This is a genomic window from Hungatella sp. L36 (genome assembly GCF_014288035.1).
Map to the genome: position 1 here is coordinate 230,687 of NZ_JACOPC010000001.1, position 57,671 is coordinate 288,357.

Annotated in this window: 43 protein-coding genes (2 of these 43 running past the window's edge); 36 read left to right on the forward strand and 7 right to left on the reverse strand. The window is 49.4% G+C overall.

Annotated elements, in window-relative coordinates:
- The 11 genes from H8S80_RS00995 to H8S80_RS01045 form a co-directional block, all read left to right on the forward strand.
- A protein-coding gene (locus H8S80_RS00995; protein WP_002600757.1) for a carbohydrate ABC transporter permease crosses the window boundary here: on the forward strand, positions 1-211 show its 3' end. Its footprint begins 677 nt before the window's first position; only the last 211 of its 888 coding nucleotides appear in the window; its start codon lies off the left edge, out of view; the stop codon is at positions 209-211.
- Positions 211-1,065: a carbohydrate ABC transporter permease gene (locus H8S80_RS01000; RefSeq protein ID WP_002600756.1), complete on the forward strand. Its 855-nt coding sequence runs from the start codon at positions 211-213 to the stop codon at positions 1,063-1,065. Before H8S80_RS00995 ends, H8S80_RS01000 begins: the two co-directional genes overlap by 1 nt.
- 453 nt (positions 1,066-1,518) lie before the next feature.
- Positions 1,519-3,354, forward strand: coding sequence for a sensor histidine kinase (locus H8S80_RS01005; protein ID WP_025531162.1), 1,836 nt, complete (start codon positions 1,519-1,521; stop codon positions 3,352-3,354).
- Complete coding sequence (locus H8S80_RS01010) at positions 3,351-4,886, forward strand: response regulator (RefSeq protein ID WP_002600754.1); 1,536 nt, start codon at positions 3,351-3,353, stop codon at positions 4,884-4,886. Before H8S80_RS01005 ends, H8S80_RS01010 begins: the two co-directional genes overlap by 4 nt.
- 277 nt (positions 4,887-5,163) lie before the next feature.
- On the forward strand, positions 5,164-6,591 hold the full coding sequence (locus H8S80_RS01015; protein WP_117631522.1) for a family 43 glycosylhydrolase: 1,428 nt from the start codon (positions 5,164-5,166) through the stop codon (positions 6,589-6,591).
- A 112-nt stretch (positions 6,592-6,703) separates the two neighbouring features.
- Entirely contained in the window at positions 6,704-7,648 is a 945-nt protein-coding gene (locus H8S80_RS01020) for an ABC transporter permease (RefSeq protein WP_002600752.1), read from the forward strand.
- Position 7,649: 1 nt separating this feature from the next.
- Complete coding sequence (locus H8S80_RS01025) at positions 7,650-8,522, forward strand: carbohydrate ABC transporter permease (protein ID WP_002600751.1); 873 nt, start codon at positions 7,650-7,652, stop codon at positions 8,520-8,522.
- 34 nt (positions 8,523-8,556) lie between these two features.
- Positions 8,557-10,125 carry a type 2 periplasmic-binding domain-containing protein gene (locus tag H8S80_RS01030; RefSeq protein WP_002600750.1) on the forward strand — a complete coding sequence of 523 codons (1,569 nt, stop codon included), beginning with the start codon at positions 8,557-8,559 and terminating at the stop codon, positions 10,123-10,125.
- Between the two features lie 242 nt (positions 10,126-10,367).
- Positions 10,368-13,010, forward strand: coding sequence for a glycosyl hydrolase family 2 protein (locus tag H8S80_RS01035; RefSeq protein WP_029465692.1), 2,643 nt, complete (start codon positions 10,368-10,370; stop codon positions 13,008-13,010).
- Between the two features lie 73 nt (positions 13,011-13,083).
- The gene (locus tag H8S80_RS01040; RefSeq protein WP_002600748.1) at positions 13,084-14,892 is read left to right on the forward strand and encodes a sensor histidine kinase; all 1,809 of its coding nucleotides are present in this window, start codon (positions 13,084-13,086) and stop codon (positions 14,890-14,892) included.
- Positions 14,870-16,426 carry a response regulator gene (locus H8S80_RS01045; protein WP_117631523.1) on the forward strand — a complete coding sequence of 519 codons (1,557 nt, stop codon included), beginning with the start codon at positions 14,870-14,872 and terminating at the stop codon, positions 16,424-16,426. Before H8S80_RS01040 ends, H8S80_RS01045 begins: the two co-directional genes overlap by 23 nt.
- Positions 16,427-16,898: 472 nt before the next feature.
- Here the strand turns inward: H8S80_RS01045 and H8S80_RS01050 are convergent, their stop codons facing one another.
- Positions 16,899-19,142 carry a helix-turn-helix transcriptional regulator gene (locus H8S80_RS01050; RefSeq protein ID WP_002600743.1) on the reverse strand — a complete coding sequence of 748 codons (2,244 nt, stop codon included), beginning with the start codon at positions 19,140-19,142 and terminating at the stop codon, positions 16,899-16,901.
- Positions 19,143-19,515: 373 nt separating this feature from the next.
- Here H8S80_RS01050 and H8S80_RS01055 point away from each other — a divergent pair, with 373 nt between their 5' ends.
- The 3 genes from H8S80_RS01055 (at position 19,516) to H8S80_RS01065 (ending at position 23,207) form a co-directional block, all read left to right on the forward strand.
- Complete coding sequence (locus H8S80_RS01055) at positions 19,516-20,442, forward strand: ABC transporter permease (RefSeq protein ID WP_055657343.1); 927 nt, start codon at positions 19,516-19,518, stop codon at positions 20,440-20,442.
- Positions 20,443-20,453: 11 nt separating this feature from the next.
- Positions 20,454-21,344, forward strand: a complete 891-nt coding sequence (locus tag H8S80_RS01060) for a carbohydrate ABC transporter permease (RefSeq protein ID WP_002600741.1) — start codon at positions 20,454-20,456, stop codon at positions 21,342-21,344.
- A gap of 300 nt (positions 21,345-21,644) precedes the next feature.
- Positions 21,645-23,207: an extracellular solute-binding protein gene (locus H8S80_RS01065; protein WP_002600740.1), complete on the forward strand. Its 1,563-nt coding sequence runs from the start codon at positions 21,645-21,647 to the stop codon at positions 23,205-23,207.
- A 110-nt stretch (positions 23,208-23,317) separates the two neighbouring features.
- Here H8S80_RS01065 and H8S80_RS01070 read toward each other — a convergent pair whose 3' ends face one another.
- Positions 23,318-24,415, reverse strand: a complete 1,098-nt coding sequence (locus H8S80_RS01070; protein WP_117631527.1) for an alpha/beta hydrolase family protein — start codon at positions 24,413-24,415, stop codon at positions 23,318-23,320.
- Between the two features lie 240 nt (positions 24,416-24,655).
- Between H8S80_RS01070 and H8S80_RS01075 the strand changes: the two genes are divergently transcribed.
- Genes H8S80_RS01075 through H8S80_RS01085 form a run of 3 tightly spaced genes read left to right on the forward strand, consistent with a single transcriptional unit; the run spans position 24,656 to position 27,568 of the window.
- On the forward strand, positions 24,656-26,092 hold the full coding sequence (locus H8S80_RS01075) for a glycoside hydrolase family 28 protein (protein WP_117631529.1): 1,437 nt from the start codon (positions 24,656-24,658) through the stop codon (positions 26,090-26,092).
- A complete protein-coding gene (locus H8S80_RS01080) occupies positions 26,061-27,188 on the forward strand; it encodes a hypothetical protein (RefSeq protein WP_117631531.1) in 1,128 nt (375 codons plus the stop codon). Before H8S80_RS01075 ends, H8S80_RS01080 begins: the two co-directional genes overlap by 32 nt.
- Before the next feature lie 35 nt (positions 27,189-27,223).
- Positions 27,224-27,568, forward strand: coding sequence for a hypothetical protein (locus H8S80_RS01085; RefSeq protein ID WP_118090692.1), 345 nt, complete (start codon positions 27,224-27,226; stop codon positions 27,566-27,568).
- Positions 27,569-27,665: 97 nt separating this feature from the next.
- Here H8S80_RS01085 and H8S80_RS01090 read toward each other — a convergent pair whose 3' ends face one another.
- Complete coding sequence (locus H8S80_RS01090; protein WP_117631532.1) at positions 27,666-28,877, reverse strand: winged helix DNA-binding domain-containing protein; 1,212 nt, start codon at positions 28,875-28,877, stop codon at positions 27,666-27,668.
- Positions 28,878-29,146: 269 nt separating this feature from the next.
- Here H8S80_RS01090 and H8S80_RS01095 point away from each other — a divergent pair, with 269 nt between their 5' ends.
- Entirely contained in the window at positions 29,147-30,310 is a 1,164-nt protein-coding gene (locus H8S80_RS01095; RefSeq protein WP_117631534.1) for a glycoside hydrolase family 88 protein, read from the forward strand.
- A gap of 43 nt (positions 30,311-30,353) precedes the next feature.
- Here H8S80_RS01095 and H8S80_RS01100 read toward each other — a convergent pair whose 3' ends face one another.
- The gene (locus H8S80_RS01100; RefSeq protein ID WP_002600732.1) at positions 30,354-31,175 is read right to left on the reverse strand and encodes a helix-turn-helix transcriptional regulator; all 822 of its coding nucleotides are present in this window, start codon (positions 31,173-31,175) and stop codon (positions 30,354-30,356) included.
- 112 nt (positions 31,176-31,287) lie between these two features.
- Here H8S80_RS01100 and H8S80_RS01105 point away from each other — a divergent pair, with 112 nt between their 5' ends.
- The 7 genes from H8S80_RS01105 to H8S80_RS01135 all read left to right on the forward strand — a co-directional run bounded on the left by H8S80_RS01105 (position 31,288) and on the right by H8S80_RS01135 (position 40,631).
- Positions 31,288-31,539 carry a helix-turn-helix domain-containing protein gene (locus H8S80_RS01105; protein WP_002600731.1) on the forward strand — a complete coding sequence of 84 codons (252 nt, stop codon included), beginning with the start codon at positions 31,288-31,290 and terminating at the stop codon, positions 31,537-31,539.
- 269 nt (positions 31,540-31,808) lie between these two features.
- On the forward strand, positions 31,809-34,130 hold the full coding sequence (locus H8S80_RS01110; protein WP_181987924.1) for a glycoside hydrolase family 2 TIM barrel-domain containing protein: 2,322 nt from the start codon (positions 31,809-31,811) through the stop codon (positions 34,128-34,130).
- A gap of 142 nt (positions 34,131-34,272) precedes the next feature.
- Positions 34,273-35,637, forward strand: coding sequence for an ABC transporter substrate-binding protein (locus tag H8S80_RS01115; RefSeq protein ID WP_117631538.1), 1,365 nt, complete (start codon positions 34,273-34,275; stop codon positions 35,635-35,637).
- 117 nt (positions 35,638-35,754) lie between these two features.
- Positions 35,755-36,657 (forward strand): carbohydrate ABC transporter permease, encoded by a 903-nt coding sequence (locus H8S80_RS01120; protein WP_025531675.1) that lies wholly within the window; start codon positions 35,755-35,757, stop codon positions 36,655-36,657.
- Positions 36,658-36,686: 29 nt separating this feature from the next.
- The gene (locus H8S80_RS01125; RefSeq protein ID WP_002600727.1) at positions 36,687-37,517 is read left to right on the forward strand and encodes a carbohydrate ABC transporter permease; all 831 of its coding nucleotides are present in this window, start codon (positions 36,687-36,689) and stop codon (positions 37,515-37,517) included.
- A gap of 5 nt (positions 37,518-37,522) precedes the next feature.
- Positions 37,523-39,097 (forward strand): GH39 family glycosyl hydrolase, encoded by a 1,575-nt coding sequence (locus H8S80_RS01130; RefSeq protein WP_181987925.1) that lies wholly within the window; start codon positions 37,523-37,525, stop codon positions 39,095-39,097.
- A complete protein-coding gene (locus tag H8S80_RS01135; RefSeq protein ID WP_117631542.1) occupies positions 39,087-40,631 on the forward strand; it encodes a glycoside hydrolase family 43 protein in 1,545 nt (514 codons plus the stop codon). The genes H8S80_RS01130 and H8S80_RS01135 overlap by 11 nt, the downstream gene beginning before the upstream one ends.
- A 122-nt stretch (positions 40,632-40,753) precedes the next feature.
- On the opposite strand, the gene H8S80_RS01140 is transcribed toward H8S80_RS01135, so the two are convergent.
- The 3 genes from H8S80_RS01140 to H8S80_RS01150 all read right to left on the reverse strand — a co-directional run bounded on the left by H8S80_RS01140 (position 40,754) and on the right by H8S80_RS01150 (position 42,964).
- Positions 40,754-41,029: a DUF6809 family protein gene (locus H8S80_RS01140; protein ID WP_002600723.1), complete on the reverse strand. Its 276-nt coding sequence runs from the start codon at positions 41,027-41,029 to the stop codon at positions 40,754-40,756.
- Between the two features lie 380 nt (positions 41,030-41,409).
- Positions 41,410-42,204 (reverse strand): ABC transporter permease, encoded by a 795-nt coding sequence (locus H8S80_RS01145; protein ID WP_055657366.1) that lies wholly within the window; start codon positions 42,202-42,204, stop codon positions 41,410-41,412.
- Positions 42,197-42,964, reverse strand: coding sequence for an ABC transporter ATP-binding protein (locus H8S80_RS01150; RefSeq protein ID WP_002600721.1), 768 nt, complete (start codon positions 42,962-42,964; stop codon positions 42,197-42,199). The genes H8S80_RS01145 and H8S80_RS01150 overlap by 8 nt, the downstream gene beginning before the upstream one ends.
- A 399-nt stretch (positions 42,965-43,363) precedes the next feature.
- Here H8S80_RS01150 and H8S80_RS01155 point away from each other — a divergent pair, with 399 nt between their 5' ends.
- The 11 genes from H8S80_RS01155 to rnpM all read left to right on the forward strand — a co-directional run.
- Positions 43,364-44,143, forward strand: a complete 780-nt coding sequence (locus H8S80_RS01155; RefSeq protein ID WP_117631544.1) for a hypothetical protein — start codon at positions 43,364-43,366, stop codon at positions 44,141-44,143.
- Between the two features lie 17 nt (positions 44,144-44,160).
- Positions 44,161-48,531, forward strand: coding sequence for a right-handed parallel beta-helix repeat-containing protein (locus H8S80_RS01160; protein WP_117631546.1), 4,371 nt, complete (start codon positions 44,161-44,163; stop codon positions 48,529-48,531).
- 187 nt (positions 48,532-48,718) lie between these two features.
- Entirely contained in the window at positions 48,719-49,405 is a 687-nt protein-coding gene (locus H8S80_RS01165; protein WP_117631566.1) for a response regulator transcription factor, read from the forward strand.
- Positions 49,398-50,744 (forward strand): HAMP domain-containing sensor histidine kinase, encoded by a 1,347-nt coding sequence (locus H8S80_RS01170; RefSeq protein ID WP_181987926.1) that lies wholly within the window; start codon positions 49,398-49,400, stop codon positions 50,742-50,744. Before H8S80_RS01165 ends, H8S80_RS01170 begins: the two co-directional genes overlap by 8 nt.
- Before the next feature lie 166 nt (positions 50,745-50,910).
- Positions 50,911-51,999 carry an S-layer homology domain-containing protein gene (locus tag H8S80_RS01175; RefSeq protein ID WP_055657490.1) on the forward strand — a complete coding sequence of 363 codons (1,089 nt, stop codon included), beginning with the start codon at positions 50,911-50,913 and terminating at the stop codon, positions 51,997-51,999.
- A gap of 13 nt (positions 52,000-52,012) precedes the next feature.
- On the forward strand, positions 52,013-53,641 hold the full coding sequence (locus H8S80_RS01180; RefSeq protein ID WP_117631550.1) for an RND family efflux transporter: 1,629 nt from the start codon (positions 52,013-52,015) through the stop codon (positions 53,639-53,641).
- 34 nt (positions 53,642-53,675) lie between these two features.
- On the forward strand, positions 53,676-54,380 hold the full coding sequence (locus H8S80_RS01185; protein WP_002600713.1) for an ABC transporter ATP-binding protein: 705 nt from the start codon (positions 53,676-53,678) through the stop codon (positions 54,378-54,380).
- Complete coding sequence (locus H8S80_RS01190) at positions 54,364-55,542, forward strand: ABC transporter permease (protein ID WP_055657378.1); 1,179 nt, start codon at positions 54,364-54,366, stop codon at positions 55,540-55,542. The genes H8S80_RS01185 and H8S80_RS01190 overlap by 17 nt, the downstream gene beginning before the upstream one ends.
- A gap of 200 nt (positions 55,543-55,742) precedes the next feature.
- Complete coding sequence (gene rimP / locus H8S80_RS01195; protein ID WP_002600711.1) at positions 55,743-56,210, forward strand: ribosome maturation factor RimP; 468 nt, start codon at positions 55,743-55,745, stop codon at positions 56,208-56,210.
- Positions 56,211-56,244: 34 nt separating this feature from the next.
- A complete protein-coding gene (gene nusA / locus H8S80_RS01200) occupies positions 56,245-57,465 on the forward strand; it encodes a transcription termination factor NusA (protein WP_002600710.1) in 1,221 nt (406 codons plus the stop codon).
- 19 nt (positions 57,466-57,484) lie between these two features.
- Positions 57,485-57,671, forward strand: the 5' portion of a protein-coding gene (rnpM, locus tag H8S80_RS01205) for an RNase P modulator RnpM (RefSeq protein WP_002600709.1). It continues 83 nt past the right edge of the window; 187 of the gene's 270 nt are visible here — the first part of the coding sequence; the start codon lies at positions 57,485-57,487; its stop codon lies beyond the right edge, outside the window.

Below are 57,671 nucleotides of genomic sequence, written 5' to 3' on the forward strand. Positions count from 1 at the left end.
CGGTCTGAAGGTGTTCGATCAGATCTCCGTCATGACGGACGGCGGTCCCGGATTTACGACAGAGACCATCGTGTACCTGCTGTATAAGGTGGGCTTCAATGAAGGCCGGCAGGGCTTCGGAACGGCGGTCGGCATCGTGCTCCTGTTTATTATTCTGATTCTCAACGCGATCCAGCAGAGCATTCTAAAACGCAGGGAGGTGCAGTTATAATGAAAGAAGTAGGAATTAAAGCCAGCAGACGGAAGGTACGACCGGGAAACGGTATTCTCTTTGCCGCGACGATTATACTGGCTGTTCTGTTCCTGGCTCCCGTATTCTTTGCGATTATATCCGCATTTAAGAGCAACGGCGAAATCCTGAAGAATCCCATGTCTCTGCCAACTACGCTGTACTTAAAGAACTTTCAGGATTTATTTGCCCAGTCGGATTTTGTGACGGCCATTTTCCACAGTGTGGTTTTAACGCTGGTATCCGAAGTGCTGATTGTCTTTATCGTTCCCATGGCGGCCTATGCGATGGAGCGGCGCAGGACGAGGGCAACTATATTTATCTATACATACTTTCTGGCGGGCATGATGATTCCATTTCATCTCTATATGTTCCCGCTGTTTAAAGAGATGAAGATGTTCGGACTGTTCGGCAATCTGGCAGGCCCCATCGCCTGTTATATCTCAGGCTCGGTGGCGTTCGGCTCCCTGCTGTACTGCAGCTTTTTAAAAGGAGTGCCGTTAGAGATCGAGGAGGCGGCCCAGATCGATGGCTGCAATCCGTTCCAGACATTCTGGAAGGTGACATTTCCCCTGCTTGGACCGTGTACTGCTTCCATGGTGGTGTTAAACGGACTCGGTATCTGGAATGACTTTTTAATGCCGTATCTCGTTCTTCCTTCAGACCGGGCAAAAACGATTACGGTTGAGGTATACTCCTTTGTCGGTCAGTATACGGCGCGGTGGGATATTGTGTTTGCGGGTACGGTTTGTTCCATCATTCCGGCACTCATTATCTTTGTGCTGCTGCAGAAGTATTTTGTGAAGGGGATTACGGCGGGGGCTGCGAAAGGGTAATGTGCCAGGGGGTACGCCCCAACACTTGCGGAGCGCCCGGGGACGGCAGGAGCAGAAGATTCAGCTGCTTCTCGTTTCCTCGGTGGCAGGAACTAAAGCAGGAAGACAGGAAAAAAGGGCGGATCGCGCAAACTACGGAAGAAATCCTGAAGGATTTTCCCTCCGTGTGCGCTTGAAAGCAGGCTTTGAGGCCTGCTTTCACCACCCTTTTTTCCTGCCTTCCTGCTTAAGTTCCTGCGTACCTCGGAAAAGGAAGCTGCTGAATCTTCTGCTCCTGCCGTCCCCGGGCGCTCCGCAAGCGCTGGGGCTGTGTACTGGCTGCGCGAGGTGAGAAGGGCTGTGTACTGGCTGCGTGAGGTGAGAAGGGCGGAAGATGGGATGGAAATTGAGGTTAAATGGGATGTATGGTATAATGGTGGGTAAGAGTTTTGGGGAGTAAGGGGAGGAAATAGTATGAAGAAGCGCTGGAAAAGGAATTTGAGCCTGTATCAGAAATTCTGTCTCGTTATTATTACGCTGGGGTTAATTCCCATGCTTTTTCTCTCGACGGTGATCGTAAACCGGATGTTTAAGGAGTATGGTAATTCTTTGAGGAGTAATTACGTTCAGGCGGCGTCTTATGTGAGTGAGTCGCTGGCTGATATGATGGAGAGCTATAATGGGGTGTCGAAGATGCCTTATTATTATAATTATTCCAGCGAGGGGGAGTTTCAGTTTAATTATATGTCGTATGATAATCTGAGACGGATTATCTATGGGATTGGTGAGGATCCGGAGTATATGGAGGCCAACCGGTATAAAAGCATGATGGTGTTTCTGGGAAATGTCCAGGCGGTGGACAGTTATATTTCCGGTGCACATTTTGTGGGAGAGGGAATTCAGGGGAAGAAGCTGGCATTTCACCGGTCGCGGCGGAATATTCCTTCGGAGGAAGAGACGGTGTTTGACGCCAGGATGGGGCTCGATGGACTGGATAGAAACAGTAAGAATCTGATGCTGATTCTGACTCATAAGAACGACTATTTTCGTATGCAGGATTCCTGGGTCTTTACACTGGCCAGGAATTACTTTGATTTAACGGGGGCGGTAGGGAATTATGAGTATGTCGGTACGCTGTTTATCGATGTGGATTTAGAGCGGATGGAGGCGGCGTTTAAGAATCTGAATCTCAATGCAAGGGACCAGGTCTATGTGTGCGATCGGGAAAATAATTGCTATTACAGCAGTGATGAGTCGCTGATTGGGAAGAATCTGACGTCGGAGGGAGTCCGGTTTGAGGAGACGAAGGAAGAGTTCGTTGTGGATACACCGTATAATGCCAGTGGGCTGAAGGTGATAATTACGATGAAGACGGCGACCGCCTATGAGAAGATCAGACGTATGCAGACGATGATGTATGTGTTCATCGGTGCGTCTCTGGCGGCGCTTCTGGGCGGTTCGGTGTGGTTTTCCAGGCGTCTGACAAAGCCGATTCGGAATATGATGGAACAGATGTCGGAGATTGAAACCGGTAACTTTCAGGTTCGCCTCCCTGTAACCTCGGGGGATGAGATTGGGGTGCTGTCGAAGCGGTTCAATCAGATGTCGAAGGAGCTGGAGAGTTATATCAATCAGTCCTATGTGGCGCATATGAAGCAGGCGGAGGCGGAGATGACGGCGCTGAAATCCCAGATTTATCCGCATTTCCTCTATAATACACTGGAAATTATCCGGATGACGGCGCTGGACAAGGATGATACGGTCGTATCTGAGATGATCGAGGCGCTGTCCAGCCAGATCCACTATATGATTGGCCCCATGCAGGACATGGTGCCGCTGGAAAAAGAGGTAGAGATCACAAGGCAGTATGTCTATCTGTTAAACTGCCGGATCAAGGGAAAGGTCCATTTTACCGCGGATTTAAACGGACTCAGTGAGGTTCACGTCCCCAAGCTGATTCTGCAGCCGATCGTGGAGAATGCCTATGTCCATGGAATCAAACCGAAGGACGGGTCCGGACATGTGATGATCGAGGCGGAGCACGTGGAGAACCGCATGGAAATCTCGGTCATGGACAATGGCGCCGGAATGAGCAGCGGGGAACTGGAACAGCTGAAGCTGCTTCTGGAAGGGAATGAGCCGGGGATTAAAAATGAACACAACTGGCAGAGCATCGGCCTGAAAAATGTGCACGACCGCGTGCGGTATCTATACGGAGAGGCGTACGGAATTGAAATCACCAGCACGCCAGGAGTCGGAACCATGGTTCGGATAATCATGCCGTGGAAAGAAGGGGGAGAAGAGGAATGATAAAAATGATTCTGGCGGACGATGAGCCCGTGATCATAAGAGGATTACAGAAGCTTGTGGATTTTAACCGTCTGGGTATCGAGATCGTGGGGGAATACGAAGACGGGAAAGCTGCTTTTGATGGGATTCTCACAGAGAAACCGGATATTGCGCTTCTCGATATCTATATGCCGAAGAAGACGGGAATCGAGATTTTAAAAGAGCTGAAGGCGCTGGGGATTGAGACGAAGGTGATCTTCGTCAGCGGGTTCCAGGATTTCCAGTATGCCAAGGATGCTCTGACGTACGGCGCCGTGAACTATCTGCTGAAGCCCGTTATCCGTGAAGAGCTGGTGGAGACGCTGGAGAAATGCATCACCATGCTGAAAAATGATGCGGATGGCGAAGGCGGCGGCCCGGAGCACCCGGATTACACGGAGGAAGAGGGGCCAGCGGCGGCGTACGATAAGCTGGTGGAAATGGAAGAGTGCAGATATTTACCGATCCTGACGGAAATTCTCTACAGCAGACAGACGGGGAAACAGGAGCGAAGGCTGGTCCAGTTTTCGGTATTGAGCTTTCTGGAGCAATATCTGGAAAAACGGCATCTGGGGATTGTTTTCTTAAAAAATGGCCACATTGTCATGGTGCTCAAGAATCCGGAGAAGGAGGAGACGGGAAGAACCCTCGGTTCTATCCTGGAGGAAGCAGAGGTGCAGCTTCACATTCCGCGCTGCCGGCTTGGTTTTATTGTGGGTAATCCGGCAGACTCCATGGGAGAGATACCGAAGGCGTATGAAGCGTGTCTGTCCATGACGGGATATTTCTATTTCAGCAGCCAGATCAAAATTCCGGTTCTGCATGTTGGGGAGCCGGTCTTTAAGAAGCCCGCCACACTCGAGGAGATCCGGGAAGTGAGAAATCAGCTGATCGAAGGGATGGTGGCCCAGGATGAAAAGGCGTTTACGGATGCGGCCGCCCGTTTTCGGCGTCTGGTGTGCCTGATTTCGGAGGGAAGAAGGGACGACGCCTGCTTCCACTACGGAAGCACGATTCGTATCATAGAGGAACGGTTTGAAACCATGGGCATTGATGGAATGCCCGTGGAGTTTAAGGATATTCTGGAGCAGGCAAGGCAGAGCGAGTCCTATGAATGCCTTACGGGCCTGTTTGAAGGATACTTTAAGGAGTATAAGGACCGGATAAAAAAGGCGGTCGTGAGCAGTGAGAAAAAGGATATTATCCATGCAAGGGAGTATATTGAGAGGCATTACAGCGAGAACCTGACCCTGGAGGTACTGGCCGGGGAAATACATATGAATCCCTACTATTTCAGCAGCTTTTTTAAGAAGAATTCCGGAGAGAATTTTAAGGATTACTTAAACAAGGTGCGGATGAAACATGCGATCAACCTGCTGGTATCCACTGATAAAAAAACTGCGGATATAGCGTCGGAAGTTGGCTTTCGGGACAGCAGAGCCTTTTCGGAGCTGTTTTCCAGAATCTACGGAGAGACGCCTTCCAATTACAGGAAACGGGTGAAGAACGGGTGAGATGCGGAGCGGTGGAGGGAAATGGCTTTATTGTGATGCGGAAGGATAGATGATCAATTATATGTGAGGTAGCGTGAGGGTGTTGCGAATGAATGCAGCGCCCTTTTTTGCTGTTAATGGACTTTTCTAAAAAATACCCGGTGAAATACTAAAAAATGCCAATAGGTATCCGACAGCGCTTGTGATAAGGTGATAAACAGAACAGCAAGTTACCGGAGTGTGGCTGAAGCTTTATTTCCGCTTCAAGCGAAAACTCTGAAGGAAAGGAAGAAGAAAAATGCAGGCAGTAAATCCATTTTTACCATCGTGGGAATATATACCGGATGGGGAACCGCATGTTTTTGACGGCAGAATCTATCTGTTTGGGAGCCACGACCGGTTTGATGGGGACGGATATTGTATGAATGATTACGTGTGCTATTCGGCGGATACGAAAAATCTGAAGGAATGGCGTTATGAAGGGGTGATTTACCGGAAAAACCAGGATCCCAGAAACCAGGAGGGAGGGCACTGCATGTGGGCTCCCGATGTGGCAAAGGGGCTGGATGGACGGTATTACCTTTATTACTGTCTCGATGTGCTGCCGGAAATTGGTGTTGCAGTCAGCAATGCGCCGACGGGGCCTTATGAATTTATGGGACTGGTACATTATCCGGATGGAACACCTCTGGGAAGAAAGGAGAAAGATTATATCCAGTTCGATCCCGGTATTTTGATTGATGAGGACGGGGAATGCTATCTGTATTCCGGCAATGGGCCGAGGTGTAAAGGGCTTCATGAGAACAAGGCTTCCCAGGTGATGCGCCTGGAGGCAGATATGGTGACGCTGAAGGAAAATCCCAGACTGCTGCTCCCGACCACGGAAACCAGCGAGGGGACCGGGTTTGAGGGATTCGAATTTTACGAAGCCAGCTCTATCCGTAAGATTGGAAAAATCTATTATCTGATCTATTCAGATAGAAAAAGCTCATCTCTATGCTATGCGGTCAGCTCGTTTCCGGACCGTGGATTTACGTTTGGAGGAAGGCTGATCGACATTGGAGATATTGGAATTGATGGACGGGAAGCTGCTGCACCGGCTAATTTCCTTGGAAACACCCACGGGGGAATCGAGTGTGTGAATGGAGCCTGGTATCTGTTTTATCACAGGCAGACCAACCGGACCTTTTTCAGTCGTCAGGCCTGTGCGGAGCTGGTTACGATTCTTTCGGACGGAAGGATCCCTCAGGTCCGTATCACTTCCTGCGGACTGAATGGAGGGCCGTTAAGGGGGGCAGGAGTCTATGAAGCGCGGATCGCCTGTCACCTGTGGGGAAAAGAAGGCGCAGTCTGGTCCAGAAAGGCGCTCATGGAAGGGCGTTTCCCTTACTTCACACAGGACGGAAGCGACCGGGAGAGCGGGCCTGGACAGTACATTGCCAATATGCGGGATGGAGCGTCGGCAGGATATCGCTATTTTAATTTAAAGCCGGAGGGCGCCATCCGGCTGCGGGTTCGTGGAGAAGCCAGAGGGCGGATGCTTCTGCTCGGTCATCCGGATGGCTTGTATCTTGGCGAAGTACCGATTCATATATTCTCCCCGGACTGGATGGCTTTTGACGGAACTTATACAGGAGCAGAGAAAAATGGGATACAAGGACAGGCCCTCTATATGAAATACGAAGGAACCGGCGCACTGGACTTTTTGGATTTTGAGTTTTTATAAACTTGTAACTGTTCAGGACAATCTTAAAAATGCCATGCTTTTACATAAAAAATGTCCGTTGAGTACAGCGGGAAAATGAAGGATAATGAAAAGCACAAAGGGGGTTACAATCATGTTAAAACACAAGCAGCGTGTGTCGAAGGCCTGCGCGAAAGAAGAAACCTGGGTACATAACATTCAGAAATACTGGCCTTACTATCTGATGGTTCTTCCAGGACTGCTCTTTTTTGTTATATTCAAGTTTATTCCCATGTTTGGAAGTATCATCGCATTTGAGGATTACAACATTGTTGGCGGCTTTTTAGACAGTCCGTGGGTGGGATTTAAGAATTTTAAGACGTTGTTCGCTTACCCGGACTTTAAAAAGATCCTGATGAATACGATCATCCTGGGATTCTGCAAGACGATTCTCATTTTCCCGATTCCGATTTTACTGTCTCTGATGTTAAATGAGATCCGGCAGCAGCGGCTGAAGAAAGGAATCCAGACGGCAATCTATATTCCATATTTTATTTCCTGGGTTATTGTAGGAGGTCTGGTATTCGACTTTTTCGGTATTGGCGGATTTTTCAATAACATCAGAGATATGATTGGCCTGAAGCCGGTTCTGGCCATGCAGAGAGAATCCTGGTTCCGGCCGATTTTCATCATCTCGTCGATCTGGAAAGAGGCTGGCTGGGGAACGGTGGTTTATCTGGCGGCGATCAGCGGGATTGATCCGTCTCTTTATGAATCGGCTTCTATGGATGGAGCGTCCAGATTCCAGAAGATGCGGTATGTTACGTTCCCGCTTCTGGTGCCTACCGTGGTGACTCTGTTCTTACTGAATATTGGAGGCTTCCTGGAACTCGGATTCGATCAGGTGTACAACCTTCAGACGCCGATGACCTATGCGGTCAGTGATATTTTCGATACGTATGTATACCGGGTCGGTATCCAGCAGGCTCAGTACAGCTTTACGACAGCGGTCGGTCTGTTCCAGTCTGTTGTGGGTCTCGGACTTGTGCTGATATTTAATAAGCTGTCTCAAAAGACATCAGAAGGAGGGTTATGGTAAAATGGGAATGAGAGAATCCCTGCGGGACCGGCTGTTCCGCCTGGCAATGACTGGAGTTCTGCTTTTACTTGCAGTTGTTATGATGATTCCTCTGCTTTCGGTGCTGGCACTGTCCTTCAGTTCCAAGGCGGCAGCGGACATGAATGCGGTTAATTTACTGCCGGTGGGCTTTACATTCGACTCCTGGAGATATATCCTTTCTAACAGGGATATCTGGAGATCGTTCTTTATTACGGTGATTGCCACGGTTTCCGGAGTGGTGCTGTCTCTGGCTATTACCTCCCTGTTTGCCTATCCCCTGTCGAAAAAGGAGTTTAAGGCGTCCAAGCTGCTGATGATTGTCGCATTAATTACGATGGTATTTAAGGCACCGGTCGTTCCGTACTTCCTGACACTTAAGAACATCGGGCTGTTTAACAATCCGCTGGTGCTGGTACTGCCCCAGATCTTAACGGCCTATAATATGATTATCATGAGAAGCTTTTTCCAGCAGTTCCCTGCGGAAGTGGAGGAGGCGGCTATGATCGATGGGGCCAGCCGCTTCAAGGTGTTTTATCAGATCGTACTCCCGTCTTCCAAGGCGGTGCTGGCTACCGTGGGATTATTTTATGGGGTGACACTCTGGAATCAGTTCCAGCACCCTATGATGTTTATTCAGGATATGAAGCTCTTTCCGCTTCAGATGAAGATCCGTCAGCTGATTGGAAGCGGTAGCGAGCTTCAGAATGTGGCGGCGTCTGTCAATGTAAATTACAGTGACCGTACGCTTCAGGCTGTAGTCGTGGTATTTGCGATTCTGCCGATTATTGCAGTCTATCCGTTTATACAGAAATATTTTACAAAGGGAGCAATGCTTGGCTCCGTGAAAGGTTAAGATTGGTAAACTATAAAAGAGGAGGATTTATTTTATGAGAGCAAAACGAATGGCGGCAGCAGTCCTTGTAGCAGGCATGGTCCTGTCATCTCTGACCGGCTGCGGGAGCAGTGCGAAGACAGAGACGGGAAGCAGCGCGGACACGGTCAATGCGGATGGAACCCCGGACCTGGAGATGTGGGGCGTCAATGAGGGATATCTGCCAGTTGAAAAGGGCGGCGATGTATATAATTTCTATAAGGATTTAACTGGAGTGGGAATCATACAGCCATATGTGGAATGGAATGGCGGAAGCAACTATCAGCAGCAGCTGAACCTAAAGATTTCGGCGGGTGAGATGCCGGATATCTTCCTTCCTGTAAATGGGATGGAGGGCGATCTGATCAAGAACGGAGCCCTCTTAGATCTGACGGATCTGCTTTCAGAGAAAGCGCCGCACTTATGGAATTCAGTGCCGGAGCGGGTATGGGACATCGTTCGCTCCTATGATCCGACGGGGGAGGGAAGAATCTACGGAATCCCGGACGTGAGGCCGTTTACACCCTATACAGGTATGATCCGCCAGGACTGGCTGGATACGCTCGGGCTTTCCATGCCGACGACACAGGAGGAATTTGTAGAGGTATTGAGAGCATTTAAGACCCAGGATCCGAATGGAAATGGGGCCGCGGATGAACTTCCTACCGGTGGCCGTCAGGATGCAAAATGGATGGATCATCTCTTTGCAATGTACGGTGTCGCTCTTCAGGAAGGCGCTCCTGACTGGGATATCTACGATGGTGAACTGACCTATTCCGCGGTTACTCAGAATATGAAGGATGCGCTTCAGTTTATTCATGACCTTTATGAAGAGGGCCTGGTTGATCCGGAGACTCTGTTAAATGATAAAGCCGCCTGGGATGGAAAAATCAACTCTAACCGTGTTGGCGTTACCTTCCGTTTCGCACAGGACGCACTTCTGTATGCGGAATCCATGGAAGCAGCTACCGGCGTAAAACCGAACTGGGTATCCATGCCTGCAGTTAACGCTCCCGGATACGAAGGTTTTTATACGACAAAGCAGATCAACGGACTGGCCTGGGTAGCGAAAAATACCGATGATCCGGAGAAAATTGATGCAGTCATGAAGGTATTTGACGCATATGGCAATCCCGATTACTGGGCCGATTTCTATTATGGTATCGAGGGAATGCATTGTGAGACTGTGGACGGAAAGAAGAAACAGAAGGCGGACGATAAGACGACTCAGCAGAAACTGGTTATCATGCCGGCCAATTCCCTGGCAGATTTGGATTTCAAGATTCAGCTTTACGAAGATATGAAAACTGATGACAGAGCCTGGGCGATCGATGAGGCGATTAAGGCCATGGAAGACGTACAGCCTTATGGAAAGGTTATCGCAGGGGATGGCATGCCCTCCAGCGTATATAACGGATATGCGGATATCTTAAACAGAACACTTTATGTGGAATACGCTTCCAAGATTATCACTGGTGAGTATGAGATCGACAAGTTCGATGAATTCGTGGAAAAATGGTATGCTTCCGGCGGTGAGCAGGTGACAAAAGCTGCGAGAGAGTGGTATCAGAAAACACTGCAGTAGAGCATGGTAAAAAATTGCTTTGGGCAGCCGGGACGGATGGACAGCATTCGGTCCGGCTGCCAGTTTTGTGTAACAGGAAAGTGCTCCTATTACACAAAAAGCCCTCCGGGCAGGAGGCGCACTCCGCGCTGGGGAAGTGTGGTTGCTGAAGCAATAGCATGCCCCGCTTTATCGGGTACCGCGCTCCGGCGCGAGAGTCCGGCTTGCCGGACTCTTTATTATAAAAAAGAGAGGAAGGACAGATGACGATGAAGTGTACAGAGGAAGTGCTGCACGGACATGAAGGAAACTATATTCTGCCTTTTTTGTGGCTTCATGGAGAAGAAAATAACAGGATTATAGAAGAAATAGACAGCATTGAGAGATGCGGCGTCCGGGCGTTCTGCGTGGAATCCCGCCCCCATCCGGCGTTTGGAGAGAGGCTCTGGTGGGAACAGCTGGGGATAATCCTTCGGGAAGCAGAAAAAAGGAACATGAAGGTATGGGTGCTGGATGATAAACATTTTCCTACCGGGTATGCAAATGGCGAGTATGAGAAACAGCCGGTGAAGGCAAAAATTTATTTGAGAGAGTTTCATATGGACCTGTGCGGGCCTGCACGGCAGAGTACTGTTCTAATCGAGCATGCGCTGAAGGAGCCGGAAGAAATTCTGGCGGTATGGCTGTATCGCCGTCATGACCGTGAAACGTCGCAGCTTATTGCTGAAAATGCTGAGAATCTCACGTCCTCTTATCAGGATGGAATGGTACAGCTCAATCTGGAGAAAGGGCTGTACCGCCTGTTTGTCCTGTATACCAGCAAAAGTGGAGGAGGCCGTGAAAACTACATGAATCTGCTGGATAAGGACTCGGTCCGTGTGCTGATTGATGCCGTATATGAACCACATTATGCACACTTTAAGCAGTATTTTGGGACCGTGCTGGCCGGGTTCTTCTCCGATGAACCGGAATTGGGAAATGTCCCCGGGTATGATTATGACATGCTTCCGGGACAGGAAAAAGCAGTGTATCCGTGGAGCGAATCTTTGGCAGAGGCGCTGAAAGAATGCTGGGGAACGGATTTTACCAGGCTTTTGCCGGTGTTGTGGACCGATATGGGAAGCGGGACTCCGGCGCTGCGCTATGATTATATGGATCGGCTGACCCGTCTGGTCAAACGATGCTTTAGCGGGCAGTTAGGGGACTGGTGCAGGAAAAAGGGTGTGAAATACATCGGTCATATTATAGAAGACAACAATGCGCACGGAAGACTGGGCTGCAGTGCAGGTCATTATTTCCGGGCGTTGGAGGGACAAGATATGGCAGGAGTTGATGTGGTTTCCCAGCAATTGATGCCGGGCTGGAAGGATACGGTTCACCGATGGGTGGATGGAGAAGAGGATGGGGAGTTCTTTCATTTCGGTCTGGCAAAGCTTGGAAGCTCTGGGGCTGCGTCCGACCCGAAGAAGCAGGGGCAGGCGCTGTGTGAATTATTCGGTGCATATGGCTGGGGGGAGGGCGTTAAGCTGATGAAATGGATTCTGGACCATATGCTGGTCAGAGGAATCAATCAGTTTGTCCCTCATGCCTTTTCCCCTCTGTATCCGGATCCTGATTGTCCGCCTCATTTCTCCGCCGGTGGAAAGAATCCCCAGTTTCCGTTTTTTGCCCGTCTGATGCAGTATTTAAACCGCAGTACCCATCTGCTCCAGAATGGGCGCAGGTGGACGGAGGCCGCAGTTCTGTATCATGCAGAGGCTGAATGGACGGGAACCGGAGCCATGATGTTTCAAAAGCCGGTACGGGAACTGATGGAAAACCAGATGGACTGCAATATTCTTCCTGCAGATGTATTAATACAGGCAGAAATGAAAGAGGGGAAGTTTTACTTAAACGGGTATGATTACAGTGCGTTTATCCTGCCCTGGTGCAGGAGAATCCCGGAACAGGCAGCAGCGTTTATTCTGCGTGCCGGCCGTTCTGGAGTGCCTGTATTTGCGGTGGATGCGATGCCGGAATGTGAGATTCACGGGGCGGCACTGTCCGCTGAAATACAAAAGACTATCCGTGTCGTGCCATTAAAGAAACTGGCAGAAGAAATCCGGCGGGTCAGCCGGTGCAGCTTCTTTCTGCCGGTTCCGAACGCTGATTTAAGGGCAGTGCGGTATCTTCATGAAGATGGTTCTGTCTGTATGTTTTTTAATGAAAGCACAGACAAAGAGATACGGACAGAGGTGACGATTTCTGCAGCAAAGGAGATGTGCTGGGTCCGTTACCGTCCGTTTGAGAATGAACTGGAGAAACTTGTAAATACCGAGGAGGCGTTCTGCCGTCCGGTGATGAAGGGAAAGACGAGTGATGCAGTATTCCTCAGTTTACAGCCGGGGGAAGCGGTATTTTTGGTGCAGGCATTGGAGAAAGTGAATAAAATATCTTTTTTTTCAGGTTTAAGGAAGGAGTGGGAACAGCCAATTCTGACTGCCTGGGCGGTTTCCAAAGCAGAAGTGGGATGCGAATTTGAACCCTGCCTTGTGCTGGAGGAAGGCGAACCATTTCCCAATTTAAATGGCCGAGAATATTATCCTGGATTTTCAGGCATATTCCGTTATGAAGGAAGCTTCCGGCTGGACATGGATCCGGTGGGGCTCGATCTGGTTCTCGATTTTCCAGCCATATCAGAGTGTGCGGAAATCCTGATCAATGGACGGCAGGCCGGAGATCTGATGGAGAACGGCCGTTTCCTTGATGTGACCGGCCTGGTATGCCAAGGCGTCAATACAATCAGGGTAGAAGTGAGCAATACGCTGGTCTGGAAGCTGCGGGATAAGAAATCCGCGTATATGCAGATAAAACCGACCGGAATCCAGGAAACGCCTGTCCTGAAAATCAGAGAATCGGTGGAATAGGGAATCCACTTCTAAATGTTGAAGGAATCTGGAAAGTATGGCAGAATAGAGGTCAGAGGGAGGGCGAAAAATAATGAGACGTATCTGGAGTAATATGAGGATTCATAATAAACTGATGATCAGCTTTTTGTCCGTATGCCTGGTTCCGCTAATTCTGGTCAGCTCCCTGCTGTATCGTTTCTCCGCGCGCAGCCTGGATGCCTCTGCCATGGAGTTTGCATCGGTGTTCAACTCCCAGATCAGCAGCAGTTTGAACCAGTTTATTAAGGAATATGACCGCGTAACGAAATCGGCACTTGTAAGCAGTAAGGTAATTGAGAGCTTAAGAGACGGCGGCGGTTCGATCCTGGAGCGGGTGGACCGGCAGATCTATCTCAGAAATGTTATGATGCAGATGGTGACATTAAAGCCGGAAATAGGAGAAGTCATGCTGCTTACTTGGGAAAATGAACTTTATCAGCTGAGTACCCAGAGTGTGATGATCGATCAGGCGGAACTGGAGCGTCAGAACTGGTTTCAGGAGATGCAGCGGGCGAAGAGCGTTCTTTATGTGACAGAGGCCCACGACAGTGCCTATTATGACAGAATGCAGGACAGGATTGCAGTCACCGTATCCAGGAAAATATATGACTATGCGGGGAAATACATTGGCGTTCTGATGCTTGATATTGATCCCTCCCGTTTAATTGAGCTGAATGATGATTTTTTGGTTGCACGCAGCCATTATAATATTCGCATCAACGTTACTAATGTAGAAAACCGGATTCTTTACGACTCTGATGTATCCAGCGGTCTGAAAAGCTGGCAGGATGTATTGGGAACATCATTTTCCCTGGATAAGAATGACAGCAAGGATTATCTGATGATGTCGAGCGAGACAGAGGGGGGAGAGTTAAGGGTTAACACCATCATTCCGCGGAGCAGGCTGCTTATGAGTACGAACCGGATTCTGCACGTAACGATACTCGCAACCCTACTCTGTTCCCTGCTGATTCAAATCGTTTCCTGGCTCCTAAGCAGGGCACTTACCGTTCCGATCAAGCGTCTTTCGCAGGGAATGAAGCAGGTGGAGAAAGAAAATTACAAATGCCTGCTCCCGGGAGAAGGGAAAGATGAGCTTGGTATGCTTACCAGAAGCTATAATCAGATGGTGCAGCGGATCCGGACCCTTATTGAGGACGTATATCTGGCAAAAATCAAGGAAAAAGAAGCAAAATACCTGGCGCTTCAGACCCAGATTAATCCGCATATGCTTTACAACACTCTGGAATCCATTCGAATGAAGGCGCTGCTGCAAGGGGCGGATGAAACCGCAGACATGATTAAGATCCTGTCAAAAATGTTTCGCATGACTTTGGATGGGAGCAGGGAAATGAGTACGATCGGGACGGAGATCGAATATGCAGAAAATTATATCAGGCTTCAAAATCTCAGATTTAAGAATCATTTCCTGCTGGACTGCCGTATCGAGGCGGGGCTGGCTGAGCACCCGGTCATTCCGCTTCTAATTCAGCCGATCCTGGAAAACAGCATGAAACACGGGGATAAAGACCGGAGCCGCTGCCTTCATATGAGCATTGAAGTCACCGCGGATTCGGATGAAATCCGAATTCTCATTATGGACGACGGCTGTGGCATGCCGGAGAACCAGGTGAAGCGGCTTAATGAGAAGTTATCGTTTCAGGATATCAAGACGGTTACCGATGAACCGAAGGCAGAAAAAGATAAGAGTATTGGTCTGCTCAATATTGCGGAACGGATTTACCTGCATTACAACGGAAGAGGCCGCATCCGTGTGGATTCGGGAGAAGGAAAAGGAATGTCAGTGGAAATGGGAATTCCGTGGAAGGAGGAGGGGGATGTACCGCATACTGGTAGTTGACGATGAACAGATGATTGCAGATGGACTGAAATTTTTGATTGAAAAGGGGACACAGGACTGCGAAGTGGTGGGTGTGGCGTATGATGGAGCGGAAGGAGCTGCCAGTGCTTTAAAGCTAAAGCCAGATATTATTCTGACGGACATTCGGATGTATGAGATGGATGGACTTGAGATGATCCGCCGGATCAAAGAGGTGGGAGTTCCGGCCCGTTTTATCATACTGAGCGGCTATGCAGATTTTTCATATGCGAAGCAGGCGATTGCTCTGGGGGTCGAGGAGTATATAACGAAACCCATTGAAGAGGAAGAACTGTATGGTACCCTGCGGAAAGTGTGTCTGTCGATTCACCAGCAGAAGTTGAAGGAAGGGCGGCTCACCAGCCTTGAAGAAACCATGAGTGAGTATGACCAGGGCATGAAGCAGTACCGGCTTCGGGAAATTCTGCAGGGACGTACGGAAACGAAGGAGAGCGACGCCCGGTTTGACTTTTTAAATCATGTGTTTTACTGTAGTGCTGTCTATGAGAGTCCGGCAGAGAAGCGGTTTGAGAAGATGTATGAAGAAATCTGTAAAAAGCATTTGAAAGAAATGGATTATTTGATTACAAACGGTCATGAGCAGGGGAGAATGGTGGTATGTCTGGGAACATCAGAGATGTCGGGTATGCAGCGCACCATAAATATCTTGGGAAAACTGCGGCTGGAATTCCAGAATGAGACCGGTGAGGCAGTGAGTCTGGGAATTGGAACGCCGCACCGGTCTGTATCCGGAATCAAGAAATCCTATGAAGAAGCGCTCTGTGCTTTAAATTACAAAGTTATCCGAGGGCCGGGAAGTCTTGTTTATTATGGGGAAATCCGAGATATCTTGAAAACGCCGTCCCATATTGCCGAGGAAGACGTAAAGGAACTGGAACGCTGCATGAATGAGATGGACAGTGAGGGATTGAGCAGGATTGTAGAGAGTATTTTTCGAAAAATAGGGAAGCCCAAGTATTTAAGTCCGGAAGTCCTCCAGGCTACAGCCATTAATCTGGTGCTGTCGGGAATTTCAAAGATGCCGTTTATGCAGATGCAGCTGAACGAATACCTTGGGAAGAATATTCTTTCCCTGGATAATATCGCAAAATTCCAAACCATGGAACAGCTGAAAAACTGGATTATCAATGTCCTCCAGGGGATGAATGAACTGATGTTAAAACAGAGTATGCCGGAGAAACGGGATGTGATCCAGGAAGCCAAAGAATATATTGTCCGCCATTTCGAGCAGGAGATTACGTTGAATGACATCTCGGAGCGTTTCTTTATCAATCCCTATTATTTCAGCCAGTTGTTTAAGAAGAGGACGGGTGTTACGTACCAGAAGTATCTGACTGGAATCAGAATGTCGAGGGCAAAAAAATTGTTGGAGGAGACCGATTTAAAGCTGTTCGAAATTAGCGAAATGGTGGGTTACAGCGATGTGAATCACTTTCGGCGAGTCTTTGAAAAGTATGAAGGGGTAAAACCAAATGAGTACAGGAAGCGGCTGTAACGACAGATACTGCTGAAAAGATGGTACTATCATGGATTTTGGCTGTGATGAGTATTAATTTTTTTATATGATTGAGAAAAATATAAAAGGGTACTTGAAAAAAACAAGTACCCAGTGTATAATTTACTTAGAAGTAATCAAAAGACAATTCTGGTCTGATGATTGCGCTTCGGATTCTGTAGTAATTTATAGTTACCAGCTATCCTCTAATGCCAGTAGAGGATAGCTATTTTCTTTTCTGATGATTTTCTATGTAAGTCAGCGCGGCAAAGATCACCAGCACTAATGTCAACACTTCAAGTGTATTCATATTACATGTCCTCCTGCGGTTATTTCCGAAGGAAACCATCAGACTATCCTCTGACTTCTATAATCAATTATACAAAAATATTATAACATTAAATAAGAGTAAACAAAACATAAAAACAGAGTGAAATATTCGATGATCCCCCATCCTCCACATTCCCCATCCTTACCCATTCCTCTGCCCCGCATTCCTGTATGCGGCCGGCGTCAGTCCTGTCTCTTTTTTGAATATGGAATAAAAGTAGTTCGGGTTGGAGAATCCGGTTGCCTCGGCGATGGTGGTGATGGTCATATCGCTGTTCATCAGAAGCTCCTGAGCCTTAACGATGCGGATCTGGCGTATGTAGTCATTGATATAAAAGCCGGTGATGGACTTAAAGATTCTGGAAAAATAATTGGTAGAATAGCCTAAGTACTCGGCCACCATTCCGGCGCTTAAGTTGTAATCATTATAGTGCTCTTCAATGTACTTTCTGCTTTCCTCAATCCGTTCAAAATGCTTGTTGTCCTTTAACTGTTCGGCTGCGGCCTTCCGTTCCTGGTACCATTCAAAGATGGTCAGGAGGACGCCGGCCCCTTCCGTCAGAGTGGCAGGAGTGTGGAGCGTCTCGGCAGATAAATAGGAGTCCTTGTCGGGAGCGTTTAATTTCTGCATCTGGAACAGGAGGTCTAAGTACAGCCGGTTAAACAGCAGGGAGGCGGGCTGATATGAATACTGCTTTAAAATAGAAAGGAACTCCTGAACATTTTCCGTGAATTCCTTTTGTTTTCCGTGCAGCATGCAGGCGAGAATCTCATCAGCCAGCTTATCGGGATACGTCATGTATTCCGGCATCAGTTCCATCACACGCCCCGGATAGATAATCTGATTGGTACCCAGCACGAAACGATAGTTCTTAAGCTCCAATACGCGCCGGTACACCCGGTTCAAATCCTCAATTCCACTGGTCACGCCGTCGAGACTGATGGTTAAAACCAGATGGTTGTCTGTAAGAAGTTCGTCCTTAGCCGCCTCCAGAAGCCGTACCAGTTCATCGAAGGTGATGGGAATGCCCTCTATGGTATTAATCAGACAGATGACCTGGTCAGATGCGACGGGAACGCATTCCGTGTAGAAGAGGGGGCTTAAGGTTTCATGAAGATGCTGGCTGATCCTGGTCTGCACAATGGGGGCAAGGACATCGCTGCTGTCACTGTTCTCTATGAAAAAACAGGCTAAAAACATCCCTTCAAAGGGAATCTCCCACCCATTCTTTTCCAGAAGCTCCTTCGTCTGGGCGATATCGCGGTTCCCCAGAACCAGACCACGGATCAGGTCTGATTTCATACGGGGCTGATAGAAGGCATTTTCCTCCTCCAGCTCCCTGATTTCATCGATGGCATTTTCATAGACGTGGCGGATCAGGGAGAATTCATCCATGTCCGAGCCGCCGGCGTACTTGGAATCCCGAAGCTCTTCGGTAATCGCCTCCAAAGGCCGGTAGAGCCGTTTCGTAATGATATACTGCAGCAGAATGGCAGTCAGGAAGATCGCCGCTGCCACAGCCAGAGACAAGTTTCTCTGAACCTTCATGGGACCGACAATTTCACTGTACGGGACACCGCTTAAAAAGGTGAAATTCTGGGCGGGATCCTTGTAAAAGGCGCATAAATAATCGTCTCCGTGAAAGGTTCTTAAGCTGCTGGCGGATTCGCCCTCTGTCAGACCGGGCCAGGCGAGAAACGCCTCGCAGGCTTCCGGATCTGAGGTAAAATCTTCCGTCAAGTCGGAGAGCAGAACCATACCATTATCCCCCAGAACCATACCTGCCTGGGAACCGGTTCCCAGCACGTGCTCCGAGAGCTTCTTCATATCCAGATTGATGAATATGCCTCCGCTCAGCTCATCAAAATTATCCGCATAGACCGGATAGGCGAAGGTAAGGGCCTCTTCCGACGTTCCTGTCAGAGGGGAAGGGAAGACGGAAGCCTTTTTTGCCTCCTTTAAATACTCCCAGCAGTAATCGAGGTTGAAACGGTAAGAGCCGCAGGTTATGGCGTCGTCTGCTGTGGCATTGTAGATATAAAGGGAGCTTACGTATGGATTGATGTTGTAGAATTTCTTTACAATCAGATACGTAGCGTAGTTCTCTGCCGGATCGAATTCCTTTAGTGAGCTGAAGCCGACAACTCTGGAATCCAGGATGACCGTATTGTAGAGCTGTGAGATCTCACTGACCAGATCGTTCATGGTGCGGGCGCTCTTTTCCAGATTCTTTTCCTGGCCGTCGTACAGATTTTTAGAGAGAGAATCTGCGTATCTCTGATAAAAAAATACCGTCAGGATGAAAATTGTGACGGAGATGACCAGCAGGCATGTGCTGAGCATCTTTCTGAAATAATTCTGGCCACCAATCAATTTCTTTATCATATCTCTTTTTACCCCAATCGTAATTGTTCTCTGAGCATACCATTTCCCATGAGTGTTTTCTAGCAGAAAAGTGAGTCCTGTTAAAGATAAGACTCCGGCCGACAGCGTGACCCGCTTTATCGGGTATGCACACTTCGCGCTGAGGATATTTGGCTGCTGAAGCGGCCGGACTCTTTATTCAGTATAGCGAAAAGCGGCCCTGGAATCAATCATCAGGAGGGCTGATCTTTGGAAATGAGAGTAAAGTGTTAGATTTTAAAGTCTGAAAACCCCGCTTTTTGAAGCCATTACGGAGTATCCGCAGTTTACGGAGGCATGCCTGGGAGCGTATAGTGAAATCATGCAGGGAGCAGGAAAGGAGTAGAAAAGTGATATGAAAGGAAAGGGATTTTTTAAGGAACTTTATAAGAACAGGGCTCTGTACAGCATGTTTCTTCCGGCCGCCGCGGTTTTAATTCTGTTTAATTATCTGCCCATGTTTGGTATGGTAACGGCGTTTAAGGATTTTAACTTTGCAGACGGAATATTCGGAAGCCCCTGGATTTCACCGCTGACGAAAAACTTTGAATATCTGTTTTCGTCGGGATCGGCGACAAGGGCCACATGGAATACGATCTTGCTAAATCTGTTATTTATCGTATTCGGACTGGTATTCGAACTGGGATTTGCATTGATGTTTAATGAACTGAGGATGAAGAAATTTAAATCTGCCGTGCAGTTTGGTATCTTTCTCCCCTATTTCATTTCCTGGATTGTGGTAGGACTGTTTTCCTATAACTTATTTAACTATGAACACGGAAGTCTGAATACACTGCTCAAGTTGTTTGGAATGGAGGCCATTAACTGGTACGAGAATCCGAAGATGTGGGTCGTGATCCTGGTGGTGTTCCGTGTCTGGAAGATGACAGGGTACGGCATGATCATGTACATAGCGGCATTGGGCGGTATTGATACGACATACTATGAGGCGGCGAAAATTGACGGTGCATCGAGATGGCAGCAGATTAAGAGCATCAGCCTGCCGCTGCTGGCGCCGACAGCAATTACGCTTCTTCTGCTGAACTGCGGCAAAATCATGAACGCGGATTTCGGAATGTTCTACTCCATGATTGGAAATAACGCGCAGCTCTATTCCACCACGGATGTGCTGGATACGTTCATTTACCGTAACTTAAGGCTCAACGGAGACGTGGGGATGTCGTCGGCCGCAGGGCTTTACCAGTCGGTGCTGTCCACGGCGATCCTGCTTTTTATGAACCGTCTGGCAAGAAAGCACAATCCTGACGGAGCACTGTTTTAAGGGAGGAGAAAATGATGAAACAAGGAAAAAAGCTGTCATGGAAAAATTTTCCCATCAGCATCCTGCTGGCGGTCAGCGCACTCATCTGTATCGTGCCGTTCTGGCTGGTTCTGGTCAGTTCACTGACGCCGGAAGCTGATATTATATCATACGGATACTCGCTGTTTCCAAGGCGGATCGATTTTACGGCGTATAAGATCCTTCTGGCGGACGCGGGAAGAATCTTAAATGGATATAAGATTTCAATTTTTGTAACTGTGGTGGGAACGATTCTGAGTGTTGCGGTGATTACGCTGGCGGCATACCCCATTTCCCAGGACCGCGTGAAGTATCACAGGGCTCTCAATTTCTTCGTTTTGTTTACCATGCTGTTCAATGGAGGAATGGTGCCGTGGTTTATCGTCTGCCGGAATATGCTTCATCTGAAGGATTCCGTATGGGCCCTGATTCTGCCGTATCTGGCTAATGCCTGGTATATTTTCCTGACGAGAAACTATTACCGGAGCATTCCTGCGGAACTGGTGGAGTCTGCGAAAATCGACGGAGCGTCGGAATACCGAATCTTTTTCCAGATTATTCTGCCTCTGGCGAAACCGGTTATCGCCACCATCAGCCTGTTTATCAGCTTAAACTACTGGAATGACTGGTGGCTGGGGATCATGCTGATCGACAACACGGATTTACAGCCGCTGCAGCTGCTCCTGCGAACGATCACCTCCAATATTCAGTTCTTAAGCTCCTCCTCCAATGTCAACGCGATCACACAGGCGGCGGGGAGCATACCATCGGAGGGAATCAAGATGGCGACCTGTATCGCCACCATCGGTCCGATTATTCTGGTCTATCCGTTTGTACAGAAGTATTTTGTAAAAGGCATTATGGTAGGGGCTGTAAAAGGGTGAGAATACCTGACGGATTGCAGTTTACAGCCCGGTCGGTCTCTGCTTCCCGGTCTGCCCCGGCTGGCTTACGCGTAGTTTCCAGTTCAAGTTTCGGGGATAAGCACTTCTAAACGTGCAGAATTGCTAATCCCCTGCAAAGTCACTGGAAACTACGCGTAAGCCAGCCGGGACAGACCGGGAAGCAGAGACCGACCGAGCTGTGAACTGCAACCCTGACAGAGGCATCACCGCAAAATGATACAGATGTTTTTGCAATGCGCAACAAAAAAATATATAATAATCAAAAGGAGAGAGGTTACAATGAAAAAAAGAACAGGTACAAAGGCATTATCGATTGCACTGGCCGCTGCGCTGTGCATGACAGGACTTGCAGGCTGCGGGTCCAAAACGCAGGAGACACAGGGAAGCACCGCGGCAAAGACAGAGGCGGGAGAGACTCCCGCGGAGTTAAAACCAGTGACGCTGAAGCTTTGGTCCTGCAGCGATAAGTATCAGGCGCAGGAGGAGGTACTGGACAAATTTTGCGAAACGTATAGAGACAAACTGAATATTGATAAGATAGAGTTCAATTACGTGCCGTTCGGCGATTACGAGGATAAGATGACCTCCCTTGTCGCAGGCGGAGATGATTTTGATGGAATGTATGTTTCTGACTGGATGCTCTATAATAAGATGTCCAACAAGGGCGGTCTGATGCCATTAAATGATTTCATGCAGCAGTATGCGCCGTCACTCTATGCGACGTATCAGGAAAATGGCTCTATGACCGCATGCAGCATCGACGGCCAGCTGGTGGCCATGCCGTGGACGAAAAAGAAGAGCTCCAAAGCGATTCTTCTTTACCGGAAGGATCTGGCGGATCAGTACGGAGTCGATACCTCCAGGCTTGAGACGATCGAGGATCTGGATGCCATGCTGACAGAGGCCAAGGCAAAGGTTCCGGATATTACGATATTCGAATCAGGTTTCCCGAGAGGCAATACATACAGCGATGTGCTGGCTGTACTTCATGCAAAATATGAAATGGACAACATGAATTATCACACCCTGACCTTTGATTTTAACGAAGAAAAGCCGGTACTTAAGGCTGTGGAAGAGACTCCGATGTTTAAAGAGGCAGTCACCTGGATGAACAAGTGGTATAACGAGGGGATCGTATCGAAAAATGAGCTTTCCGAGACCGATACTAAGATGTTTGAGAACGGCAAGACATTTGCAAAGGTGGGACTTCACGAGAATGCCATGCAGGGCGTTGTATTCAACATTCCAAATGCAGAACTGGGATATGCAGAAATTTATCCGGACGGAAAGTACCGCTATGATTCCCCGTTAAATAATGCATTTGCAGTCAACAAGAATGCGGCCAACCCGGAACGGCTTCTGATGCTCCTGGAACTGTTAAACACGGATGAGGATGCATATGATTTATTCATGTATGGAATTGAGGGGGAAACATATGTAAAGGGCGAAGACGGCTCCATCCAGTATCCGGAAGGCCAGGATGCAGCAAATTCCACATTCCTGGGCTGGTTCTGCTGGCCGTTTGTCAGAGGCCAGTTTGATAAGCCATCGGGAATGATCACACCAAAGGCGCTGGAGATGGAAAATGAATGGCTTGAAAAGGACAGCCTTGTCGTATCTCCACTGACAGGCTTTAACCCTGACACCAGCAGCATCAAGACAGAGCTGGCGCAGAGAGACCAGTTATACGACGAGCAGGGCAAGCTGCTCCTGGCAGGCATTGTGGAAAATAATGATGTGGACGCAGCCGTCAATAAGTATATAGAGAGTCAGAAGGCGGCAGGACTCGATAAGATCCTGGAATTCATGCAGACGGAAGCAGATAAAATGACCGGGAAGTAAGCCTGAAGGGCAGATGATATGACCGGCGAACAAGCCGGAAAAGCAAATAAAAGGCGGGAGCGAAAAGTGGACAATCAATCATGGTCCGGTTTAACGCTCCCGCTATTTTACTACAATGAAGATGCAAAGGATTCGTCTATGAAATCGTATCCCAGTCCATACCACATATGTGGACCTTCGAAGGTGCGGTGGTGCACATGGCCGGCTTTGCCGAACAGGGAGTAGATTCTCTGGATTATGTGGAACTGGCTGATGGGATCATCAATGCCTTTTGGCCCGTTCAGCACATCCTGGAGTCCATTTTCAAAGAACGCGGGCCGGGGAGCGATGAGAGAGGCGATGTCACACAGATCGAAATCACGCCACAGTCCGGGAACGAAATTGCAGGGGCATAAATGGGTTTCCAGGATACTTTCTTTTGCACTGTGTAAGTACCCGCTGATCACTGCAAGGCGGATTCGGTCGTCCATGGCGGCAAGCCACATGGTATAGAGACCGCCCCCGGAAAAGCCGCAGCAGCCGAGTCTCTCTGAATCGATCGTGGGAAGTGTCTCTGTATAATCGACGAGCCGCATCAGATCCCACAGGGCGAGACCGGCAAAGGTAAGTCCCAGGGCTTCCGCGGTCATGGTCAGATTTTTACAGGAAGAGGCAAGAGGATTCGGTAAGACATCGCCGAGGAAGGTACGATCCTCCATGGATACCGGCTCTAAGCGTTCTCCATATCCCGGGGGATCGGGGCAGAATACGGTATAGCCCATTTTGACCAGCTGAAGGCCGTAACTCTCCTTGGGATCGGCCGCCAGCTTTTCCCTGACTCCGGGAGCGGTGAGAACACCGGCCACACTTTCCTTGCTGGCGCCGTGGGCTGGAATAGCGATCATGGCCTTATGGGGCCGGGAATCCGAAAGTCCGTCTGGAACCAGCATGTAAAAAGGCATGAAAACATCCGGCAGTGTCTGTATTTTCAGTTTATACCGAGTATATCCGTCCTCCTGAAAGGTACTTATAAGCTCTGCTTCCCTGCTGTACGGAGCAGAATCGGCAATAAACTGCTCCAGACGTGAAAGGCCGAGTAATTCCCGGAGACGGTCTCTGGATTTGTCCTTCCAGATTAGAAAGGAAGCGGCATCCGTTGCGGTGCAGGCGTATTTGGGAGGGGCGGATTCATAGATCTGCCGAAAAAATTGTTTATAAGAGTAAGTCATAATGATACCCCGCTTTCATAATAATGGTATTCGTGCTGCCATTTTTATTATAAAAGAAGATTCGGGAGCCTGAAAGTATAAAAACAGGGGATTGCTGCCGGGATTAGTTTTTGTAACAGAAAGAAACAGGAAGACTCCTGAAAAATGTGCATGGAAACCTAAAAAAAGCGGCACTCAAATTTTCAGGATATGGCTTATACTGACAGTAAAAAGAGAGAAGACAGTCAAAGGAGAGATGATATGGAAACATTTTATTCAGTAAAAGATTTTGGCGCGGCGGGGGACGGAAAGAGACTGGACACGGAAGCGATTCAGGCGGCAATCAATCGGTGCAGCCAGGAGGGCGGCGGGTACGTTCTGCTGGAAAAGGGCGAATTCATCTCCGGAACATTGTATATGAAGTCGGGCGTCTATTTGATCGTGACGGCGTCGGCAAAGCTGACAGCAAGCGGTTCCATTGGAGCGTACGGGACGGACACTCATTACAACCGCTATGTCAACGAGCATGATATGGACCGCTGTTTCATCTACGCGGAGGAGGCGGAGAATTTCGGAATCATGGGGGAGGGGATCATCGACGGAAATGCGGAAAGCTTTCCGAATGAAGGAAGCATTTACCGGCCCATGATGATTCGTTTCCTGAGATGCCGCGATGTGAAGCTGAAGGGGATAAAGCTCTATCAGTCCGCCGCATGGACAACCGCATTTCTGGATAGTGAAAACATCTGGGTGGAAGATTTGGAGATCTGCAACGATAAGAGATACAATGGAGACGGCCTCGATTTCGACGGATGCAGAAATGTCTTTGTGGCACGGTGCAGGATATCCGGTACGGATGACAATCTCTGCCTTCAGGCGGGCAGCAGGGAGTACCCCGTGGAAAATGTCCACATATCGGACTGTCATTTTACCTCCATCTGTGCGGGAATCCGGATCGGCCTCAAATCCATCGGGGATATCCGAAATGTGACGGTCTCCGGCTGTACCTTCCAGAACGTATGGAGGGAGGGAATTAAGATCGAGTGCACCGAGGGCGGAAATATCTCGGATATCTGCATTCAGGGAAACATCATGCACAATGTGAGCAGGCCCGTCTTCATTCTGTTGAACAACCGCATGGAGGAGATCGGTTCCTCTGTGGAACTGAAGGAAATGCCGGAAATCGGAACGCTTAGGAGGGTAACCATTTCCGGGCTGACTGCAAGGGACGATGAAGAAATGGAAAAGATTCACTACCGTTTCCAGGACGATGTCATGGGGAGACCGGAATTCGGTGGAATCCGGGTGGATGCGAATAAGGATCATCCGATTGAAAATATGGTGTTCCAGAACATCGACTATACGGCGATCGGAGGAGTCCGGCTGGATGAGATTCCGGAGGGATATCCGGAAGTACCGGACTATAAGGCGGGAGATACGGCAAAGTATAACAAGACAGGTGATAAGTCCGATATCGGGCTGGATACGGGCAAAATGGAAGCCGCAGTGAGTGAAAATTATTATCCGGACTGGAGCCGGACCACCCATCTGGATATCCGAAATGTGAAAAATCTCATTCTGGCGCAGGTCATTCTTTCAACGGTGCATGAGGATGAACGGCCGAAGTATCTGGTGGAAGGATGCAGATGTCTGAAGGAAGAGATTTATGATTTGGATGGAATCGGTTATGAGAAATGAGCTGAATTTTCTGGCATTCTGGGCGGTTAATGATCGTCTGGAGCCGGAGCGAATGATGGGACAGCTGTCCGCCATGAAAGAAATGGGATTTCACGGGACGGTCTTTCATCCCAGATATTATCCGGGGATTCCGGCGTATATGAGTGAGGCGTATCTGGATCTTCTGTCCCGGCTGATCTTACACGCGAAGGAGATCGGCCTGCAGTTCTGGATATACGATGAAAACGGATGGCCGTCCGGATCGGCCGACGGCAGAGTGCTGGAACATTTTCCAGACAGCCGGTGCCGGTGGATGCAGTATGAAAACGGGCGTGTGGAGTGGCATGAGGTCCATCAGTTTAATACCTTTGACAGAGAAGAGATGAAGTATTTTGTCGGGACTGTTTATGACGGGTACAGGCTGGGGCTGCATCCGGAAGCATTCGATTACGTGACCGGATTTTTCAGTGATGAGGTGGGATTTCTCTACGGGCACGGCGTTTCCATAAAAAATGGAGGCGTTCCATGGTGCGAGGAGGCGGGGGAGCGATATGAAAAGCTCTATCACGAGGACGTTATGGAAAAACTGGAACTCCTTTTTGTGGGGAAGGAGGGATACCATCAGTTCCGGTATCGTTACTGGCAGATTCTTACTGATCTTCTGGCAGAATCATTTTATCAGAATTGTAACGACTGGTGTGTCCGGTACGGGAAACGGTATACGGCTCATTTGAAGGCAGAAGAAAATCTGTTCTTTCAAACCTCGTGCAGTGGTTCTGTCTGCTGGAATTTAAAGAATGTGAATGTTCCGGCAGTCGATGCGCTGGAACGGTATCCGGGCAACCACTACTATCCGGTAATTGCTTCCACCCTGGCAAAGCAGTTTTACGATGGAGAATCACTCGCGGAAGCCCTTGGAGGAAGCGGCTGGGGCTTAAGTCCCGAAAATCTGGAAAATTATGTGGACTGGCTGGCAGGAAGCGGAATCAATAACATGGTGTTTCATCTCTGGCAGTATAACCGGAGCAGCGCCTCCGTGAGGGACTGGCCTCCAAACATTCCGATGGGGCTCACCTGGAGGAAATCGGGGGTGATATCTCCTGCCATGATTTACTGACGGCGGGGTTCCCGTTCTGTGGTTCAGCGGTAACCGTGGAATGTATGGCGGCTGCCGGTGAAGACGGCAGGATAAAGCTGGGGCATATCCATGGGGACTGCGCCAGAATATGGGTGGATAACAGGGAGTATGGCGTGATTTGGGGGCCGGCATGGGTGATTACCGGCCTTACAGAAGGAATACACAGGATTACGGCGGAACTCGTCCCAAGCACATTCAACAGCTACGGCCCGCATCACCATATGGAGGGGGACCGGCATGTGATCAGCCCGGCGCAGTATGAGGGCGTGAAGAATTTTGCAGATTCGGAAGAGTCACCGGTATGTACAAAGGTACCGCAATGGCATTTTAGAAAGTTTGGGATTGGAAGAGAGATATAAATGATGGTTATGAAAACTCCGGGACTGAGCGGCTGTTCAGTCCCGGAGTTTTATGTTGAAAAAATTGTGTTGGCTGTTGTTATTTCTATGGCATGGTCTAAAGTTGAGCGATTTCCAGGTTCATCAGCGCCTGCTGCCGGAACGCCGCGTATTCCTCTGCGAGATTCTGAAGTGGTGTTTTCTCGGCGGCATCGGTCCACAGGGTCATTTTGATATCCATTCCTTTGGCTTTCTTTTTCGTTGTCCAGATTCCGATCACCTCCCCGCGGTATACAACCGCTCCCGGGTTGGTCACAAGCTTCCAGATCTGTTTCTGAAGTGTTTTATCGGGTTGAAGGATCGCGCGGTCACGCTGGTCCAGGTAAGGATCGTGCCCTCCGAGCAGCAGGAGGTCCCTCTGCAAATCTTTCGGGTGATTCCCGGTAAAAGAGGCCGGAGCAAAGAGGCGTTCCCTGTCCTCTGACAGGATAAATGCCTTTTTTCCGAAGACTGTGACAGGCTCCATTTCTTCTGAAATGGTGTTCCACATACGCCGCGCCTGTTTGCCGGAGCAGCCCAGCCAGCTTGCAAACATATCGGCGGTCGCCGGTCCATAGCAATGCAGGTATTTTCGAACCAGCTTCTTTTCCGCATCACGATCCGGGGGGATAGGGCTGCCTGTCCAGTTTTTAAATGAGGTAAACGTCGGGCTGATCCCATCCCGTTTTCCGAATACGACGAGCCCGTGAAACGCACACGGCCGAAGCAGAAAGGAGACAACGGCTCCGCCGACAGTCTGGACATCGGGGCTGCCGTACATGGAGGGCTGATTCCATAGCTCCCGTTTTTGGATGGGAATCAGAGGCGTCATCCACCCGGCCAGAGTCTGATCGAGGGCGCTCTTGCTGACGATGACGTGATCGTCCAGCTGTGGAATTACCTGCTTCAGTATTTCGAGCAGGCTGTCAAAATCCATCTGCAGGAAGTCGAGGGCCAGCGCGATTCCCTGCGTGTAAATCCATGGCTCCGGTTCATCCGGTATGAGCGCAGACAGAAAAGTACTGCTCTCCGAAACCGGAAACACGACCGGCGTGCCCCGGTAGCTCCATGCCTGCAGGAGCGTTTTCTGTTCATACAGCAGGTGTTCCATATCCGATAAGGTACAGTCCGGCACCCGGTTAAAGAGTGCGGTTTCCCATGCTCCGGGCGGCGTGTTCTGCATACCGCACGCACCGGCCAGCCTGTCTGTTTCCGATTTCGAGTACACGGAATCCAGGTGATGGGAGCGAAGCCTGAAAATTCTGATCTGTTCAATACTCGGTTCTGTCATGGCGATTTTCCTTTCCTTTCTTTATCCTTATAATACGTTAGAGGGAGGAAAAAAGCAAGATGAGGACAAAAAGTCAAAATCAGAACCTGTGAGTGAAGAATAAGGAAAAGGATGTATAAAAAGTGTACTCAATAGTTAAAAAATGCAGTTTCTTTTCCCTTCTCCTTCTGCTATTTTAATGATGAACCCAATGTTACACAAAAGCGGTGAACTCCCGGCAGAGACTTGGGCCGGAGCCGCAAAACAGAATGAGAACAGGAGAGAATAGTATGATAAGTCTGCAGGATAACGCCTGGATCGATGAGGCGGTAGAAAAAATTGTGAAAAAAATGGATCTGGTCAGTGAGCGGTCAAGGAACAAGATTCCCTACACGGCCCAAAACGGTGTTCATGATGACAGAAGCAGGGAAGATCAGACATTTTCAGCGGATGATGGGCTGAACTGGTGGTGCAACGGATTCTGGGCGGGCATGCTCTGGCAGATGTACCATGCGGCGGGAAATGAGAAGTATGCGGAAATCGCCCGGATTTCGGAGGAGAAGCTGGACCGGTGTTTCAGCGATTATTACGGGCTGCATCATGACGTCGGCTTCATGTTCCTGCCGAGCGCAGTGGCGGATTACCGTCTGACAGGGAACCCGGATTCGAGGAAACGGGGGCTGCACGCTGCCAATCTTCTGGCAGGCCGGTTCAATCCGGTGGGGAAATTTATCCGCGCCTGGAATGACATTCCGGGCAGCCAGGATGATACGAGAGGCTGGGCGATTATTGACTGCTTATTTAATATTCCACTGCTGTATTGGGCCAGTGAAGAAACGAAGGATCCAAGGTTTGGGCAGATAGCCAAAATGCACGCAGATACGGTTATGGAAACGTTTGTGAGACCGGATGGCTCGGTACGCCACATTGTGGAATTCGATCCGTTTACAGGGGAAATGGTGCGGGATTACGGCGGCCAGGGATATGGCCAGGGCTCTTCTTGGACGAGGGGACAGACGTGGGGACTGTACGGCTTCCTCATGAGCTACCGCCATACCGGAAAGCAGGAATACTTAGATACCGCGAAACGGATTGCCCATTATTTTATCGCCAATATCCCCGAAGACGGCCTGATTCCGGTGGATTTCAGGCAGCCTGCAGCGCCTTTGTGGTATGACGATACGGCCGCTGCGATCGCCGCCTGCGGCCTGCTGGAGATTGCAAAAGAAGTGGGAGACTTAGAAAAAGAGCTGTACGAGAGGGCCGCCCTTAAGCTTCTGCATGCATTATGCCGGGAACACTGTGATTTCAGCATGGACAGCGACTGCTTCCTGACAAAATGCACCGGTTCCTATCATAATGAAAAGGATCATGAAATGCCGATTATTTACGGGGACTATTTCTTTATAGAGGCAATGCTTAAACTGAAGGGGCAGGACGTATTTCTGTGGTAGCAGGAGAGGAAAAGCAGATGGTTGTCCATACCAAGCCGTAAATTTACAATTCTTTTGTCAGCGGAACCGGATCAAAGAAGGAACTGTATTCCTTCGGTGAAGTCCCTGTCAATTTTAAAAATGATCTGTAAAAGAGAGAATAATCAGAGAATCCAACCAGAGTACTGGCGGTACCTGCCTGAATCCCCTTTGCGATCATCTGCTGTGCGTGGCTGATCCGTTGATTGAGCAGGAACGTGTGTATGGTACAGCCGGTTACCTTTTTGAACTCGCGCATCAAGTGATATTTACTGATATAGAAGGTGAGTGACAGCTCATTTACCGAGATGTTTTCCATATAATTTTCGCTGATGTAGGAAATGATTCTGCCTATAGTATCTTCTGCTTTGTGGGAACATGGGGCTGCAGGGAAATCTGTTTGGAATATGTCCCGCGCGGTGCAGAGAATCTCATATAGCCAGGAATACTGCATCAGAGGGGGAGTGAAAGAACCGTCTGCAGGAAAATATAATATTTTTTGAAAGAGATAGGATAAGATATCGCTCTGTTTTTTTGTCAGCCGTTTTTCCGAACAGCAACTCCAGGAAAACGGGCTGGTCACTCCCAGCATATCCCACTGGCGGCGTATGAGCGTATCATTTACAGCAATGACGTAGGCCGGGAAATAGCGGTTCTGCAGTATCGTTGTTTCAGAAAGCGGAATGATTGCCGTAAAGGAAGGGGATTTGGCCTTGAATGGAGAATCCTTGTCTAGAACCAGCAGCAGCCGGTCTGAGTTATGATCAGCTTTGTCTAAGTGGGAACAACTGGATATATATTGTATGGAAAATGCGGAATCTTGAATTCCAGTCATAATATGGCACATATATTTTATCCTCCTCCTTATAGTGACATTTAGTAAGTGTCAATATTTCTTTTAGTCTATCATATAATGAATAAAATGACAATCACTAAATGTTAATTAAGGAGACTCATATATGTACAAAAATAAGGCAGAGGATGGCTGCAATAATGTCTGTGGCCGCAAATTAAAGAAGATCAGAGAGGAATTGCCGAAGAAGACCTCACAAAGACAGCTTGCGGAGATGCTTCAGCGGGCCGGATTGGATCTTGATAAGAATGCGGTGCAGAGAATTGAGAGCGGGAAAAGGTTTGTGACAGATATAGAATTAAAAGTGATTGCTGAGGTATTGAGAGTAAGCTATAACGATTTATTAGATGAGGGCTGATTCCGCTCATTATGCGGTATTTATCCTTAAATATGTTCGGTCTGGGAAGCAGCATTTCTCCTTGTGGGAGGGTGAGGCTTCCTTTTCTTTTGTGGGCAGCAGACAGGCCTGTATAACGGTCGAAAATAATCGATCATACAGCAGGTTATGCAAGGAAAACAGCATTTTTTCTAATGGAGATAGAACTTACCCAGATCTATAATAAGGGAAGCTGTTTACGGAATCTGCGGCAGTTGGCAATGCAGTTGCAAGGGAGAAGGAGACATAGAATGAGAGAAGAGATGGTGTTGAAAACCGGTTGGAAGTTTTCTGATGGAATCGTGGAAGGCGGCGAGCTGTGTTCCTGTATGGAGGATAAGATGGAGGATGTGGTGATTCCTCATGACTGGGCTGTGGGGAGACACTACCGTCCGGATATGAAGTATGGAGGAGAACAGGGATTTTTAGACAGGGCGGGAATCGGGTGGTACAGGAAGCATCTTGTTCTTTACGAGATGCGGGAAGGATATCACTACGATCTTGTGTTCGATGGTGTATATGAAAATGCCACGGTATGGATGAATGAAAAGCTGGCAGGCTTTCACCGTTATGGATACAGCGGTTTTCGGCTCGATGTCACTTCCTTAGTAAAGGAAGGGGATAATCTGCTGGCTGTGAAGGTGGATAATTCCGATTCCCACCCGGACAGATGGTACAGCGGAGCGGGAATTTACCGCAGAGTCAGGCTGGAAGCAATTCCCTGCTGCCACATGGATCCGGATGAGATTCATCTTAAGACAGAGGTAAAGGACCATACAGGCACGGTAACTGCCAGAATAACGATTATAGAGGGCAATACATCCGAAGAACAGTTGCGGATGCCGGTCCATGTCTCCATGGAAATATTCAGTCAGGGGATTTCAGAAGGGAAAACAGAGATCGGTCCGGTTAAGGAGCAGGAAGCGGAACTCTCCCTTGTTCTTCCGTCTGTCCGGCGGTGGGATGCAGAAAATCCTTGTCTGTATGAAGTTGTTCTGACACTGCGCCAGGGAGCAGAGACAGACGAGATTAGAAGGAAGATCGGGTTTCGCACGATTGAATGGAATGTACATCAGGGTATGTCAGTCAACGGTTCTCCGGTAAAGCTGAAAGGAGTCTGCCTTCACCATGATGCAGGCAGTCTGGGGGCGGCAGCCACGTCAAAAACCTGGCACAGGAGACTGGAACTGCTTAAGAATATGGGCTGCAATGCGATCCGTACCTCTCACAACATCCCGGATGAACTGCTGATGGAGCTGTGTGACGAGATGGGCTTCTATGTCCTGGAGGAATTCACCGACAAATGGAGAGACGGCTCCTATGGCCGCTTTTTTGATGAGGACTGGAAGACGGATCTGGGTTACATGATAAAGCGCGACAGGCACAGACCGTCTGTGGCACTTTGGAGTGTGGGAAATGAAGTGGACTGTCAGGGCAGTGGCTTCATGCTGGATATTCTTCATATGCTGGTGTGTGAAGTGAAACACTTAGATGGAGAACGGGCAGTTACCTGCGCCTTAAGCCCTCATTATGCAGATGACAGCAAACAGGAATGGATGGCAGTACCAGAACGGCTGGATGCAATAGAGAGGATTGCAAAGGAGGTGGATGTTCTGGCACTTAATTACCAGGAGCAGTGGTATGAACTGATTCATGAAAGACTTCCAGAAACCGTGATTCTGGGCTCTGAAATTTACATGTTTTTCAGAGGCCATGAAGAACTGTGCATGAATTACTCTACAGACAATCCGTGGATGGAGGTCGAGCGGAGCTCATATGTGGCGGGCGGTTTTGTCTGGGCGGGCATTGACTATCTGGGAGAGTCCATGGGGTATCCGTCTAAGGGCTGGGGAGGAAGCCTGATTAAGTCCAATCTGGTAAAGAAACCGGTGGCATACCTATGGGAAAGCTACTGGTCTGATCAACCGATGGTGTATTTCTGCGTTCAGGATTATACCCTTATGGATGACTTGTCGAGAGAACACTGGAGTTGTCCGAGACTGGCTCCGCACTGGAATTTTGAGCAGTATGGAAGGACAGTCATTCCATATATGATATTTAGCAACTGTGAAGAGGTCCGAGTGTATATCAATGACATTCGATATTATGTCAAGCGGCCCAGTCAGTGCGAAAGCAGAATCGTATCAGGGTTCCTGCCCTATGTGCCGGGCTGTGTTAAAGTGGTAGGTGTAAACGATGAAAAAGAGGTATGCAGCTATGAACTGCAGACCGCAGGACCTGCAGTAAGGCTGAAACTGGAACCTGATGAAAGGATAATACCGGCAGCCTCCGATGAGATTGTCTCTGTTCTGGTTTCGGCTGTTGACAGAAATGGAACCGTCTGCTTCAAAGACCGCTCCCTTCTTCACATAAAAGTAGATGGGGCTGCATCTTTGGCTGGAGTGGATAACGGTGATTTAATGGATCCTTATCCTTTCCAGGAAGCCCGTGTCCCTCTTCACTGGGGAAAGGCAGTTTTGGCACTGAGACCATCCCTCGAACCGGGCGCGGTGCGGATTCTGGTATGGGCGGATGGGCTTATGGCGGCGGAAGAGACGTTGGAGGTGAGATAGCTTCTTAGTTTTCCCTGACTGTATTCTTACGCACTTTTTGCAATCATGAACGGCACGATATGCTATCTGCTTTTATCTGCTTGGACAGTATAATAAACCTGTATCTTCAGTAAAATTATATTGTGTTCAAGGAGGAAGTAAGATGAAAAATTGGAGAAGATGGACGGCAGTTATAATGACGGCGTTAATGGCGGCTGGGCTGACAGGCTGCAGTTCTTCAAACCCGTCTGCACAGAAAAACAGTGACGGCGGAGTCTCACAGGAGCAGAAGGATAACGTCTCCCGGGAAAGCAATTCCGCGAAAGCTGAAAACAATGATTCGGCAGGAGAAAAGGTAACGCTGGAATTCTATTCCTGGCTCGATGAGGAGAAAATATTCACTCTGCTGACGGAAGAGTATAAAAAGGATCACCCGAACATTGATTTTAACCTTCATTTCGTGCCGACCAATGATTATGAAACAAAGCTGCTGACAGCCTTTTCCGGTGGCGCTTCGATCGACTGCTTTGCGGTCGCGTCAGCTCCCAGCTTCGCAGCTTATCAGAATAAAGGCCAGGTTTACTGTATTGATGATCTGGTGACTGAAAACAAGACAGATACCTCCGGTTTCCAGGCCTCCTATGATGGACTGAAGGTGGAGGGGAAAGCTTATGTACTTCCCTATAAGACAAGCTCCTGGGTAGTATATTACAACAAAGACATCTTTGACAACGCAGGCGTGCCTTATCCGTCAGAAGAGTGGACCTGGGAGGAATATGCCCAGACTGCGGCTAAGCTTACCGGAGGAGACGGAAATGACAAGATATACGGTTCCTTGAATTACCAGCCTACCAGTACCTGGTGGAGAGTTCCGGCGAATGGAATGAAAGCCACCAATCCGCTGATTGAGGCACAATTGGATGAATGGCTGAAAGCGGCCGAGTTTAACAAAAAGCTGTCTGATGACGGATACCAGCCGCCTTATGCAGACCGGGCGAATGAGGCGGGAGCGGACTACAGCGGCGCGTTCCTACAGGGAAAATACGGCATGTTCTATAATGGAGACTGGGTCATCGAGATGTTAAATACAGCGATCGACGATGGGGAGACGCTCAATTACGATATTGCTCCTCTCCCGCACTGGGAAGGCCAGCCGCCTATGACAACAGGAACTCCGGGGCTTCTGATGATTGCCCAGAATTCAAAGCATCCGAAAGAGGCTTATGATTTTATCTCCTTTGCATCAGGAGAGAAGGGCGCGGAAATTCTGGCCCATAATGATTATTTCCCGGCGTGGTCTTCTGACTCCGTGATCAAGGCATATACAGAAGGACGTGAAAGACCGGAACATATCGAATATATTGTGAATCAGGAGATTTATCCACAGGTTCCCTGTGATCCCAAGTATAACACTGCTACGAATATTGTAAAAGAAGAAGTCTCCTTATATTTGCTGGGAGAACAGGATATTGATAAGACAAGGTCTACGATCAGTGAGCGGTTTGTGAATGAGATGGACGTGCAGTAGACTGCTGTGTACGCAAATCAGTAAAAGCGTGTTTCCTTTTCAGGATAGGGGGGTGCTGCATGCAGCAGCCTCTTTCTGAAAAGGAGTGCTCCTTAAAATCCGGAAAGGAAGTTTTATATGAAAAAGAAAGCGGCAAAAACACATACAAGTGCATACTCCCGTTCTCAAATGCGTACCGCATGGCTGTTTTTATTACCTAATTTTGTTGGTTTTATGGTTTTTATTGTGTATCCGGTCATAAAATCTTTTGTTATCAGCTTTTATGACTGGGACGGGCTGACAGCCAAAAGATTTGTCGGTCTTGGGAATTACATCAGGCTGTTTCAGGATGGCACGTTTCAAATTTCTTTCTTAAATAATATCCATTACACTCTGGTTACGGTACCCCTTTCTATTCTCTTAGGCATTCTGATTGCCTGCCTGATGAATGTGAAGATCAGGGGAATTAAATTGTTCCGTACTATCTATTTTCTGCCTCAGGTAACATCCATGATTGCCATCGGCATTGTCTGGACTACGATACTGGCTAACTACGGACCCATCAATCAGTTTCTGATGAAGCTTGGTATCCAGAATCCTCCCATGTGGCTCTCATCCAGCACGTTTGCACTGATTTCTGTAGAGATTGTTTCGATCTGGCGGTCTATGGGATATAATGCTATCATTTTCCTGGCGGGGCTTCAGGGCATCAGCGGAGATTTATACGAAGCGGCCCGCATAGATGGAGCCAACCGCATTAACTGCTTTTTTAAGATAACAGTTCCTATGCTGTCGCCTACGATTTTCCTCTGTACCGTCATGCAGTTTATCAGCTCTCTTCAGGTGTTTGATACGATTATGGCGATGACTCAGGGAGGCCCGGGACGCGCGACCAACGTGCTGACCTATTATATCTATCAGAGAGCTTTTGTGGATATGCGTTTTGGATACGCATCGGCAGTGGCTTACGTCTTATTCGTCATTATTCTGGTCATCACGCTGATTCAGTTCGTGGGACAGAAAAAATGGGTGAATTATTAAAAGGACCGGTGAAAGGAAAAGAACAGCATATGGTAAAACGAAATAGAGTACAGTTTACTGCTATTGTTATGTTTTTGTTGATTTTTGTTGCATTAATCATGGTATTTCCGTTTGCATGGATGGTGTTGGGGTCCGTGAAAAGCAAAAGTGAGCTGTTTGCCATGCCGATTAAGTGGTTTCCGGAGGTTCCCGTTTGGAAGAACTATGTGCAGGTAGTCACAAAGGTTCCGTTTTTTCAATTTTACTGGAACACGGCGAAGGTTGCCGTAATCTCCACGGCAGGTCAGGTACTTACCTGCGCGCTGTCGGCCTATGCTTTTTCTAAGCTGCGGTTTAAAGGACGCGATACACTGTTTATTCTCTATCTGGCTACCATGATGATCCCAGGCCAGGTGACCATGATCCCGCAGTATGAGCTGTTAAATAAGATCGGCCTGATGAATACACTCTGGACCTTGATACTGCTGCGATGGTTCAGTCCATTCGGCGTGTTTCTCCTGCGCCAGTTCTTCGTCAGTATCCCGGATTCCCTGGTAGAGGCGGCGCGTATAGACGGTGCAAGCGAGGTACGCATCTTTGCCCGGATTATCCTTCCTCTCTCCAAATCGGCGGTTGCGACCCTGGTGACCCTGACCTTCCTGAATTCCTGGAATGAATTCATGGGTCCCCTGATCTACTTAAATGATCAGAAGAAATATACACTGCAGATCGGTATCCGGTATTTCCAACAGATGTGGGGAACGGAGTATACGCTGATCATGGCGGCTACCACCATGTCGCTGATTCCTATTGTCGTAATCTATATCTTTGCACAGAAATACTTTATAGAAGGGATCGCGGCTGCAGGCGTGAAAGGGTGAGTACTGTGAAGACGTATGAATTTACGGTCTGTCCGGAAAACAGGATTGGTGAGAATGACCGCTTCTGGGCGGCCTGTGGCCTGGATTCCCTGTATCCCCTTATCGATACGGAAGGTGGTGAATTCCTGCTGAAACGCATGAAGGAACATGGAACCTGCCGCTATATGAGGAACCATCATACCCTGTCGCGGCTGAGCAAGGATGGTTTTCCTGATGCTGGCGGAAACGTATATTCAGAGGACGAAAACGGTAAACGACAGTATCATTTTGAAAAAATAAACGGGATTTTGAAACGGTATCTGGATTACGGCATTAAGCCTGTGGTGGAACTGGATTTCCTTCCAGATGAGTTGTCTGTCCGCAAGATGCGGGGTGGCGTGGAGGAGGGGGTATATGATAACCGCTCGTATCCTGCCGACTGGGGAAAATGGCAGGAACTTTTGAATGCCTTTGTCCGTAATCTGGCAGATACCTTTGGAAGAGAAGAGGTCAGAACCTGGTATTTTGAGGTGTGGAATGAGCCGGATGGCTGGCCAGTGGCTGAGTGGCCTCTGTTTCACAAGTTGTACGATGTGTTTGTGGAAGCAGTAAAGGGGGTGGATAAGCGCTTTCGAGTCGGAGGGCCAGGAGTGTTTCAACCAGATTTTTTCAGAGACTTTTTGGAACATGTGGAGAATGGGACAAATGCGGTAACAGGGAAAAAGGGAACCGAAATCGATTTTCTTTCTTACCATATCTATGGCATGAGCGGAGGCTGGCTGGAGGAATATCCACTTATTATGCCGGAGGTACAGCGATTTTGCCAGCAGGTGATGTGGATCGCCAGAATGATAGAGGGCTATCCGGGTCTTAAGGAGGTGGAATTCCATCTGAATGAATGGGGAGTATTCTCAAATTATGAGAAAAATTCCCGGGATTATCCTGTGCTGGAGCAGAGAAACAGCGAGTTTTCCGCCTGCTTTTTCATTAAACTGGCCGACTGTTTAACGAAGATCAGACAGAACTTCGGCTTCCGGGTCAACATGTTGTTATATTGGGGGTTCTGTCTGGAGGACAGCCGGGGAGAACTGTTTGCCGGAAACAGAGGGCTGTCTACAGGAGGCCATGTGATGAAGCCCATAGGAACAGCGCATGAATTACTGGCGCTGATGGGAGACGAGCTTTTGGAAGTAAGAGGAGACAAGTCGGGAGGGCCTGTGGGGTGTATGGCGGCTAAGTCACCGGAAGGTATTCAGCTTCTGCTTTATCATGTCAATGAGAGTGACCCTGAGGGAGAACTGCCGCCTGTGAATATAGAAGCGGCTGTATCGGGTATAGAGAAAACCGGTTATACGATCCGAGTTATCTGTATCGACAGGAAACATCATAATACGTATCGGAAGTGGCTGGAACTGGGGCGGCCAGATCTTTGTGATACAGCAGCGATCCGGGAACTGCAGCGTGCGGCGGAGCTTACCTGCGATGAGGTGCTTAAAATAACTGCACCTGACGGCAGACTGATCATCAGACGCAGGGTGCCGCCTCAGGGGATACAACTTCTGATGATTGAAAAGGAAGGGGAACAGGAATATGGAGTATGAAAATCCGATATTGTCCGGTTTTTATCCGGATCCCAGCGTATGCCGCGTGGGGAAAGATTTTTATATGGTCAACAGTACCTTTGAATATCTACCTGGGATCCCTGTGTTTCATAGTAGAGATTTGGTGAATTGGGAGCAGATAGGACACTGTATCACCAGGCCGTCACAGATGACGTTCCCGGGAACAAAAGCATCTAAGGGGCTGTATGCGCCGACCATCAGGTATCACGCAGGTACTTTTTATATGGTCTGCACGAATACTTCCATCGGGGAGGCAGGTAACTTTGTGGTGACATCTGACAATCCGAGAGGCCCGTGGTCTGATCCAGTCTGGTTCTCTCAAACGGGGATCGACCCATCCCTGCTTTTTGACGATGACGGCAGCGTTTATTTAACCAGCAATGGCTGGGGAGAGACGACTGGGAGAAGGGGGAATGTGGGATATATCCAGCAATCGCGGGTTGACATCCGAACAGGGGCTGTGACAGAAGGCCCCAGAGTGATATCACTGGGAACCGGGGGAAGATGCGTGGAGGGGCCACATCTTTACAAAATCAATGACTGGTACTATCTCCTGCTGGCGGAGGGAGGAACCGAGACGGGACATATGATCACGGTATTCCGTTCCCGTTCCCCGTGGGGGCCTTTCGAACCGGGGCCGGATAATCCTGTGCTGACTGCCAGAGATGAAGCGCGGCCGGTACTTACTGGCACAGGTCATGGAGATCTGTTTGAAGATGACTATGGAAACTGGTGGATCGTGTTCCTCTGCTACCGTATCTCTACTGTAAAATATCACCATCTGGGCAGAGAGACTGCGCTGCTGCCGGTGATATGGGAAAATGGATGGCCCAAAGCTGCCGGAGGGAAATGTGCGAAAGTACATGTAGCTGCTGTGGTGAATGGGAGAGACTCTGTCCGTCAGGCTGCCAGAGAGGGAGAATACTTCCTTGATGATTTCTCAGGAAAAAGTCTGAATCTCAAATGGAATTTCATTCGTGAGTTTTTTGATGGGTATGAATCCGGTGATGAAAAGGAAGGGTTGATTCTGCATGGACGGCCCGAAAATCTTTCGGATGGAGCCTGCCCCGCATTCATTGGAAGACGGCAGTGCCATATGATGATGGAATGCAGTGTGGATCTGTCGTTTCATCCGGCTCATGAATGGGAGGAAGCGGGAATCGCCGTGCTGTGCTCTGACCATGCCCACTACGACCTGGGAATCAGGAAAAGAGGAGATCGGCGATACGTGCTACTCCACCGGAGAGTGGAGGATATGGAGAGCGTGACGGAGAGGGCACTTCCTGCGGATAAAATGGTAACACTATACATCGAGGCGGACCGTGAGCAGTATACCTTCGGCTTTGTGAGCCGGGGAGAAAAGCATGTGGTGGGAACTGGCATGGTAAAGCTCCTTTCCACAGAGGTGATCTGGGGATTTACGGGGGTATACGTAGGGGTGTATGCGACCGGTAACGGGAGGGCGTGCGATACGCCGGCCGGGATCAGGAGATTTTCCTATCAGGGAACGTAAGCAGGAGGCTCCGGTGGAGGGATATGCTTTCATGTCCAGCCGCCGGAGTCCGTATGAGTGCCCTGCTGTCTGCGGCAGGGTGTGACTGTGGTTTGTCTCTGGCTTTTAGGAAAAACCTGGGATCACTGATTCAAAAGCTTCCCCCTTCCTTCTAAGATCTCGGCCATGAACTGTGCGCCGAGATGAAAGGCATACTGAAACCTGTCAAAGTTCATCATGTTGTCTATCTTGTCGTCTGCTTCAAAGTATGCTTCCAACAGGTCCTTTTGTTCGTCTGTCATGCTGTCTGTCAGCAGTTCCATGTGTTTGTTCCTGATTTGCGCAGTGTTTACAAACGGTGAATCCTTCTCATGTACTCTGGCAGGCTGATCATATAACAATTCCAGGATATTCTCCATAACTGCTCCGTCCTTTCTATAAAATCAGAACGTATGTTCTATAAATATAATACCACAATGAGAAGTAATAATCAACTAAAATATGGTTTAAATTTGGATTGCTGTTCATTATGTGACCTTAAATCAGATTGGTATGGCTGCATCGCTACAGCACAGGAAGGATATTGGAGCTGCGGTGCATTAAATGAATAGACAGGACTGTGGAAAGGAGTGAATCTGACCATTTTTTGAATTGTCAGACTCACTCCTTTTTCGTATCTATTAACTCTCCTAAATATGTAGTGTCCTCTTTTTAGGGAAATGATTATTCCCTATCTGAGGTGAACGGCGGCGCAGCGTATGGAAGTACGGTGCGCCGCCGCTTTTTAATAGCTTTTCTCTTATTTCATCCGCTTCTCCAACACCGTAATCCCCTGATACAAAATTGCCGAAACAATACAAAGAATAACGATCGACATGACGACCAAATCCATCTTGAAGACCTGGCTGCCATAAATGATCAAATATCCAAGTCCCTTATTTGCCGCCAAAAATTCGCCGATTATAACGCCGACGAGGCAGAGTCCGATGTTTACCTTCATATTGCTGATAATCAGAGGCACGGAGCCGGGCAGCAGGACCTTAGTGAGTACATCTTTTTTTGTTCCGCCGAGGGAATAGATGAGCTTGATCTTATCCGGATCTGTCTGCATGAAGCCGGTGTGAAGCGTCATGATACAACCAAAGACGGCCACAGAGATAGCGGCCACGATAATAGTCTTTATGTTGTTGCCCAGCCATACGATCAGGATTGGGGCCAATGCCGATTTCGGAAGGCTGTTGAGCATGACGAGATAAGGCTCTAAAACCTCGGATACACTGCGGCTGGACCATAACAGAATCGCGGTCGCAAGACCGACCACGACGACGAGAGCAAAGCTTACCAGTGTTTCCATAACTGTGACGCCGGTATGGAGAAAGATTGTGCCATCCTTCACCATGCTTATAAAACAAATGGTCATTCTGGAGGGAGAACTGAAGATGAAGTCATTGATAATGCCGAGTCTTGCGCACAGTTCCCACAGAGCGAGAAGGAGCACCAGCAGCATGATGCGCAGAATCCGGACATTTCGGCGGTGTAGCATTTCTTTGGCGATGAATTCCTGTTGTGCCAGAGTTGGATGTGTCTCAATCATGGGTCTGCAGCTCCTTCCATACCTGATTAAAATAAGTGGAGAATTCCGGAGTATTCCGGCGTTCCAACGGCCTTACATAGCCCTCTCCAAAGGAAACAGGGACGATGCCCTTCATTCTTCCCGGCCTGCTTGTCAGAATGATGACCCTGTCGGCGACACTGATGGCCTCCGATAAGTCATGAGTGATCAGAATGGCTGTCTTATGGGTACTTTTTATGATCGAACTGATATCATCGCAGACGGCCAGTCTCGTCTGGTAATCCAGAGCGGAAAATGGTTCGTCTAATAAAAGAAGGTCCGGTTCCAGGGCCAGTGTACGGACGAGAGCCGCACGCTGCCTCATACCTCCGGACAGCTCAGACGGACGGGCGTTTTTAAAGGCCTCAAGTCCGTAAGTATTTAACATCTCATGTAATTTCTTTTTGGAACTGTCGTTCAGTTTCTTCTGAATTTCCAGCCCTAATTCGGCGTTGCTTAAAATGGTACGCCATTCGAATAAATGGTCCCGCTGCAGCATATATCCGATGCCCGCACCGGAATTTGTACGCGGGACTCCGTCAATGATAATTTCTCCTTCATCCGGTTCGATAAGACCGGATAACATGGACAGCAGGGTGGATTTACCACAGCCGGATGGCCCGACGATGGCAATGAATTCCCCGTTATCTACCGTAAATGATATATTGGAAAGGGCCAGAGTCTCACCCTCGAGGGAATGATAGGAGTAGCTGACCCCACAAACTTCCAGTTTTGGCTTCATGGGTCCTCCTTGTATAACAGATTTATCTGATATAGTGTTATGATATGTACAAAGTCCGGGAAGTTGCAAGTACGGAACAGAAGTTTGGAAGCGGGGCCAAAAAGGATCAGAGCAAAAAAGATGAAATAGATAATTTGAAATAATAAGCAAATAACACTAAAAAAGATATAAAAAACTTAAAAAAAGTGAAAAACATCAAAACAAATAAAATGAAAACGCCTATATTGGTTTTAAAATATAATTATAGGTACTACTGAAACAACAAAATAATTGTTCAAAATATACAAAAATACACTTGAAATATTAGGAAAATAGGCAATATCAATTTCATATCCTCTTCTTTATAATAATTATAAAAAATAATTAATTAAAATGAAAAAGAAAAAGGGGGGGGATGCCTTGTTTAAAAGAAGAACATGCCTGGCAGTCTTTGCCGCAGTGGTTATGATATTTATTTTAGCAAAGCAGTTAAACGAAGAAAAGGCACCGCTTACCATAAATGGCGATCCGGTATCCGAAGAGGAGCTGGCTTTCCATGACGGCAGTCTGGAGCGCACAGTGCGGTCCAGGGAAATATGGAACTGGGCGGCAGAAGGAGGTATGGCTGATGAGTTTTCCTATGATGATTTGATACAGTCATTGGAAAATGAAAATAGAGAGAGAAAGAAGCTTCAGTCTGAAGGTGGGGTCCTGTATGGTCCGGTTGAATATACGCCGCTTCAGTATTACCGCAGACTTACGGGGGAGCGGGAACGGATGCTGCGCACCCGCATTCTGGAGGAAACGGATTCATCTGAGCTGATCCGCTATTACGAAACTCATCAGGAAAATTATATGGACGTGGACACGATCGAAGCAAAATATACCATTCGGCAGGAGGGACGCACCATATACGAAGGAAATGTGATTCTGGAGGCAGAGAGTATGCGTGGGCTATCGGAATCGGATGAAGAACTGGCAGAACATCTGCTGCAGTTGGAGGAAGGAGGACAGTATCGCTGGACTGGAAAAAATGGGGAAGACAAGCTGTTACATTGTGTCAGGAGAGAAAAGGGAAGAGTCATTCCATTTGAGGAAGTGGCAGGAGCGGTTGCGGATCAGTACGCCGCGGAACGGTTTGAACAGGAATTGACAAAGCGGATTGCGGACTGCAAAGTCAGTGACCGGAGGCAAAAATGAATAGCAGGAGGATGGATATGAGGTATACAGGGAGAAGAGTTTGCTGCGCACTGCTCAGTGCAGTGCTGATCACCGGGGGACTGCCGGGCGGTACAGGCGCCGCTGGATTTCCAGGGCGCATGACAGCCAGGGCGGCAGTTGTAACAGAGAGTCTTAAGGACGGAAAAGCCACTTCGTCGGAAGCGGGAAAAGCCACTCCGTCAGAAGCGGGAGAAGCTACTCCGTCAGAGGCAGAGAAGGCCACCCCGTCAACAGCCATGAGGGCGGAGGCCATGACGCTTTCCCGAATTTTGATGGAAGAGACGTTTGACAACGGTGATGGCTGGAACGTCAATAACACGGCCGTGGTAACTTTCACCGGAGGGCAGGGCGTGATAAAGGGTGGCGGGCCCAATAACCGTATGGGGTCGAAAATGAAGATCCCGGCGAACGATTTTCTGTTGGAAGCGGATTTGATGATTGGAGGCGGAAATACGAACTGCAATGCGAAATTCGGATTTAAGGCGGCGGAAGGCTATGACGGGGACCGGCTGCAGCTGCGTTTTGATTTCCCGAGGAACCTGGTGTACCTGGAGAATAATGGAGGAACCGTATATAATTCTGTTCATTTTCCGGCCTTAAGTCAGGGGGAGTACCAGCTCGCCATAAAAGTAAGCGGAGGGAAGATTACCGCATACCTGGACGGTGAGGAAATCATTACAGCGGAAAATGATGAAATTGCGGAAATGGAGCAGGGCTATATCGTAATCGCGGGCCAGTATCCGGCCCAGGATTTCGCTGTGGACAATCTCGTGGTTTCCACAGATGAAGCGCCGCAGGGAGAAGAGTATACCGTCACTCTAAAAACAGTGACCGACGGAGTGGATGACCTGGCTGGAACAACCCTCGGCGGAACGCTGACAGCGGACCGGCAGACCGGCTACTCAGGGGATACGATCACACTGCAGGCAAAAGCGAAACACGGGTATGTATTTGATCATTACGCATCCTGGGGACAGGATGGGACACCGACGGACGGGCTGATGCCCATCATTAACCACAAGTTCCAGTTAAATGAAAAGTTTGGAAATGTGACGGTTGCTGCCTATTTTAAGACACGGGAGCCGGGAAAAGACGAGATTTTCTTCGATGACTTCGGAGCGGCGCTGAATGAAGACGGGCAGTATGGTTTCATCAAAGACGCAGATCGCGCAAAAATTACAGATGAGGAACTGATTCTGGATGCTCAGGCTGGAGAAGCCAACTGCGTTCTGGTGGATCCAGGTGTGTTCGATCAGCTGGCGAAAGGCGACGGCTACCGGATTTCCGTGGATGTACGCAGGGCCGGAGCCAACAACGGAACTCTCCAGATCGCCTTTGCAGGAAATGGAAAAGCGTTTGATGAACGTTATGTATTGGCGGTAAATTCCCAGGGAAGCGCCATGTTCCGAAGGTTTCAGGACGGTAAGAACGATGAATTGAAGAAATGTGCATTTCAGCTGACCAGTGCATTTTCCCATGTGGAGATCGAGGTAAATGACGGGAAAGCCGTACTTCTAATTGACGGAACAGAAAAAATGGTGTTGGAAGATAACAGTGGCGAATGGTCAGGCATGGCTCCCGGAGCGGGACTGTTTAATATGAGCGCCGGAGCACCGGTGATCTTTGACAACCTTATGATTGAACGGATTCTTCAGAAAAAAGATGTGGAAGTGGTTTCCATTTACCAGGGTGAGGTGGATTCTGCATATAGAACAGGAGCGGCATCTGCAAATGTGAGTGAAGCCTCGGAGGGAGAGCAGATTACGCTGTCTTCTGTGGCCAAGGCGGGGTATCGTCTGAAGGAGTATCAGGCAGAGGGGGCCCCGGATGTCGTGGTGATTGGTGATACGCTTACCGTGCCGGCCGGGGATTACCAGACTCTGAGAATTATGGCGGTGTTTGAAGAAGATACGATAAGGAATCCGCAGACCTTCTATATTGATTCAGAAACGGGAGATGATACCGCTGCAGGAACTTCTGAAGCGGAAGCATGGAAAACTCTTGGAAAAATGAAACAGTACGGCACCTTTGTTCCCGGTGACCAGGTCCTTTTAAAACGCGGCAGCGTGTTCCGGGAGCAGCAGCTGGTATTTAACGGCATGGGCAGCGAAGCGGCGCCGATTATAATTGGCGCTTATGGTGAGGGAGAGCTGCCGCGCCTTGACGGAGGAGGAGCGGTGGAAAATGTAATCTCTCTGTTTAATCAGGAGTACATAACCATATCTGATTTGGAAATTACCAACCTCTCTGCCGGATATCAGACTGATTTCGGGCTAAACAACAGCAATAACCGGTCAAAGGCTCTGAGGGCTGTAAACGTGTCCATCAAGGATTTCGGAACGGCGTCCGGTATATCGATTACGGACTGCTACATTCACGATATCAACGGCAATATTAACCTTAAATGGAACGGAGGTATTTTCTTCGATGTACAGGCGGATATCCGGGGCGGAAAGCTGACCGGAGTTCCGAGCAGATACGACGATGTGCTGATCGCCGGCTGTACCTTTGAACGTGTGGACAGATCGGGAATCAAGCTTGTCAGCTCTTCCTGGTGTAACCAGTGGGAGAAGAATTCTCCGGGAGTTCCGGTGAACTGGTATCCTTCCACCAATGTGGTGGTGAGAAACAATTATATGGAAAAGATCGGCGGCGACGGAATTACAGTGCGGGATACCGATGGGGCCCTGATTGAACACAATCTGGTGCGCGACTGCCGTTACCAGAACACGGGCTATAATGTAGGAATCTGGCCATTTGAGGCGGCTAATACGGTGATTCAGTATAATGAAGCCTATGATACGCACAGTGTACAGGACGGCCAGGGGCTGGACTGCGATCACGCCTCCTCCAATTCCGTCATGCAGTACAATTACAGCCATAATAATGAAGGCGGCTTTATGCTGATCATGGGAGGTTATCCCCACACGGGGGCTACAATTCGTTACAATATCAGCCAGAATGACAGGGACAAGGCCTTCGAGTTTGCCCAGGGATGTCCGAATGGAACGATGATCTACCAGAACACCATTTACTCGGACCGCACCATACCTAAAGGTGTTTTCTATCTGTCCAACACAGGCGCCGGTTTGGGCGTGAATGAAATCTATGCGTTCAACAATGTCTTCCAATATCCGGAGGGACAGGTATTCTATGGAGAAAGCGGAGATACGGCGAAACTGAAAGACCATTTAAAACTGTATAACAACGCTTATATCGGAGGAATGGAGGCACCGGCCGGAGATTCGAAGGCAATAAAAGCCGATGCGGCCGGGCTGAAGGCCCCGGGCACTGCGCCGGAAATCAATCAAACGCAGCAGCCTGTGACCGGAAGTTCAGGCAAACTGGACGGCTATCAGCTGACCGAAGGTTCTATGCTGATTGACGCCGGTGTGACGATGGAAGAGGCGCTGATGTATTTCGGAGGCGGAGAACCGGTAGACGGAAGAGAGTATTCTCCGAGGGAACTTTACGAGGAAGCCAAGAGCGGCAGAAGTATTGACTATGTGGTGGGGACGAATTTCCCGAAGATAGACGGTGTGGAATATAACAGGGATTTCTTTGGAAATGAGAACCTTGCCGGGCAGCGGCCGGATATCGGAGCGATGGAGTTCGGCGGAAAGACGCCGGGGAATCCGGATAACCCGGACAACCCGGATAATCCAAGCAACCCGGATAATCCAGATAACCCGGACAATCCAGATAACCCGGATAACCCAGATAACCCGGATAATCCAAGTAACCCGGATAACCCAGATAACCCAGGCAACCCGGATAATCCAAGCAACCCGGACAGTCCAGATAACCCGGATAACCCAGATAACCCGGATAATCCAAGCAACCCGGATAACCCAGATAACCCAGGCAACCCGGATAATCCAAGCAACCCGGACAGTCCAGATAACCCGGACAACCCAAGCAACCCAGATAATCCAGGCAACCCAGACACCCCGGACAACCCAAGCACCCCAGCCCCTCCCTCCTCTGACAACGATTCCACCACCACCTCAGAGACCGGGAAAAATTCATCAAATTCCATTCCGGAATCGACAGGAAGCTGGACAAAATCGGAGCGCGGATGGAGCTTCTGTCACCCGGATGGAACGCTTTACCAGTCGGAGTGGATTTACAAAGGAAAGCAGTGGTACTGGATCGGTGAAAATGGAATGATGGCGGAAGACTGGAAGTATATCGGCGGCTCATGGTACTATTTCATGCCCCAGTCCGGGGCCCTGGCAACCGGCTGGATCAAGGCTGGAGAGCAATGGTACTATCTGGATGAAGACGGCCGCATGCTGGCAGACACGGTAACACCGGATGGATACCGTTTGGACAATACAGGAGCCTGGATCACAGAAAGCAGGTAACAGAATAGCAAAACCAGAATAGCAAAACCAAAATAGCAAAATCAATCCCCCAATCCCCGCGTAACGTTACCCGTCCCGCGGGGATTCCTGACAGATTTTATACTGCTTTCTTAAGAATGCTTAAGGATACGTCCGGGTGATGGAAAATAAAAGACAGCCGGGTTATAATTACCTCGGAGGTGCCGTGATGAAGAAAATACTATTTGCAGACGACGATCCTGAGATAAGAGAGGTTGTAAGAATATTACTGACGAGAGAGGGCTATGAGGTAGTGGAGGCCGTCAATGGAATTGAGGCGGTTGAAAAGGCGGATCACACGATTGATTTAATCATTCTGGACGTGATGATGCCGGGATGCTCCGGTGTGGAGGCGTGCGGGGAGATCAGAAAGAAATCATCGGCCCCCATCCTGTTTCTGACGGCCAAATCCAAGGAACGGGATAAGGAAGAGGGATTTGCGGCGGGAGGAGACGACTATCTGGTGAAGCCATTTTCCAGTGTGGAGTTAAAGGCCAGAGTCAATGCCATGCTGCGCCGCTACTGTGTATATAAAGGAAAGAAGGGAACGGAGAGAGAGGTGATCAGCCTGCCGGGGCTGGAAATCTTCGCGGATACGGAGGAGGTCAACAAGAACGGGGAACGGGTTCTGCTGACCGATATCGAGTACCGAATCCTGCTCCTTCTGGCAGAGAACCGTAAGAAGACGTATACCACACAGGACATTTATGAGGCGGTCTGGAATGAGCCGTTTCTATTTTCGTCGAACAACACCGTGATGGTCCATATCCGGAATCTGAGAAAAAAGCTGGAGGATGATCCCCAGAATCCGCGCTGCATTCGGAATGTGTGGGGAAAGGGGTACCGCATTGATTAAACGGCCCGGCAGAAAACAGAAAATATCATGGAAAAACAGACTTTGGGCGGAGCTAATGGCCTCGGTGGCCATCGCCATGGCGGCGGCATTTCTTCTCTATATGGGAATACATACGACCGCCTATGACTGGATTGACAGGACGCAGAATACTCAGGAAGCCTATGTGCAGCAGAAGGTGCGGACAGAGGAAGCGCTGCAGCAGTATATCAAGGATAAGAACATCGCTCTCTCCGATTTGAGTCCTTTGGACGAGTGGGTCGAAAGGGAGGCGTATGTGGCGATGGTCATTTACCGTTTCGGGCGTGTAATCTATTCCTCGTATCCCTTCGATGTGGAAAATGTGATCACTTCGGAAGAGGATACGGCTGAGACGGAGGTCATGCCGGTGTCGGACGACAGCGCGTATACCTTTACCTTTGCAGACGGAACGGCGTCTGTGCTTTTGATGCCGTTCTATGAATACCGGTATTACCAGTGGGCGGACCGGATCTCTGTGATCTGTGGATTCCTGCTCTTTATTACCGTATTTCTGCATCTGATACAGAAAAAGACTTCCTACATCGAACTCCTGAAGAAGGAGCTTCAGATTCTGGAGGGCGGCCAGATGGAGTACGCTGTCTCCGTCAGGGGAAGCGACGAGCTGGGGGAACTGGCAGAAGGGATCAACCGGATGCGGATTTCCATCCTGGAGCGGGAGCAGAAGGAGGCGGAGGCCAGACAGGCCAATCAGGAACTGGTGACTGCCATGTCTCATGACCTGCGCTCCCCTCTCACGTCTCTGCTGGGATATCTGGAGCTGCTGGATGAGGAGGAGACGGAGGACGCCGCCCAGCAGAAGCATTTCATTGCTACCAGCCGGAAGAAGGCCATGCAGATCAAGGAGATGTCAGACCGTCTGTTTGAATATTTTCTTGTGTACGGCAGGGAGGAAAAACCGGCCATGGAGCCGGTGGACGGGTCGGCACTGTTCCAGCAGACGGTGGGAGAGAGCGCATTTGCACTGGAGGGCCGGGGATTCACGGTGGATTTTCAAATGGAGGAGATGGATGGGGTCTACTACGTTTCCGTGGATTTATTCCGCAGGGTAGTGGACAACCTCTTTTCCAACTTGACGAAGTACGCTGCCAGGGAATACCCTGTTACGATTGCCTGTGTGCAGACAAAGGAAGGTGCCCGGCTTGCGATCCACAACCGGAAAAGGACGGATGGCGCCCTGGTGGAGAGTTCAGGAATCGGCCTTAAGACGTGCAGAAAGATTATGAAGGAGCACGAAGGCTCCTTCGATACAACAGAAGACGAAGACGGGTTTACCGCGACGCTGTTTTTACCAAAAGCTTAGCGCCGAGGAAAGAAAAAACGCCGGCTGAAATGGCTGAAAAGTCATTTCGGCCGGTGCTTTTTTAATTCTGAAGAAAACTGAATAAGAGGCTCAGATTATGGAAAAACGCTGTCTTACACGTTATAATGCAGATGAATTTATTCTGAGAAATGAGGGATTACAATTGATGAACAGACGATTATTTGCAGCTTCGACGGCAGCCTGTATCGTGGTTACAGCGGTATATCCGATGACCTCCCTGGCTGCCGTTAATATGGATTTGAAAAAGAAAGTAGTCGGCATGGCCGGGATCATGAACGTGACTAACACGGAAAAAAATGTTACCAGGGCAGAATATGCAAAGATGGTGGTGCTGGCCTCCCCCTACGGCAGCTCGGTGCCGCCGGAAGGCAGCAGCTCCGTCTTCGCGGATGTCGGAAAGGATCACGCCTACGCCTCCTATATCAAAACGGCGGTGGAAAAAGGCTATATGACGGGCTATCTGGGAGGCGTGTTTAAACCGGACCAGAACGTCACACTTCAGGACGCGGTCAGAGGCATTCTGGCACTGCTGGGGTACAAGGATGAAGATTTTGCTGGCAGCCAGGCTGGAGGAAGGATCTCCCAGTACCGCTTTTTGAAGCTTGACGAGAACGTGAACCGGGAAGCGGCAGAGCTGCTGGCGAGAGGGGACTGTATCAACCTGTTTTATAATCTGTTAAAGACAAAGCCGAAAGACGGCGGCGATATCTACGGCAAACTGTTCGGATGCGAGCTGACCTCCGATGGAGAGATCAATCCTTTAAAGATGGCGGACAACGGTTTGAAGGGCCCCAAACTGGTTCGCAGTAAGAGAAGCTTATCCAGCTATATTCCATTTAAGCTGGATAAGGCCAATGTGTTTATCAACGGCGAGTCCTCCACGGTCTCGGCACTGAAAGACGCAGTGGAGAGCGGCGGCGCGGTGCTGCTTTACTATCACCCGGGATCAAAGAGCATCTGGGCCTACACGGAGGATTCGTCGGACAGCAGGCGCGGAATCGTCCGGGGAACGGTCTCCAACATCTATTATACCTCCGTGGACGTGATGTCACCCAGCGCCGTGATGCTGGAGGAAAGCGGGGAGCAGTACCTGCTTACCAGTTCGGAGATGCAGTTTGCGTTCTCCATGTACGGGAACGTCCGGGTCGGGGATACGGTCACGCTGGTCTATGAAAAGACTGTGAAAGAGGACGGAACAGAAACGTACACGGTATTGGATTATTTAGAAGACTGACAGGAGAACGGCCATGAAAAACAGGAAAAAGAAGAAAACGGTAATCATTGTGGCAGCGGCGTTTGCGCTTTTGGCAGCGGCGGGAACCGCGGCCTTAAGGAATCATGGGCGGAGCGCCGGGGCGGGTAAGGGGACCGAGGCGATGACCGCGCCGGTGGCGCGGCAGGACATCAGCTCCAGACTCTCCTCCTCGGGAGTGCTGAAGCCGAGGAATTCCTATCAGGTATCCTCGCTGGTGGAGGGCGAGATCACCAGCGCCGATTTCGAGGTGGGGGATCAGGTGGAAAAGGGCCAGGTGCTTTACCGGATCGATGTGAGCAACATGGAAGAGGAGATGAAGTCCGCGCAGAACTCCGTGGAAAGAGCGGCGAGGAATCTGGAAGACGCCCAGAAGGACTATTCCAGAGCCCAGGGCCGGTTTAACGACGGTGTTTTCCGCTCCGGAGACAGCGGATATATCAAAAAGATCTACATAAAAGCAGGCGAGACGGTGACCAGCGGAACGAAGATTGCGGATATTGAGGACGATTCCGTTATGCGGCTGAAGGTTCCCTTCCTTTCCGCGGAAGCGGCGGCCATCGGAGCGGGAAGTGCGGCCCTTGCCACTCTGTCTTCCACAGGAGAACAGATACCAGGAACCGTGACCGCAGTCAGCGCAAAGGATGAGACGCTGACAGGCGGCCGGATTGTGCGCTATGTGACCATTGAGGCGGCCAATCCGGGCGGTTTAACCACGGAACAGTCGGCGACCGCGACGGTGGGCGATTACAGCAGCAGCCTGGAAGGAACCTTCAGCCCGGTAGTCGAGACGATACTGAGTGCGGATTTGCCGGACAGCGTGACTGTGGAACAGCTTCTCGTCTCAGAGGGCGATTACGCGGCAAAGGGGACTCCCATCTTCCGTTTCGACCGGGAATCGGCGGATAAGCTGATGAGAGGCTTCCGGGAGAAGCTGGACAGCGCGAAGGATGCCATGGATTCCGCCAATAATAAGATCCAGAGCACGAAGAACAGCATGAATAACTACACCATCACGGCGCCCATATCGGGAACCGTCATCCGCAAGAACATGAAGGCCGGTGACAAGATCACCAGCAAGACAAGCGGCGACGGGGCGATGGCGGTGATTTACGACCTCTCCTCCATCACATTTTCCATGTCCATCGACGAGCTGGATGTATCGAAGGTGAAGGCGGGACAGACGGTGGAAATCACGGCGGAGGCGGCCGGCGATGCGGCCTTCCAGGGGATTGTGGAAAATGTGAGCCTGGAAAGCACCAATAACAACGGAATTACCACGTACCCCGTCTCCGTAACGGTGAAGGACCCGAAGGGACTTCTGCCGGGAATGAACGTCAACGGAAAGATCCTTCTGGAGGAATCTAAGAATGCGCTTGTCATCCCGGCCGCCAGCCTGATGAGGGGAAATGTGGTCTATGTAAAGGACCCCTCGGTGAAGGAGGCGAAGGGGGAGGTGCCCGCCGGATTCAGAGAGGTGACGGTGGAAACGGGAATCATGAACGACGAGCAGGTGGAGGTCACATCGGGCCTTTCAGAGGGGGATGAGGTCTACCTGGTTCAGGGCTTCGACAGTGCTCCAGGCAGCGAGAGTATGGGAGAAGAAATGGCGATTGATCTATAACACAACACTCAATAACAGGAAAGGAGGAGCGGCTATGGGCCCTTTGATTGATTTGCAGGATATCTATAAAATATACGAAATGGGGGATGAGGAGGTGCGGGCCAACGACGGCATTTCCCTCTCGATCGAAAAGGGAGAGATGACAGCCATTGTGGGAAAGTCGGGAAGCGGAAAATCCACGCTGATGAACATTATCGGAGCGCTGGATGTGCCCACCAGCGGGACGTACCATCTGGAAGGCGAGAACGTGGGGGAGATGACAGACAACCAGCTGGCAGATATCCGCAACCGCCTGATCGGCTTCATCTTTCAGCAGTACAATCTGCTGACGCGCAGCACGCTTCTGGAAAATGTGGAGCTGCCGCTCATCTACGCCGGAATTGACGGAGAAGAGCGGAGGGAGCGCGCCATGGCGTCACTGAAACGGGTGGGGCTGGCGGATAAGTATAAGAATCTGCCGGGCCAGCTGTCCGGAGGCCAGCAGCAGCGTGTCTCTATCGCCAGGGCGCTGGCGGGGAATCCCTCCCTGATCCTGGCCGATGAGCCGACCGGAGCCCTGGATTCCAGAACGAGCCGGGAAGTTCTGGACTTTTTAAAGCAGCTGAACGAAGAAGGAAATACCATCGTGATGATCACCCACGACAACTCCATTGCCCTGGAGGCAAAGCGGGTGATCCGGATTCACGACGGCAGGATTAATTTTGACGGGGATGTGAACGACTATGCGGCAGTCATTTAAGATGGCAATCAAAAATATTCTGAGCAACAAGATGCGTTCCTTCCTGACCATGCTGGGAATCATCATCGGGGTTGCTTCGGTCATCATTCTGGTGGGGCTGGTGGAAGGGCAGATGAACTACATCAGAGCCAGCTTCTCAGACATGGGGACCAATCAGCTGCAGGTACAGCTGACCAATACACCCACCAGGTCGGTCTCCCCCCAGGACTTATATGCGTTTTACGATAAAAACAGGGCATATTATAAGGAAATATCTCCGCAGGTCCCTGTGAAGGCGACGATCAAGCATAAGACTGATAAGCTGACCAAAACCAGGATTTCCGGCGTCAGCGAGCAGTTTTACGGCATTGACGCGAAAAAGCTGGAGGCGGGTCGGTATATTCAGTATTCGGATATCGCGTCGAGACAGCCTGTCTGTGTGCTGGGGTATTTCACTGCCACGCGCCTGTTTGGAAGCGCTGAGGCGGCGGTGGGGGAGAGCGTACGGTTTGACGGAAATGTGGTCAAGGTGGTGGGCGTGCTGCAGCGCCGGGACAAAGACGAGCTAAAGCAGGGCGGTCCGGATGACCGCGCCCTTCTGCCATATACCACGGCACTCTTGATGAATCAGAATGCCGATGTCTCCGAGTATATCATAACGGTGGATAAGGTGGAGGAGATTGCAGCAGCCAGAATCCTTCTGACCGTATTTCTTCAGGGGCGGTATAAATCGCCGGACTATTTCTATATCAGTTCCATGAGCGAGATGTTAAAGTCCATGGAGTCCACCATGTCCATGATGTCCGCCGCACTCGGAGGAATCGCGGGGATTTCCCTTCTGGTGGCCGGCGTCGGCGTGATGAACATCATGCTGGTATCGGTGACGGAGCGGACACGGGAAATCGGGATCAGAAAGTCCCTGGGAGCGAAAAAATCCGTCATTCTTCAGCAGTTTGTCATTGAGGCGGCGGTTACCAGCTCCATCGGAGGACTGGTGGGCATCGCACTGGGATGTGTGATCACTCCGGCCGCGGGGAGTCTGATGCATATGAAGGCGGCCGCCACACTTCCGGCTGTTCTCGTTTCCTTTGGAGTTTCCGCGGCGATCGGCCTGGTCTTCGGGTATATGCCGGCGAGGCGGGCAGCAGGTTTAAATCCCATCGATGCGCTTCGAAGTGAATAGATAAGCAGGAAATGTTGCACACAGCGGACTGGAAATGGGGTGAAAATGGCGTAAATACGACGGTTTTACGGGGAAAGTTTAAAAAGACCTTGCAATGGCTGGAAAACAGTGCTATAATCGTAGCGATAACATGATAGATGACTGATAAAGAGTGGGCGAGAGTCCACTCTTTCAATTTTGTGCAGAAAGGTGGGAAGAACATGACAAAAAAAGAGACCTATGAAAAGAAGACGGAAGACTACCTGCTTCCATTGATGGAAGAATATCATTTTGAACTGGTTGATGTGGAATATGTAAAAGAGGCGGGAAACTGGTATCTGCGTGCTTATATAGATAAAGAAGGCGGAATTACGGTTGATGACTGTGAGGTTGTCAGCAGAAGGCTGGGAGAATGGCTGGACGAGAAGGATTTTATCGAGGACAGCTATATTCTGGAAGTGAGTTCACCGGGGCTGGGAAGGCCGCTTAAGAAAGATAAGGACTTCGACAGAAGCATCGGAGAAGATGTGGATATTAAATTGTACAAACCGATGAATAAACAGAAGGATTATACGGGTACTTTAAAAGCATATGATAAAAATACCGTGACTGTCACGGTGGAAGACGGGACCGAGCTTGTATTTAACCGCCCGGAGATCGCATTAATCCGGCTGGCATTTGATTTCTAAACAGTATGATGGATGAGAGTAGGAGGATAAAAAAATGAATAAGGAACTGTTAGAAGCACTGAATATTCTGGAAAAAGAGAATAATATCAGCAAAGATACCCTGCTGGAGGCGATCGAGAATTCTCTTCTTACGGCGTGCAAGAACCACTTTGGCAAGGCAGACAATGTCAAGGTGAGCATGAACCGCGATACATGCGACTTTTCCGTTTACGCGGAGAAGGAAGTGGTGGAGGAAGTGGAAGACCCGCTGCTTCAGATCAGCCTCGCGGAAGCCAAGATGACGGATCCGAAATATGACGTGGGAGATATCGTACAGTGTCCGATCGATTCCAAGAAGTTTGGACGTATTGCCACACAGAATGCGAAGAATGTGATCCTCCAGAAGATCCGTGAGGAAGGAAGAAAAGCCCTGTATAACGACTGGTACTGCCAGGAGAAGGAAGTGGTTACCGGTATTGTACAGAGATATTTAGGGAAGAATGTCAGCATTAACTTAGGTAAGGTCGATGCCATTTTAAATGAGGCGGAGATGGTGAAGGGCGAGGTATTCAAGGCCACGGAGAGAATCAAGGTGTACGTTCTGGAGGTAAAGGATACTCCGAAGGGACCGAGGATTTCCGTATCGAGAACCCATCCGGATCTGGTAAAACGCTTATTTGAATCAGAAGTGGCAGAGGTAAAAGACGGAACGGTAGAGATGAAAGCCATTGCCAGAGAGGCAGGCTCCAGAACAAAGATCGCCGTTAAATCCAACGACCAGAATGTGGATCCGGTAGGCGCATGTGTCGGCTTAAACGGCGCGAGGGTGAATGCCATCGTGAATGAGCTTCGCGGCGAAAAGATCGACATCATCAACTGGGACGACAACCCGGCATACTTAATTGAGAATGCATTAAGCCCGGCAAAGGTTATCTGCGTGGTGGCTGACGAGGATTCAAAGGAAGCTCAGGTTATCGTACCGGATTACCAGCTTTCCCTGGCAATCGGTAAAGAAGGCCAGAACGCGAGACTGGCAGCAAGGCTGACAGGATATAAGATTGATATCAAGAGTGAGACACAGGCCAGAGAGATGGGATTATTCGAAGAACTGGGTCTGGATTATCAGGAAGACGGAGGTTACGAGGATTACGAAAGCGATTATCAGGAAGATGGAGACACAGAATACCAGGAGGATTACCAGGAAGACGATCAGGAAGATTACCAGGACGGCGGCTTAGAGGAAGACAGCTTAGAGGAAGACAGCCAGGAAAAATAAAACGGGAAGTGATTGAAACGTGAGTACAAAGAAGATACCGCTCAGACAGTGTATCGGCTGTGGTGAGATGAAAAGTAAAAAAGAGATGATTCGTGTGCTTAAGACGGCGGAGGACGAGATTGTGCTGGATGCGACCGGACGGAAGAACGGGCGCGGCGCATATCTGTGTCCCTCCATGGACTGTTTTAAGAAAGCAGTTAAGAACA

Bases quoted from the DNA above. Each gene is read 5' to 3' on its own strand.
- H8S80_RS01000 (WP_002600756.1), top strand. From the start codon at position 211: ATGAAAGAAGTAGGAATTAAAGCCAGCAGACGGAAGGTACGACCGGGA.
- H8S80_RS01005 (WP_025531162.1), top strand. From the start codon at position 1,519: ATGAAGAAGCGCTGGAAAAGGAATTTGAGCCTGTATCAGAAATTCTGT.
- H8S80_RS01010 (WP_002600754.1), top strand. From the start codon at position 3,351: ATGATAAAAATGATTCTGGCGGACGATGAGCCCGTGATCATAAGAGGA.
- H8S80_RS01015 (WP_117631522.1), top strand. From the start codon at position 5,164: ATGCAGGCAGTAAATCCATTTTTACCATCGTGGGAATATATACCGGAT.
- H8S80_RS01020 (WP_002600752.1), top strand. From the start codon at position 6,704: ATGTTAAAACACAAGCAGCGTGTGTCGAAGGCCTGCGCGAAAGAAGAA.
- H8S80_RS01025 (WP_002600751.1), top strand. From the start codon at position 7,650: ATGGGAATGAGAGAATCCCTGCGGGACCGGCTGTTCCGCCTGGCAATG.
- H8S80_RS01030 (WP_002600750.1), top strand. From the start codon at position 8,557: ATGAGAGCAAAACGAATGGCGGCAGCAGTCCTTGTAGCAGGCATGGTC.
- H8S80_RS01035 (WP_029465692.1), top strand. From the start codon at position 10,368: ATGACGATGAAGTGTACAGAGGAAGTGCTGCACGGACATGAAGGAAAC.
- H8S80_RS01040 (WP_002600748.1), top strand. From the start codon at position 13,084: ATGAGACGTATCTGGAGTAATATGAGGATTCATAATAAACTGATGATC.
- H8S80_RS01045 (WP_117631523.1), top strand. From the start codon at position 14,870: ATGTACCGCATACTGGTAGTTGACGATGAACAGATGATTGCAGATGGA.
- H8S80_RS01050 (WP_002600743.1), bottom strand. From the start codon at position 19,142: ATGATAAAGAAATTGATTGGTGGCCAGAATTATTTCAGAAAGATGCTC.
- H8S80_RS01055 (WP_055657343.1), top strand. From the start codon at position 19,516: ATGAAAGGAAAGGGATTTTTTAAGGAACTTTATAAGAACAGGGCTCTG.
- H8S80_RS01060 (WP_002600741.1), top strand. From the start codon at position 20,454: ATGATGAAACAAGGAAAAAAGCTGTCATGGAAAAATTTTCCCATCAGC.
- H8S80_RS01065 (WP_002600740.1), top strand. From the start codon at position 21,645: ATGAAAAAAAGAACAGGTACAAAGGCATTATCGATTGCACTGGCCGCT.
- H8S80_RS01070 (WP_117631527.1), bottom strand. From the start codon at position 24,415: ATGACTTACTCTTATAAACAATTTTTTCGGCAGATCTATGAATCCGCC.
- H8S80_RS01075 (WP_117631529.1), top strand. From the start codon at position 24,656: ATGGAAACATTTTATTCAGTAAAAGATTTTGGCGCGGCGGGGGACGGA.
- H8S80_RS01080 (WP_117631531.1), top strand. From the start codon at position 26,061: ATGATTTGGATGGAATCGGTTATGAGAAATGAGCTGAATTTTCTGGCA.
- H8S80_RS01090 (WP_117631532.1), bottom strand. From the start codon at position 28,877: ATGACAGAACCGAGTATTGAACAGATCAGAATTTTCAGGCTTCGCTCC.
- H8S80_RS01095 (WP_117631534.1), top strand. From the start codon at position 29,147: ATGATAAGTCTGCAGGATAACGCCTGGATCGATGAGGCGGTAGAAAAA.
- H8S80_RS01100 (WP_002600732.1), bottom strand. From the start codon at position 31,175: ATGTGCCATATTATGACTGGAATTCAAGATTCCGCATTTTCCATACAA.
- H8S80_RS01105 (WP_002600731.1), top strand. From the start codon at position 31,288: ATGTACAAAAATAAGGCAGAGGATGGCTGCAATAATGTCTGTGGCCGC.
- H8S80_RS01110 (WP_181987924.1), top strand. From the start codon at position 31,809: ATGAGAGAAGAGATGGTGTTGAAAACCGGTTGGAAGTTTTCTGATGGA.
- H8S80_RS01115 (WP_117631538.1), top strand. From the start codon at position 34,273: ATGAAAAATTGGAGAAGATGGACGGCAGTTATAATGACGGCGTTAATG.
- H8S80_RS01120 (WP_025531675.1), top strand. From the start codon at position 35,755: ATGAAAAAGAAAGCGGCAAAAACACATACAAGTGCATACTCCCGTTCT.
- H8S80_RS01125 (WP_002600727.1), top strand. From the start codon at position 36,687: ATGGTAAAACGAAATAGAGTACAGTTTACTGCTATTGTTATGTTTTTG.
- H8S80_RS01135 (WP_117631542.1), top strand. From the start codon at position 39,087: ATGGAGTATGAAAATCCGATATTGTCCGGTTTTTATCCGGATCCCAGC.
- H8S80_RS01140 (WP_002600723.1), bottom strand. From the start codon at position 41,029: ATGGAGAATATCCTGGAATTGTTATATGATCAGCCTGCCAGAGTACAT.
- H8S80_RS01145 (WP_055657366.1), bottom strand. From the start codon at position 42,204: ATGATTGAGACACATCCAACTCTGGCACAACAGGAATTCATCGCCAAA.
- H8S80_RS01150 (WP_002600721.1), bottom strand. From the start codon at position 42,964: ATGAAGCCAAAACTGGAAGTTTGTGGGGTCAGCTACTCCTATCATTCC.
- H8S80_RS01160 (WP_117631546.1), top strand. From the start codon at position 44,161: ATGAGGTATACAGGGAGAAGAGTTTGCTGCGCACTGCTCAGTGCAGTG.
- H8S80_RS01165 (WP_117631566.1), top strand. From the start codon at position 48,719: ATGAAGAAAATACTATTTGCAGACGACGATCCTGAGATAAGAGAGGTT.
- H8S80_RS01175 (WP_055657490.1), top strand. From the start codon at position 50,911: ATGAACAGACGATTATTTGCAGCTTCGACGGCAGCCTGTATCGTGGTT.
- H8S80_RS01180 (WP_117631550.1), top strand. From the start codon at position 52,013: ATGAAAAACAGGAAAAAGAAGAAAACGGTAATCATTGTGGCAGCGGCG.
- H8S80_RS01185 (WP_002600713.1), top strand. From the start codon at position 53,676: ATGGGCCCTTTGATTGATTTGCAGGATATCTATAAAATATACGAAATG.
- H8S80_RS01190 (WP_055657378.1), top strand. From the start codon at position 54,364: ATGCGGCAGTCATTTAAGATGGCAATCAAAAATATTCTGAGCAACAAG.
- rimP (WP_002600711.1), top strand. From the start codon at position 55,743: ATGACAAAAAAAGAGACCTATGAAAAGAAGACGGAAGACTACCTGCTT.
- nusA (WP_002600710.1), top strand. From the start codon at position 56,245: ATGAATAAGGAACTGTTAGAAGCACTGAATATTCTGGAAAAAGAGAAT.